Here is a 43921-nt window from a genome sequence, read left to right as displayed (position 1 = left end):
TCCTGTAGCTGCAAGTACTTGGCTATTACGGTGGCGAATCTTGTCGTAATACATCAATTGAACTTTTTAGACCACAAAGATAAGTCAAAGAACGCCTTAATCAATTATTCAATATAAACTCTAATTATCATATAAAAATAAAATAATTTAGCTTTATGGAAACAATGGTTCGTAGAATTGGACTTGTTGCACACGATGCAATGAAAAAAGACATGATAGAGTGGGTTCTCTGGAACTCGGAACGTCTGATAGGACATAAATTCTATTGTACGGGTACAACCGGTACACTAATTAAAAAAGCCCTTGAAGAAAAACATCCTGAAATCAAATGGGATATCACAATCCTGAAATCTGGTCCTTTAGGAGGTGACCAGCAAATTGGTTCGCGGATCGTAGAAGGAGAAATAGACTATCTGTTCTTTTTTACAGATCCGATGACACTACAGCCGCACGATACGGATGTGAAAGCATTGACCAGACTGGCTGGAGTTGAAAATATTGTTTTCTGCTGTAACCGTTCGACTGCGGACCACATTATTACGAGTCCCTTATTCACTGACCCAACTTACGAACGTATTCACCCGGATTATACCAATTACACGCAGCGTTTTGAAAACAATGGAATCATATCTGAAGCAGTGGAGCAAGTGAAAAAGCGGAGGAATAAAAGTGAGAATAACATTTCCAAATGAACTGTAATAAGTAGTAGCATATTTATAAGGCTATCTAAGAAACAAGTTGTTTACATCTTTCAGAACTGGTATCTACTGAATGGTAATCTGCTTCCACCAACCCTTCTGGTTGGTGGAAAGAAACCACTTATAAAATATTTCGCTTCCTTTATGCATCCCAGTCGAAAAAGGACAAGGGCATTGCGGGTGTACATCACTCCTTTCACCTTCTTGTTTAGTCCTTCCAGCAAAGTCTTGCTACCAGTTTTTTCTGGAACTACCTTGTGAAAAATTATGCGAAAATCGCCTTTCTGTGCCCGGATTCATCCGCAGGATCCCATGCCAAAGGGACATGGAACATGCCGGTAGCTTATCCCCCACGACTCCGGAGCATCAGGGGGTAGGGACGGTTTGGCGGCAGGTTGCCGTTAAACCGCTTGGTTTTCGTTTAACGAAAAGACAACTTGCTGTCCGCAGGGGCGGACCACGTTTCTCCAATAATTATTGTGTATCAGCCCATTATATGGCTGTTCTCTTGTGATTTGCGGGGCATTTCCATCGGGGATTTGTCGGCCTTTCTCCCCATAAAAGGGTGGATATCTCTCCATAACCATGCGGCTTACGCCCATAATTCGGGAATAAAGAGGCACATATACGGGAAATCAGCCCTTTCCATACCCAATTCTCCATTAATGGATTGCTACTTCTACACTTCTGCAAATGGAGAACGGGCGGTGAGCCGTATATGCCTCGTGTCTTTCCTTCGTTATCTCCATTGACGGATTGTTACTTCTACACTTCTGCAAATGGAGAACGGACGGTAAGCCGTATATGCCTCGTGTCTTTCCTTCGTTATCTCCATTGACGGATTGTTACTTCTACACTTCTGCAAATGGAGAACGGACGGTGAGCCGTATATGCCTCGTGTCCTTCCTTCGTTATCTCCATTGACGGATTGTTACTTCTACACTTCTGCAAGTGGAGAACGGGCGGTGAGCCGTACATACCTCGTGTCCTTCCTTCGTTGTTTCCATTGACGGATTGTTACTTCTACACTTCTGTAAATGGAGAGCCTCCCCACCTTCCCCTTTTACACACCCCATGACAATAACAGACTTTCCATGACTATAAGTGACAGGCGGTTCCGTCCTGTCCTCTTCTTCCTTTATTTTGTATTCCGAAACAATACCGGTTGTGTAATTTAATAATTTAAGATTTTAAGAAAATGGATTCAAAAAAGGAAAAGGACCGGCTTTCCGATATAATTCTCGGGAGGGTCGGGCTTATGGGGAACTTCCTGTCAGATCCCGTCTCCACATCTCCGGAACCTCCAGTGGATACGCCGGACCGTGAAAGGCGGTCCCGAGCGGCAGAAATGACATCCCCGGAAGAATACAAGAGGAGGTTCCCGCTCCCAAGTCCGCGGAGTGGAAGACCGTGTACATTGACGGGAGGCTGCACCGCCGTATCGCCATGCTGGTCAGGGCCTCCGGTTGCGGCAGCATCTCGGGTTTCATCATCCGGCAGCTGGGCTTCATATGGAGGAGCACAGGGAGGATATCGCCGGGCTGCTCGGTGAGGTCTACCGGCCCTGGGATGACGAGGATGGGACAGACCTACGCCGACCTTCTGCAATATCGGCCGATATTCGAGGAACGTCGTTGGGGTGAATACAAAGTAGTCAATACCGCCGAGTTTTCCAACGGTTACAAATCCATTACCAAGCAACTGAAAATCAAATCCGATAAGAGTATCAGCTATCAGTTACACCGCCATCGCAATGAAGTCTGGACGTTTATCGACGGCGAAGGAGTACTGGTACTCGATGATATCAGGTCGGTTGTTAGCAGAGGCGATACGGTTACGATCAAGAAAGGTGTTAAACATGTAATCATAGCTGAATTATACAAGATAATAAAAGGATACATAATCATGTGTCCTTTTATTATTTTAGAGATAGTGTAAAGTCGTATATAATTACCTTTGCTTTTTGGAACTTATAAATTTCAAAATATTTTAATTGGACAAATTTTCTATGTAATATGGTACTCTATCTTTTCATATTTAGAATATTAGATTTACTAAATACCATATTGGTGATATGCCGTTGTTCCGTGTTATGCCTTATTACATGTTTTTTCAATTATACGGCACTTTATCTATTGCCTCTTGCCATAATAGTAGATTGGGGAATTTTTCAATTTTCCATTCAATCTGTATTCAAAAACCAACTATTGGATTTGAATAAGGCGGTAGAAGAGTTCAAAGAACAGGGTATCGATTTGGAAATAATTGAAGATGACATTATTAAAGAAATCGACACAGAAATGCGAAAATACCAATTATTCCAGTGGGGCAACAGGCAAGGAGATAAGCGAACAATTGTTATCCGGGCAAACAAATTGTTCGGACAATTCAAAAGTTTTGCGTTTTATAATGCATCTTCTTTCATATTCGTTCCCAAGACATTTTATCCGCAATCCATGAAAGACAGAATCTTGTTGGCACATGAATTTGCACATTGTGTATCCCATGATTTGATGCTGGCATTCAAGAGGCAATTTTATTGTTCGGCTATTATTCTGCCTCTATTTGTTTTGGTATCGGACATTCCTGCCTGGATGAAAATTTCCGCGATTCTACTCGCTTCCGTATTGGCATTACTACAGTTCTGGCCTATAGCATATAATGAAATTATTGCCAATAATCATGCGCTAGAAGTGGTGAATACGCTATACGGAGCGAAGTCTATGTCCGAATCGGCGAAATATCTTTTGAAAGTACGAACTGAAACATTACGTAAAAACATTAAGGATAAAAGATACGGGTTGGCATACGCAATAGAAGAATTACAAATCGAACATTTACAAAGAAGCGTATCTGAAAATGCCTTGATACAACAGAGTTCACCAATGAACGTATGGTTGTCAATCATCCACTATAGCTTGTTCGCGTTAGCGGGATATGCTTGCTACTCTTTCGTAAAAGAGATGAATGTATCATGGTATATGCTGATTATGGCTCTAATCGCTTTTATATTGATTTATGTTTTATCTAAAATTAATGTAACGAAAATATGGATAATAAAGAATTTAATTTACGAAAAGATTGGGATTCAATAGAAACTGTAGCAAGTGATATTTGGCCGGAAGAATGGTCTCAACTCAATCCATTGGAGATAAAGGCTCTTGAAGAAATCATCGAAAAAAAGAAATCACTGAACACGGAAATTGTGGACGTACCTGGTGGTATGGGCTGCGATTTTTCCGTGGACCTGGAGAATGTATATTACCTGCTTGCCATTCTATGGTATCTGAAAAATCTGACGGGAATAACAAATGAGGACATAAGACGAAAAATGGAATCATTTATTAAAGCCTCTGATAAAAGAATGAAGTTGGTTTACAAGACAGTTATCGAACCTCAATTAGATAACCTAATATCCATATTGAAAAAGAAATGATAATCTATAGCATTGATTATTATGGACAAGACCAAGATTGTACTCAATGTGGAAGGCATTCGGAATGAATTTGCCGGTGGAATGTTCAAAAACCACTTATTCATATGGTAAGCAAGTATATATACCGGACTATAAATCTCGCGAAAGGAGCTTCGTTTCCGGATTCTAAATAGTAGAAACAGCATTACGCAAAAATTGACGGGTTGGAAAAACTTATCATAGATACTGGTAATGAATCTGTCCATTGATTTTTTTCATGAAAAAGACCGTCCTTGAATACACAACCAATACCTATCAGGAAGATATCCCCAAACAGTTCCTTCAAGAGGCCAAAATACGTCTGAATTCTTTTTTCTCAGAACAGGAATGTGTACAGAAGAAAGGGATTCAATTTATATTCAAATATGCATTCTACTCAGTAGAGAATCCCCGGAAGGTCACGAAACAACATCTAATAAAAGAATATGCAAGGTTACCTTTGGAAAAAAGAAGTGTGCAACCGGAACAAATACCTGATATGAAACAATACAATGATATAATACTATATGGCGATAACAACTCTCCCGAAACACAGAAACTGCTAGCAGAATACCTCCAACGGCATGATTCATTAAAAGTCCAGTTATCTTTTTTTGACAAGAAAAATGACTCAACCTACAAAGATGAACAAACCATCGCATACGCAGAACTGCAAAAGGCATTATTCTTTTGCAAAAGAAAGAAAATACCACTTCTATTCGTTTCCATAAAAGACATGATAAACGATATCCGTTTTTTCAATTTACTAGAGGAGAGCCATATCGATTTCAGATGTATTGATTTCCCGTGGTTCTACAAGGAGAATCTGCCTCTGATAAAGGCGGTTGTGCTATATGAAAAGTTGGAAATAAGAATAAATGTATAAGATATCAAGCTTACAGATTGGCCTTCAATGTTGCAGCATTGAGATTTATGAGAAACAATTCTAAATATATTTCTGTTTGGCGAAATCTTATTCTAAAAGGAACTCTAAATAAAAGAATCCACCTTCAGATATCTTTCTTCACTTATCCTCAAAGTATATAATCCAAACATAAATATCAGACCTATTTTCCCTATAACTGAGTAATAAAAAGATTATTCCCCAACACCGTAAACAAAGAAATAACAGAAGCACTTTAAAAGGGTGTATCTAACTCACTTTTTAAGGATAATATCCCTGTTACAGTTATCTGTAGCAGGTGATCCTTTCAAATTGGGCATTAGATGCACCCTTTTCCTTATTCCAACAAATGCGCCTCTTGTAACCTCACCAATTCCCAATACATCTTCAAAAACACCTCCAGATACACCTTCAGACTCGGGAAATAGACGATAGACTTCCGGCAAAAGAAAGGCACGTGAATGGCCGTTCATTCGGAACCTCCATTTCCGGATAGCGTTTCTTTGTCCATCCAAAATAATCTCTATCGGGACAGAACAATAAACAAAAGCATAAATATCAGGCAAAATTGTCCCGATAAAAGAATTAGAACATGACTATTGAAGATGAAATCCTCCAATACCTGCACTATCATCCTCTATCAAACAGGGTTGAGATAACGCTTGGGATAACCAATCCTCCCAGTGGCAGGATTGTAAAAAGACTACTGGCCGATGCCGTAACCAAAGGAACGATAGAAGTACTCTAACAATAGTAGTGCCACTATATTATAAGCAGCACTGCAATTGTTCCTTACCCCAGCAAATGCACCTCCTGTAACCTCACCAATCCCAAATACATCTTCAAGAACACCTCCTGATACACCTTCAGATCCGGGAAATAGACGAAAGACTTCCGGGAAAAAGAGAGACATGTGAATGGCCGTTCATTTGGAACCTCCATTTCCGGATAGCGTTTCTTCGCCTGGTCAACCGCCATCTTGTTCAGTGAAGCCACGAAGTTGGCCTGGCGTATCGGATTCCATTTCGGAGTTTCAAGAATTACCATCCCATCTTTTCTCTCCGGGATAACCATGTATTCATTCTGTGTGTTACGGGCATAATAACACACGAAAGACAAGGCTTCATAGACATTATCCCCCACATGAATGCCGATAACCTGTTCTTCAACCGGTGTACCGGCAAAGCATTCCGCAATCTGCTTCATGGCATACCCATGCAACAAGGCAGCATCAGAAGCCAACAGATAAGCCGGTGCGGTACGCTCTCCTCCCTTATCGATGGCAGCAAAGAGAGAAGGACTCCAACAGAGATGGATGAGCTTTCCTTTTTCTTTCTCACGAAGGGAAGCGACACATAACCGATTGTCAAAGACCAAACGGGCTTCTTTCGTTTCCGGATGAAACTGGAACACGTTCCGTACCTTATCAGGTTTGTGTATATCCATCATCAGATAGCCTTGCCACCCGGACACATGTTTTGTCTTCAAAGTTGTTTCGCTTTCCTCTACATCAAAGAGATATGACAAGAGCTTTTCCCGCTTGCAACATACGGAAAGAGAAAACTCATCCTGTTCTTTCATCTGCTGCATATCCAATGAAAGGACAAAAGCCAATTGCCAAGGAGTAAGCTCGGAAAAGCCATGTAATTCGATACAAGACAACGCATCTTTCTCCGGTGAGTAAACGACATATCCCCGGCCACCTATCTCATATCTCAACATGAAATCCCCCTGTTCAGTGGGATGATAATTTTGTAAAACGGTCTGATAATTCATAAAGCAAATGTATTAAGTTAGTATTCATCATAATGAGAAATCGGGACCACTCTTGCGTTTCCGTTTCTTTTTGGACGGTATGAGATCATCCTCTTGCGACTTCTTCCCGCTGCCGGTAATGTCAAGCTCCGGAATGGCCATAACTCCCCCACCCTGCATATAGAAAGCCTCACGATCCACCCGCTCACGGAACTCCCCTACCCTATCAATATGCGGTGAGAAACCGATAGCCACACCATCGAAATGCCTCTGGATATTCCGATAAGTAAGCTGGCGAGAAAGTTCCGCACCCTTGAAGATATGAGGATCTTCCACGTTTTCCATATAGAAAGAAATCCCATATGCGCCTTTGCCGTTTACATGCTCCGTCACCCGAATCGATTCTTCCGCCAAGTTCTTCTTGAAATCCTCATATCCGGAAGAAGAGTTCAAAGCCTTAAACACGTGGTCATAGAGATAATGCTTCTGTTCATCGGCACTCATGCCATGGCCATCAAAACGGATATTACCGAAGCGATATTTCTGAGGAAGCGAAACGTCCTTCAGATAAAATCCAGAATCCTTAATGCCATAGACATAATAGGATTTGTCATTCTTGGTGACAAGGCGCATATATCCCCCTTCTTGTTCCAGGTTTCTTCGGAAATCGGATGTACTTTCAGAAAAAGAATAAATACGGTCAAGCAGCTGTAACAGTTCGTCCTTGAACAAGGGTTTGAAAAAGCCTCCTTTTTCCAGCAATGCGAAAAGGTTGTCATAGCTTTCATCACCCAACAGGACACGCCATTCTTCATTGGCCAGTTTTATTTCTTGCAAGGGTTTATCCAAAGACCAGTATGTATCGGATTGTTCCAGGACAGCCGATACCTTATCCTTATAATTATAACTACGCATGGCTTTTTTCAAGGCCGCATCAAAATAATAGTTACGGTATTGCGACTCTCCCAATGTGGTTCTCTTGACACCTTCCTTTTCTAAAGGCAATAACCCATACTTCTGCTCCAGTTCCCTTGAGATCTTTTCGGAACGGCTGTAATTATTCCCGGAAGGAATGCTTTTGCCTTCTTCATCAATCGTGGTCAGCAGCACATGCACATGGCTGTGTGCCTTGTCAGTATTCAGGACAACGGCATAACAGGACTTTCCGTACCCCATCCTCTCGATATATTCCCCGGCAAGAGAAAGCCACTGTTCATCGGAAAGGCTTTCTCCCGGATAGAGGCTCAGAATAAATTCCGCATAAGGTAGTTTCACCCGGTCATTCAACTGGGAGATAAGTTTCATGTAGGCTGGCATGGCGGCCAGTTCGTCACCGGTGGAGGTGCAAAGCACTTTTCCGTTTCCTTCCTTGACCTTGGAAAGCTGGTATTCGATTTTCCGGCTCATGGACAGGTGGGATGAGAAAGAAGGCTGTATCTCGGCTATCATAACAATTTCCGGTTAATGGTTTCTACATCCGAAAGGTATTGGTTAATCCGATCCAATGAATACAATATATTTTCATCGGACGGAAGCGTATTGATATGTTTGGCAAGCTGGTTGATATTGGCTCCTATTTTACGAAGTTCATATATCATTTGCACATCGGTTTTCGATATGCTTCTGCCTTTCAAGGCAGACTCTCTGATAAAGGAAGAAAGGGATTTTCCCTCTTCCTTTGAACGTTGAAGAAGCTGTTCTTTCTCGGCTTCCGTCAAGCGGATCTTTATACTTATATCTCGATTTTCTTTCATATATACAGAGTATGTGAGTGTAACGAACATTGGTCGGCAGCTCGGCTGTCGCAAGGTTTTTTGTACCCACAAAAACATACCTTGCATTAGCAAAGATATACAATAATACTCAGCTGTGAAACAAAACCAGACAAAAGTCTTGATTTCTTAATCCAGATTAACCGCGCACTTTGTTACAAAGTAACTGCGCACATTGTAACAGGCAAACGAAAAGCTATTAGTTACAAAAGACATAGTTACTAATCACATTATTACAAAGTATGAACATACATACTTAATTATAATATTAAGTACATACATAATTATATACATATTTATATACGTAATTACTTATATAAGTAAATAAATATATAATAAATTAATTATAAAAGTATGCAATTATTTAATTTATTATTTATATATTTGCGCACATACTTAAAAACGTACATTATGGGACAAATATTACCAGGAGTAGTCGTAGCTTTTGAGAATCCCAAGGGCGGAGTAGGAAAGTCCACATTGACAGCTTTGTTTGCAGGTTATATTCATTCGCAGTCAAACGAAGAGGGTGGCTTATCCATTGCCGTTGTGGATATCGACGACATGCAGAACACTATCGGAAAATTACGTGAGGACGAAGCCGAGGACGGAATCATGAAAAAGGAAGAAGAATATGAGGTTATCAATATCTCTTCCTCAGAGTTCATCAACCAACTGGATTTCCTTCAGGACAATTACGACATTATACTTGTCGATTTTCCGGGTAACCTGAAACAAAACGGTGTAGTTGAAACGCTGCACTTCGTTGACGTGATCATCATTCCCTTCGAGCCGAACCAGACCGATCTAAGACCTACATTGGTCTTTTACAATAACATCTATGAGGGAATCATTGAAAGCCGTCGAAAGATTGGCAAAAAGACTACCGTGCGTGGTGTTATGAACCGTGTTCTTCCGAATGTGCTAGAGTTCAAGGATATTCTGAGGAATAAAAAATCCCTGCCTTTCGAGTTGATGCAAAACTACATCAAGGATTCAAGGGTTGACTATCAACGCAATTTAAGCACGCTGAATAAAGCGTACCATCATCCTTGTGATGCGTTCTGTGAAGAGGTATTGGAATTAATCTGTAACCATATAGGAGAATAAAGCTATGGCAACCAACAAAGAAAGGACATCATCAGCCGCCATGAGAAAACTTTTGCTGCAAAGCGCCAGTAAGAAAGAGCAGGAAATCCAGCAGATCGGAAGTGTTGCGGCAAGCACCATTCCCCAACCAACGATTGAACAGCCCATTCATGAAGAGGTGAAAGAATCGGCTCCGGTCACAGAAACCGTCCAAGAACCTCAGCCGGAACAAATGGAAAAGCCGGAATCCAAACCTTCCGTGCAGTCTTCCCCAAAAACAGAAGAAAGCAAAGTCAGCGGAAAAAAATTCTCGGAATATCTGGAAGAGCGAAAATTAAAGAATACCGAAGTAATCCGGATATCCAGCGAAACCCACAGAAAGCTGAAGCAGATTGCTATGGCCACGGGATTAGGAATGCACAATATCGCCAACAACATTCTTGAAGACGTATTGACCAGCCATAACAAGGAGATTCAAGCGATACTGAAGAAGTATATGAGCATCTGATTCTACTTTCGGAAAAATATATATACGCCTGTTCGACAGCATTTGTCGGGCAGGCGTTATTTTTGCACGCTGTTTTAGTGAAGGTCGGCATTGAACCGGGACACTTTTACACAACTGTGGAAAAATCCCTTTGCCTATTATCCCGGACAATATGTTAAAGAATTCAAACTTCTACTTGTTTCCACCTCAAAATTTTTTCCGAAAGTAAGAATACAGTAGCAAAATCATTTCTTTGTTTTATTTAGGTTTTTAGGAATTTAAGTATTTGTGGGACACTTTTACACAACTAATAAGGGAGGTTTTCCGTATAATCAACTATATTATTGCATGTTAGCGCTTGATGGCATCTTTTCGCAACCAGGACACTTCTGCACAACTAACCGACTATTCGGGACACTTCTGCACAACTGAACAGGAAAGTCGGGACACTTTTACACAACTAGAATCTGCATTCAGGACACTTTTACACAACTAAATCAGGAATCCGGGACACTTCTGCACAACTAAACCGGTCATTCGGGACACTTTTACACAACTGGGGGATCGGAAACAGCCGTAGTCGGGACACTTTTACACAACTAAATCGAGAAACAACACGAAAAAAACGCTTTGGCATCTTCATTTGTAGGGAGTTATATTCACTATCTTCCGTGGGAAAAACGTATCTTTGCATCAGTAAACAACAAGTGTCCGCCTATGAAGGAAAGCAATACGCAAAAAGAGTTGAGCAGAGTCCCCAGGACTCTCAGCGAGTCTTCCAACACGAAAGTATTGGAAGCTCTATTTGATGCAGGCGGCACTGTCATGTCTGACATTATCATTTACGTGGCATCTTCACAAATGAAAGACCTGTTCGGTGACTGCTGGTTCTCCATCAACGATTTTTGTGAGGTCATGGGGTATGAGCGAACCAAGCTGCAACGGAAACTGACCGAGAAGCAGCTTGATTTCCTGTTCAGCAACCAACGTCCGGTATATATCACCGAACAGAACGGGCAAAAGATAGAGCATCCGATAGAGAACACCTTTGAAGCGGCGTTATACCGTTTAGGGACATCCAACCTCAGTGTAGCATACGCCATGAACGGCAAGACGCAATATAAGTTCATTCAAATACTGGATCGCTTTGAGATAAAGGATGACTTCAGCACGAAAAAGCGCACCAAGCGGAATTACAACGTGCATCTGAGCAAAGATCTGATGAATACTTTGCTTACCGAATACAATCTGCTGGAACTGAAAGACTACCGTAACCTGCCCAACCGCAAAGGCTACCGCAAGTTTTATCTGAACCTGGCGAAAATGATTTACCTGATCAAGTATAAGATTGACCAAGGACAAGCACCTTATTTCACCGTTACGGTTGACCAACTTGCCAAGGAATTTGATGTAACGGTAAAGGACAACCATGACCGGAAGAAGAAGGTGACCAGCATCTTAAACGGTATCAACAAAAAGCTGGAAAGAACCAAATTCCAATACCAGTACATCAAAGGAAAAGGGGAGAAGTGGCCCTACACTGTACAGTTTTTCTTTGACCAGGAAACATTGGAATATTTCGATGAAAAGATAAAGGCGATATTGACCTCACAATATTACGATGCGCTCAAATCATCCTTCTTGTTAAACAAGAAAGGCATTCCCGTGAGCAGACATTATCAATATAAGGATTTCTTTAAATTGGGAACCGGCGAATATTATCATGAATTTACCGCATGGCTTTATTCTGAAGAGGACAAGGAGATTAAGGAGAACATCTACCGGGATATCTATATAAAGGTAGTAGGCATTCGTCCAGAAGACCTTGCCGTCAACTTAAATCCCTAAAAGTTGGAACAAAAATCATAAAATAGTATCTTTGCAGCGGATTGTCAGGAAATTGGCAGTCTGCTTTTTACATACGTCCGTCTGTCTAACAAAAGAGTGGCATCTATCGTTAAGGAATTAACAACAACAGGCGCATGCCTGTACCAGTATGAAACTGGTACGGGGCGTGCCTTTGTTGTTGGAACGCCACGTCCATGTTAGAGGGTACGTTTCCGTACCCTTATATAAACATAAAACAAATTCAATGGTTCAAACAATTGCCACCCTGATAGATGAGACGCTCATGGTAATGGACGCCCATCTCCACGTGCGGATGACAGACGAAGAAAAGGCGTATCTTGATGCTCATTTCGAGCTTATCCATATCAAGAAGGGAGAACACCTCGTCACTAGGGGCGAGGAAGTATGCTACCTCTATTATCTGGAATCCGGCATCGTCCGGTTATGGTTTCCGGACAAAGAGAATAGAGAGATTTCAGCACGGTTTATCCAAGCCAAAGAGTTCATCAATTTTTTCCTTTCACATGAAGAACACCATGCCCACTACAATATCAAGGCATTGGAGCCATGCAAGATCTGGAGATTGCCCAAAAAAGACCTTCATCAGCTATATGAGTTATCCATCAACTTCAACAAGCTGGCCAGAATACATTTGGTAAGATCCATCAACCGCAAAATAATAAGGGAAGAGGAGTTTTACACACTGGATGCCGAAGCGCGTTACAAAGCGCTTTTGGCCAATGAAAAATGGCTGTTACGTTCAATACCCTTAAAAGACATAGCAAGTTATATCGGCATCACGCCACAAGCATTGAGCAACATCCGAAAGCGCATATAAACCAAACCCTATAAGCCGGGCAGGACAGTTTTACACAACTAATCCTATCCGGCTTTTTTCTGTAGAATTATTCCACACCTGCCGGTTTACGGCACATGTATTTTTTAATGCACATTAAATAAACACGAAAGGCCCTTTAAAAGCCCTTCATAAAATTTGCTCTCCCGTATATAATCTATATGTTTGGAGCGAAAACAACGCGATAAGCACCTTGATTCGGTTCTGCCGACAGGAATCCGCGTAAATTGGAAACACCGTATGAGACAAATAGAAAAATATATAACATTAATAACCTAAAGAGTAATTCCCATGGAACACATCAGACTGACTGCTATCAGCCTTAGCCTGCTGTTATGCACCGTAAGCGCTTTTGCGCAACGCCATTATGAGAACATCCCGGCACTTGAATTGAACTACGGCACTAACCTGTTCGGCAATGCAGGCAACTATTACAACCTGTCCTTTTCCAGATACATCTACCGGACAAGCTATTGGAAAGCCGGGCTTAGCTATTTTGAGAAGCCTTACGAATACACACCCAACCTACCACAAGTCTCTACCTTGAACCCGGAAGAAACGATTCCCGAAACGATACATGATAAGGGTAAGGACTTTTATGTGGACGGCGGTTATTACAGAACCCTGGCCAGCAATCTGAAATCCGTTTACTGGGGCATCGCCCTGGGAGGATTCATCGGTACAGAATACGTCCGCCACCCCGATAAGGAATACAACTTCATCATCGGCCCGAAACTGGAAACGGAACTGGAAGTATTCATCCTGCCCCGAACGGCATTGCTTGCCCGCATACAACAACATTGGAATCCACTATCCATTGAGAAGTGGAACACTGTCTGGAACGTAGGAATAAAGATACTGCTCTACTAACCGACAAATCATATCACCATGCTTATTATCATATTGTTAGCCGATACAAATGTATCCGGCCTAATCTCCTTATACCGTGAAATAGGCGCCATGCTGATAGGGGTAGGCTTTCTATGTGCCGGACTAGCGGTACTTAAAAAGCTGATAAGCAACCACGAGCGCACCAAAGAGGCCATCATCACCTATATCACGGCATTGGTCACTTGGCTCATTATCTGGCAACTCTTATGAACGTAGTGGATTTGATACTGGTTGCCATACTCGCCTGTGTCACGCTTCACTTTTACTTCCGGAAAAAGAAGAAAGCCCTTTCTTCCGGAAAGGAGAAAGAGAAGCCGATAAGGGGGGCGGTGCGCAAGGAAGGGCAGGAGAGAGCCTATCCGGTCATCTGCGTGGTATTTCAGCCTGAGCTGGAAGAAGAGGAACTGGCCGCCGAGATAGCCGATATGTATCTGCATGGAAGAGCCTACTACTACTCAGGCAAACCCCTGCCGGAACAGCCGAAAGAAGAGCCCATATCCATCAAGTATAAGGATGTGCAATGGGAGAGACTGAAAACGATTCATGTTTAATTAAAAAATAGGAACAAAATGAAAGCAATCGAAAATGTAAAAGAAAAAGCGAACCAAGTCATTAACCGCTACGGAAAGGTTATCTTCACCTTTCTCATATTCTTCACGCTGTTGGGAACGGCACAAGTGGCGGAGGCACAAAGCGGCCTGAAGATCAACAGCCTATCCGAAGTGACAGACAAAGCCAAAGAGGGTGCGGACACCATTCTGGACGTAGCCAAATACATTTTGGCGGCGGTACTCGGCATCGCCCTGGTCTTTGTCATCTATTCGCTTGCCACGAACAATCCCCATGCCAAGGAATACCTGCTCGGCTGGATCATCGCCGTGGTAGTCATCATGGTGGCCTTCCTGATTATCTAAAAACGAAGAGCCATGAGAACCATGCGTAAAATCAACAAGCCGATCAAGTTCTTCGGTCTGTCATCGGGACAGTTCGCCATCTTCATGCTGCTGACGGCCATCATCATCATCGTGAGCATATTCAAGCAGCTGCACCCGATACTCATCATCGGAATCATTTCCGCCATTCTGTTTCTATCCGGTCTGCTGTTCCAAACCTTGAAAAAGAAACACAAGGCCGGTAACCCGGACTACCTGACCGGCCTCCGGATCAAGAACGCCACCCCCCGGCAGATAACGGACAAACGGCAGATTTTCAAATTCATCCTAAAACAGCAACCATGATAGGAATCATCATACTCATATCACTGCTAATCTGTGCGCTGTGCCTGCTGATTGCTCTGCTGTATATCCGGCAGACAGAGATAGAGGTGAAGGACAAATCCGTGGATCTGGAAAGTGTCTTGCCTATCCAGACCATCACGGAGAACGCCGTCATCAACGGGAACGGTGACATCACCGTCGGCTACCGGCTGCTTCTGCCCGAAGTGTTCACCTTGTCGGAAAGCGAGGCGCAATACATCCATGAGCGGTTGGAGGCTCTTTTGAAGATGCTTCCGGCAGGCACGGTCATCCATCAGCAGAATTTCTACTATACGGGGCGATACCATCATGCAGAATACTCTTCTAATGCCCTGATAGCGGAGAACAACCGTCATTTCAACGGCAAGGAGATACTGAACAGCTACACCAACCTGTATGTGACGTTCACGAACGGCAACCGAAACGGTAAGATACGCAAAAGCGCATCGGGCACCTCGCTGATGCGAAAGCTGCACTACCCGTTCAAGCAACCTTATAAGGAATATCAGCAACGGCTGACAGAAATGGAAGCCTTTCTGATGAACTTTGAGAACGGCTTGTCATCCATCCAGCAGTTTGAGATACGCAAGATGGATGATACGGAACTGAACAACGCCATCTACGACTACGTCAACCTCTCTTACGAGACACCGGAAAACGATGCCACGCAGAAGAGCGTCAACCCTATGGCCGTCAGTGAAAGCGGAAGCATGAAAGTAGGGCAACAGCACGTTTCCATCCTTTCGCTGACCAATGAAGGCGAGCATCTTCAAGAACTGGCCGTGCCGCACACCGGCAAGTCGAAGGCATACGGGGGAAACATAGAGATACCGGACAGCATACGGAGCAAATGCTCGATGCTGTACCCCGTAGGACTTGGCCTGCCGTTCAACCACATCGTAAACATCGTGATAGAGATAACCGATCCCGATGCCACCGTAACGGCCATCGGTGCGGAGAAAGACGCGCTGAACTACATCACCAACTTTTATCCGCCCGCAGCGGAGAAGCAACGCGAGCAGGCAGCTTTCTGCGATGAGATTACCCAGTTCGACTACCAGACCGCCTATACCGCCTTCAATGTCGTACTGAACGATACAGACCGTACCTCGCTCATGCGGAAAACCGCACTGGTACAGCAAGGCTTCAGTTTTATGAACCAAAGTTCGTGCTATGTGGAGAACGCCGAGCTGTGCAACCTGTTCTTCTGCAACATACCCGGCAATGCCAGGGCCAATTACCGGGGCCTCGTCAACACGACCAAGCAGGCCATCTGTTATCTGCAAAAAGAGGGGATGTACCTTTCGGACGAGAAAGGACATATCTACCATGACCGTTTCGGTACTCCCGCCAAGATAAACCTCTGGGATTATCCGGCGCTGAACAACAAGAACCGCATCGTTATCGGCCCGTCCGGTTCCGGTAAATCTTTCTGGCTGAACAATTACATCCTGCAAAGCTATGAACTGGGCCGGGATGTGATGATCATCGACATCGGCGGCTCTTACCGCTCGATGATAGCCTTGAACCGGGGCAAATACTTCGACTCTACCGAGCAGAAGAAATTTGCGTTCAACCCCTTCTTGTGTGACCGTGACAAGAACGGCAAATACCTATACATCGACACCACGGATGCCGAGTCCGCCGATGACCAGATAAAGACCATCGTCGCCATTATCAGCTACATTTGGAAGGTACGTGAACCCATGCTGCCTGCCGAGAACGCCATTCTCAGGAAATCCGTCATCGGATTTTACGACTATGTGAACAACTCTTCAATAGGAGAGAAGCATGAGCGTATCTTCCCGACGCTGATAACTTACCGGGCTTATCTGAAGGAAGTGTTCAGCAAACGGATGACCGAGTTTGAGAAACAGAAATTCGAGATAGAGGAGCTGTTGCTTTTGCTGGAACCCTATACGGACGGAGAGCTGTCATTCCTGCTGAACGCCACCGAGAACGTGGATATCGTGTATGACCGGCTGATAGCCTTCGATATGGAAGATGCCTCTAAGAAAGAGTACTTTCCACTCGTTGCCATCATCACCCTGCAAATGATCGTGGATAAAATCAAGAAACGCCAGGGATTTGCCAAAGAACTGATCATCGACGAAGCGCTCGACTTCCTGCAAGACGAGAAATTCGGAGACTTCATCGCCTACCTGTACCGTACCTTCCGTAAAAAGGAGGGAAGCATCACGCTGGCCGCACAGAACATCCTGTTTTTGAAAAACATGCCGTCCAGTATCAAGGACTCCATCATCATCAACTGCGCAACCAAGATTATCCTCGACCATTCGGAACACCGGCAGAACCTGCCGGAAGTGAAAGCCGTGCTTTCCATCACGGACGAAGAGGCCTATATGATCGAGTCGTTGCAACGCACGGAACGCTGGAGAGAGTTTTTCATCAAGATGTCGAACGATGCCTTCATCTTCCGCAACGAGGTGTCCGACTTCGCCGCCGTAGCCTTCGATTCGCGCCAAGCGACGGTAGTACGGCTGAAGCAGTTGTTCAACGAAAGCGGCTCGACCTATACGGCCATCAACCGCTATCTGGAGGAAAGGAGGAAAAAGTATGGATGACGCCACCCAAGGGCTGACCGCCCTTCTAAGCTGGTCAACCGACTTCAACGGCAGCGCATACAATCTTGCCGGAAGCATTGCCGCCGCACTTTTAGGCGTTGCGCTCATTTTCGTGGTATGGGCACTGGCCATGAAAAAAGAGAACGCCAAAAGCTATCTGATAGCCTGGCTGGTATGTGTCATATTCACCCTATTATTCATCATCAACAAATAACCGTCATGAAAAGAATCATTCTCATACTCGGACTTTCCGTCTCGATGGGGCTAATGGGAACCGGCAGCGTTCATGCCCAGTTTGTCGTGCATGATCCCGTACACACCCTGCTGAACTCAACGGAATGGATCACCAATGTCAAGAAATGGGTCGCACAAATCAATGAAATGATAGATGCCCAGGAACTGAGGCTTGGCCTGCAAAAAATCGACCAGCTGAAGGAACTCAAGTCACTGAAAGAACTGGCCGATTTACTTGACGATGTAGCCTGCCTAAGCAGTGACTACAGTTTTTACCTGAATGTAGGTTCAAATTACCACTGTTTGAAATTTCTTAATTTTCAGCGTGTAACCGTCAACCTGAGCCTGAGTACCGATTTGCTGTTCAAGGTAGCCACCGTGACCAGTTACTTCTCGATGAACTCGGAAGGACGCATGTCATTCATCGAGCAAGTGAAGGAATCGGTAGAGAAGGCAGCTGAAGAAATGCGAGAGTTTAACGAATCCGTGCGTTCCACGGTCATTTACAAATCCATGAAAGGGCATAACCGGAAGACCTACTATCAGGGACGGCTGGCCGCTTTCACACGACACACCAATTAGAGCGTTATGAATCAAGACAATTTTCTCTGGGGACTCCAGATCACGGACGGCCTGACAATGGAACTCGTTTCGCAAATGACGGTCATCGCCTTCGGTGTTGGTGTCATATGTTTTATCTGTAACCTGGCATACAACTATCTCTATCACGGAGCCAGCCAGCTGTTAAGCCCGAATGAGGACAAATTTCCCGACATGATGGAAATCACCCGTTGCCTGGTACTGTTCTTCTGCCTGAGTATGTACACCCCCATCGCCCAAACCATCGTAGGCACGATGGAAGTAATTAACGAAGCCACCTCGCTGACCTCCGAGCGTGCGCAGGAATTTGCCCAGTTCATGGCACAATCAGCCACCGAACAAGGAGAGATGATTGCCGAATACGACAAACACAGCCTCCAGTCGGAGGTAGCAGCCGGAGAAGACAACACCGGCGCCATGCAGCACGAACTGGATAAAAAGATGGAAGAGGACGAAATGACCGGTGTACGCTCCAGCGTGGAGAAGATTGTGCAGCTGCTCAATCCCGCCAACCTCGCCACCCTTGTACTTCATGGCATTTCCGCCCTACTGGTAGGAATCATACAAGTAGTCATCTTAGGTATCGGCGTGGTCATTGTCAAGCTACTGGTCATTCTCGGCCCGTTCGTATTTGCCGTGAGCATGCTGCCGGTCTTTCAGAAACAGTTGAGTATCTGGTTCGGTACGCTCTGCTCCGCCTGTATGGTATTCACCGTCATCAATATCCTGAACCAAATCATGTGGCAGACCTTCAAGGCCATCTATACGGAAAGTGCCGACATGGTGGACGCAGCTACGCAGCAGATACAATATTTAGGAATGGATCTCGCCCTGATCGGTGCTTATTGCAGCTGTTTCTGGCTATCCTCCAAAATCGTAGGACACAACGATGCCGGGAAAATCATTTCGAAAACCGTGTCAATCGTCACCACGGCGGCCACCATCGCCCTGATGGGAGGCGCAGCGGCAGGCGGCAAGCTGACCAACGTAGGCGGTGCCGCCTCTATCGGGGCAAGTTTCATAAACGACAACAATAAAAAATAGAACTATGAATCTGATGAAATTCAAAGGAGCAGATGATGCGGTCAAGCTGACTATCCGGCTTTCAGCCGGGTACTGCATCATCCTGACTATCGCTTTTGCCTGCAGTATCATCTTCCTTATCAACAAAATAGAAAAAGCATACGGCCAGGCTCTCGTCATCGACAGGCAGGGAGAAGTCTATGAGGCAAGCAGCCTGTCTGCCAGCGATATGCGGCAATACGAATACATGAACCATGTAAAGACCTTCGTAACCCACTGGTATGCCTTTGACGAGAGCAGCTACGAGAAGAACATTTCGCTTGCGCTCAACCTCATAGGCAACAAGGGGAAGGAGCTGTTGAATGAGTACAACGATGTGAATATGCTGAACTCACTCATACAAAAGAATATCCGTTACGGGGTACGCATCAAGGATGTAAAGATTAACACCCAAACGATACCCGTTTCCGGAAAGATAATCTTCACGCAGACCGGGTACCGGGCACGGGGAAGCATCTCACGTAATATCGAAGCGGAGTTCACCATCTATGATATGCTGTCCCGCAGCGAGGAAAATGCGCACGGAGCCAAGATAGAAGATTGGATTGTCCGCTATTCCGAACCCGTGGAAAGCAACGGCGCCAACACATCGCAGGCAGCTTCTCCGGGCAAGAATGAAAACCAGTCAGAAACCTCTAAACCAACCGACCATGGAACCGAATAAACTTATCAAAGACAAGAACAAGCTGTTGATGGCCATCCCGGTAATCCTGGGCATCCTCTTCCTTTATGTATTCTTCATCCGTGAGGACGGGAACGTGCCGTCAGGGAGTGACAGACAGGCCGCCTCGCAAGCCTTTCTGGAACCACAGTCGGAAATGGCCGACAAGGTGAACGACAAGATGGAAGCCTATAAGCAGGACAAACTGGAAGAGCAGGAGAAGGCACGCATCCTGAAAGAGTCTCAGGTCAAAGGATCTGATTTTTACTTCGAGCTGCAAAACCAGCAGGAACGGTATGACCGTGCCACACTGGAGCGCATCCGCCGTATGCAGAACGATCCGTACAGCGAAGTCATGGCAGAATACGGAGGTGGCCGGAACGGACGCTTCTCTCATCAGCTGGAAAGCCAACTGGACGGACTGGAGGACGAGCAGGCACTCAACGAGATTATCCGGGAAGCCAAGAAGAACTCACGCATCCGCAAGGAACTGGAAGAATCCGACAAATACCGCAAGCGCATGTATGAACGGATTGTCAATTATGACCAAGAGGGAAAAACGGAGAAAGCCGCTGCCAACCCTTCCGGCCATCCATCCGCCGACAGCCTGATGCAAAAAGGCCCGATCTACCGTGCCGAAAACGGTAAGCGGGTACGCCGCCAACCGACCTCCACACCGGGAAACAGCAACCTCTTCAGGGCTTGCATCCACGGCGACCAGACCGTAGTCACGGGCAGTACGGTACGGATGCGGTTGCTTCAGGACGTAACCCTATCCGGCATGAAGATACCGGCCAACACGCTGTTTTACGGTATCGCCACTTTGGGAGCCAACCGCCTCGATGTGGTAGTCAGCAACCTGAAGGTAGGAGACAACCTCAATCCCGTATCGGTGGTTGTCTTCGACAATGATGCCATGGAAGGTTTAAACCTGCCCAATAACCTGAAAGCCAGTGCAGCCAAGCGTATGGAACAAGGTCTTGTACAGAACATTGACATGCCGCTCTCTTCCATCGGCACGATGGCCAGCGAAGTGACCAGCGTAGTCAACGCCACCACCCAGGTAGCCAAGCAAATCTTGAACATGAGCCTCTCACAAGTGAAGGTACATCTCAAGTCCAACTACGAAATGTATATCCAGGAAGAGAGTCAGGAATCGAAGTTGCGCAGGCAAGCCGTGCAAGCGGAGTTACAGAAGCTCTATGAGCAAATGGAACAAGAGAAAACGAACAAGAAAAATCATCCCCTTCAAACATTGATAGACAAATTATGATAGATATTCTCAATTACCTGCTTGCGCTGTCAGCGGTCTTTTTCGGCTATCGGATCTACGTATCACGCCGGAACGGACGAGCCTTTAAAGAAATCCGTCCGCTGACCGTTTCTTTCGGCATTACCCTGCTTCTTCTATGGGGCATTACCGTATTCACCGCCTTTTTTTCAAGAACCGTTTAACATATCGACAACATGAAGAAATATATTTATCTACTGTTTTACTGCCTTGTGTGCAGCCTGCCGCTCTTCGCTCAGGGAAACGGCACTCCCCGGCAACAAGCCATCAGCCAAAAAGACATCTTTATCTCTTTCGACTGTGTGAAACACCTGGTATTCCCTGTGCAAGTATCTGATATCGCCATCGGCGAACAGGAGCTTGTCATGGCCAGCCGGGTAGAAGAGGCGCCCCATATCGTCAGGCTCTCGGCGCAAGCGGAAGGATTCACCGAAGAGACCAACCTGACCGTAGTCTGCATCGACGGAAGCGTTTACACCTATCACATCCGCTACCTTCCCGAAGGCGGCACGGATTCGCACCCGAACATTTACGAGGACAACGGGAAATGGCAGCACCATGACTATCAGGCAGAAGTCAGCGACCTCCATCTGGCCGAGTTCTTCTTTCCGGAGGACATCGCTTACGGAACGCCCGGCAACGAGGTGTCCTTCACTCTGGCCGCCTACAACAACCAGTTGAAAGTATCAACCGCCAAAGATGCCGTGGCATATTCCAACCTGTTTGTGGTGGATAAGGCCATGAACACTTACCACATCACCATCAAACGGGGCAATACCTCCGTATTCACCTACAATTTCGATGACCAGCGCAAATATACCGCCCATGTGGATGTGAACAGCGAGGAAATGGAAAGATGCATCCAAGAGCTGCGCAACAAGAAGCGCAACATCTACAGCCTGGGGGTCATCGAGAACAAGTTTGAGTTGTCAATGGCCAATCTGTATGTGCATGAGGGCTTCATGTTTTTCATCTTTGACCTGAAAAACAAATCATACATCGACTACGACATCGAGTTTGTCAAATGTTTCCAGCGTGACCAGAAGAAGAGCAAGAACGCCATCCAGCAAGAAACGACCATCGAACCTATCTATCAGAAAGATTTTGACACGAAAATCAAGGGTAAGAGCCGGAACCGGCTGATACTTGGTTTCGACAAATTCACGATACCCGATGATAAGGTATTCGAGATCGAGATTTACGAGCGAAACGGCGGGCGGCACATCAAGCTGGCCGTGTTGAACGAATACATCCTTTCCGCAGAACCCTTATACAAGCCACAGCCATGAAACTGAGAGAAGCATTAGACACCTATATGTTCGACAACGTGGGACAGTTCGGCGGCATCGCCGAATCACTGGGCTATCAGACCGAATACCGGGACGGATATTTCCGGTTCCGCAAAGACGGGGAAGAGCTGAGCATGAGCGTAAGCGAAATCAGGGAAAAAGCCGGAGCAAAGTACGATGAAAGCCTTCGTGACCAATCAAAAGAACGTGTATCCGCCCTTTTTGACAAGGAACGTGCCAATGATCCTAAATATGTCGCCGAGCTGGAGAAGGAGGGCATCAGCATCAAGCGGTGGGAGAACCTGAAGGGACATGACAAAGACGGCTTTACCGTCATCGACCATCGCCTGAAGGTATGCTACACCGGACAGTCGCTCTATGAATACGCCTACAAGCAAGGGAACATCCTCGACGGGAAAGGCACCAAGCTGGAAAAGGGTGTCATGTCTGATTTGATGGAGATACACGGCAAACCGGGGAAGCTCCGTTTCAACGATGACGGAATCTCCGTATTCTACCGCAAAGAGGCGTTGGTTATCCCGGACAAGGTGCTGGGAAAGAAGTTGGGCAAGAAAGAGAAAGAACAGCTGCTTGCCGGTGACATCGTACCCATCACCGTAAATAAGAAGGACATCCTGCTGCAAGTTGACCGGGATCTGAACTCCGTCATCCTGCGCACCAACCAGGAAATCAAGATTCCCGACATCATCGGGCAGACCAGCGAATATGGCGGCTACAAGTTAACCAAAGCCGACAAATACCTGCTCGCCAACGGCCATGCACTGGAGAACAAGCTGCTGCACAGTCCGGAAGGCTACTTCATTGCCGACATCCAACTGACGGATGACAGGAAAGGAGTCATGATACAGAACATACAGAGTATCACTCCCGGCAAGGCACAAGAGCTGATCAAGGCCATGCCCCCCAAACTGGAAGCCCATGCGGCCAACATAGAGGCTGCAAAAGAGCAAAAACACGAAGAGGGGCGCAATATGGAAGCCGAGTTTAAGGAAGCGGTGGGCAAACATGACTTTGAAAAAATCGGGAAGCTCAAAGAGGAAGGATATAAACCCAGTGAAGAGTTTATCAAAGGAATCGGTAAGGAACACGGTCTGGATAAAAGGCAAACCCATGAAGTCATCCAGCTGTTCGGCACCAAGCCAGAAGAACAGGGCGAACATGAAAGGCAGGCCGCACGTCTGTTGGATGCCGCACAGACCGACAACTTTCATGTCATCCAAGAGATACAGAAAGAAGGGTACCGGCTCACCCAACAAGACCTTACCCGGATGCGTGAAACGGGTGTGCAAGCCAACACGCTGATAGCCGTACAAAAGATTTTCGGGATGGAAGGCAGCACAAAGACACTGGGAGATGTCAAACTGGCCAGCACACCCAAACCCGACAACAGCAAGGAAATGGCCCGTCCGATAGCCAGCACCATCAACCGGGCTTTCAATGACTTATAACCTAAAAAATCAGGAATTATGGATTACGATGAATTAGTACAGAAAAACATTGCAGGAGAAATCAGTGACTTAGAGTTTCTACTTGCACAGGAAGAGCTTGCACAAGCCTATCAAGAAGAGATGGCTGCCAAGCAGCAAGAGACAAACAACCAAACGGCCAGAGAATGGCTGCTTGATTACGAGAACAGAAATCTATACCAATAAATCATGGATACAGCAAGTGACAAAGCATTACAGCGTTTCGCCGAACTGATGATCGAAAAGATAAAGCAGGTGGAAGACAACTGGCAGAAGCCTTGGTTCGGGATAAAGGGTGGGGGACTTCCGCAAAATATCGAGGGAAGAACCTACAACGGAGTAAATTCCTTCATGTTGTTTCTACTTTCGGAAAAAGAGCAGTACAGCCTGCCGGTCTATATGACCTTCATGCAAGCCAAAGACAACGGCCTTAACATACTGAAAGGAGAAAAGTCATTCCCGGTCATTTACTGGAATTTCTCAGTAAGAGACAAGAACGGAAAGAAAATACCTTTCGACGTATATAAGAACCTGGATAAAAACGAGCAGCAGGAATATAAGGTCACGCCGTTTCTGAAGACATACAATGTGTTCAACGTACAGCAGACCAATCTTCAGGAAACGAAACCGGAGAAATGGGAAGCATTGAAGGAGCAATTCAAGATACCGGCCATCAAGGACGAGCAAGGGATGCTCACCGTGCCTCTGATTGATGCGATGGTACGGGAACAGCAATGGATCTGCCCCATTTATTCCAAGGAAGGAAATAGTGCTTACCATGCAAAGGGAGAAGATAACCATATCATCGTACCCCTGAAGGGGCAGTTTAAGGACGGAGAGAATTTCTACTCCACACTACTTCATGAGATGGCGCACTCGACTGGGGAGCCTGAGCATCTGAACCGGGAAAAAGGCGTGATTTTCGGAGACAAGCAATATGCCAAAGAGGAACTGGTTGCCGAACTCACCTCCGCTACCGTCGGGCAAAGCCTGGGAATATCCACCTATATCCGGGAAGAGAATGCCATGTATCTGAAGAACTGGCTGGGAGCCTTGAAAGAAGATCCCAAATTCATCTATAACATCCTTGCCGATGTAGGTAAAGCCAGTAATATGATTCAGGAACACACCTCACGGATGGAACAGTACCTCACACCGGAGGAACGGTTTACGCTGGCCGTCCTGCAAGACAACCGTCCGGTATTGGAGCAGATGAAGAATGAAGGTTTTATTCCTTCATCCCGACAATTGGAAAGCCTCGCCGCCAACCATCCCACGGCAAGCAACCTTGAAACACTATACGGCACTTTCGGCATTTCGCTGCCTGTCATGGAAGCGGAACCGGCCATGAAAAATACGAATGAGCCACAGCTCGGATTATAAACTTTTAAAAACCATCATTATGTTTACAGGACAAATTATCGGTTATGTCGGTGCGGATGCCCGGCAGAACAAGAACGGAAAAGGATTCAACTTCCATGTATCCACCAAGTACAAGAACGTGAACAACGAGGAACAGACCCTATGGGTATGCTGCTTCGTAAATTACGAGAGTAAGGTCTTTGAGTATCTGAAAAAAGGAACACAGGTATATGTCTGCGGCGATGTGTATGCCGATGTATTCCAGAAGGATGACGGTAGCCACATCCCATCCGTCAGCCTGACCGTCTCACGCATTGAGCTACTGGGAAAGGCTGAGAAAAAAGAGAACGGTGACGGAACGGCAACCGGACAACCCCAATAACTGCAACGGCCATGGAAAGAGAGAAGAAAGACCTGTCATTCATCCTGATCCTGCTATCCACGCTCATCGGGACAGCCGTACTGTTTCAGTGGGCTATCGTTACGGGATTATACGCTCCACTACGTAATCCGGCCATGTGGGAAAGGCTGATGGAAAAGGATGCCCTATTCCGGTTTCTCTACGTCATCCTGATCGGCGGTCTTGCTTTTCTCTTCCCGGTAGGCAAGGTGAAAGACGAAAACAAGAAATGGGTTTACACCAGTATGACATTGGTTTCGGCATCCATGCTGGTTATCGGATTCAGCCGGTTATCAACGTGGTATAACCTATTTGTGTTTCCTACTGTGTTTGTGGCGTACACGTTGCTTGTCATCAAGACTCTGCCTTATTTCATCCGGCGCCATGCCCAATCCGATGACAGCATTTTCGGGTTAAGCCGGGAAGAATCAGCTTTCTACTTCCGCTTTGAGACCGCCTCCGGGTCGTTGGTCATCCATAAGCCGCAGCAGAATGTCTATATTGACGGCGGTCCGGGAAGCGGTAAATCGGAAAGCTGGATCAAGGGAATCATCTACCAGTGCGCCGAGCGCAACTATGCTGGATTCGTGTACGACTGGGAAGGTGATCCCACCAAGGACAAGTCACCCATCCTCTCACGTATCGCCTACGGAAGCATTGAATACTTCCGGGCTAAAGGAGTGGAGACACCCCGTTTCGCCTATATCAATTTCGTGGATATGTCACGCACGGTCAGGGTAAACGTACTCTCTCCGAAATATATGTCAAAGGGCAACGAATCGCTATTCATCCGTAACATCATCATCACGCTGATGAAAAATCTGGAAGCCAGTTGGAAAGAAAAAACAGACTTTTGGGCCAACAATGCCATTAACTACGTCTATTCAATCGCCTACAAATGTTTCAAGGAGAGGGAGCTTGGCATCTGTACGTTGCCCCATGTGATAGCCCTTGCCCTTTCGGACAGCAACCTGGTATTCCATTGGCTGTCGGAAGATCCTGAAATCGCATTGAACATGTCCTCGATGCTGACCGCCTGGAAGTTGGGCGCACAACAGCAGACAGCCGGAGCCGTATCATCCGCACAGACTCCGCTGGTACTCCTGAACAACAAATACATCTTCTGGGTGTTGTCGCCACTTCCCGAAGAAGAGTTCTCTTTGGATATAACCAACAAGGAACACCCAACGCTGTTATGCGTAGGCAATGCGCCCACCATCAAGGAGGCCGTATCTCCCGCTATTTCCTGCATCGGCAGCGTACTGATGTCGCAGATGAACAATCCCGGCAAAGCAACCAGCGTATTCATGGTAGATGAATTTCCGACCATCCTGTTACAAGGCATCGACACCTTCATCGGTACCGCCCGAAAACACAATGTCGCCACCATCCTTGCCGTCCAGGACTTCAACCAAGCGGTCAGGGACTATGGAGAGAAGAGTGCCAACATCCTGAAAGCCTCTTGCGGAACACAAGCCTACGGCATGACCGGAAACGAGAAGACGGCCAAGGACATTGAGAACCTGCTTGGCGAGAAAAAAGAGGCACAGGAATCCTATTCCCACCAAACAAGTGGAAGCGGCAGCGTAACGGAAAGCCTGCAAAAAGAAAAGGTCTTAAAGGCAAGGGACATTGCCGGGCAAGCAGCCGGGCACTTCATCGGCAAGATTGCCGGAGGCAAGCCGCCATTCTTCAACGTGCAGATGGATATGTGCCGTTTTGAAGAGAAGGAGATACCCCGTTTCTCCTTGCCGGTCAAACTAGGCAACGGCAAAGAAGAGATGGAACTGGAAATCCTAGAAGAGATTATCCAGCAGAACTACATTAAAATCATTGAAGATGTCAACGCTATCCTTAAAAAGATAGAGGACAAATTAAAAGAAAAGTCAGCAGTTCCGGCAGCCGGGACACATAAGACAGAACAAAAAATCATCCGATAACATTCAACAAAAGAATCCTACCATGAGAAAAATCCATTCATTATTAGTGGCAGCCTGCTTATTGGCGGCTTCATGCAACAGAGAGGAAATCCAACCGGAAACAGACAAAGCCGGTATGTATCACATCACCGTAGCCGTAACCGGCACCTCACCCAAAGGCAGTGTACATATATACAATCTTGACGGCGTGAAATTCAGGAACAAACGCACCGGCACCTCCGCATTTTCCGTAGATGAGACCTTCACCGATAAAGTGGAATACAGTACGGAAAAGCCGGTCAGCCAAATTACCGTGCAAGGCATCCTCTATTCCAAAGAGAACGCAACCATCACCCTGCAAGTAAAGAAAGACGGTGAAAGCGTGTTCAACCAGAGTAAACAGCTAGAGGCCGTTCCCAGTATAGACAACACGGTAGATTTGGTTTACAGTACCGTGAAATAAAATCAAAAAAACATATATTTTCTCTTTCGTATTTAGATGATATTTATTATCTTTATGAAAGATAATCTTTCTCATTTATAATCTAAACTCAGATAAAATGAGATTCAACTAATCCAGTCAATCGTATGAAAGTCGATTTCAATCAGATAAAAACAACCATTTCTCTGCCCGATTTCCTGCTGGAGCTGGGATGGAAAATCGTGGAAGGCTCTTCCAACTCTTGTCCCAAAATGAGCAACGGAACGCATACCATCGTCATCAAGCGGAACTCACAGAACCAATATACCTATTGGGACGTGCATAGCGACAGCGTGCGTGGCCGAAGCATCATGGATCTGATGCAGGAACATCTATTTGAAACAACCGGAAAAATGCCGACCTTGCGCGAGGTGGGAGAGATCCTTCAGAACTACATCAACACCAACCGCATCACGACACCCGAAAAAAGCCGGTATGAAGTCGGTAACACAAGCATGGGAACGGACGAACTGCATTTCTACCTACGCCAACTGCAAACTTACAAAGGAAACTATCTCTCAAAAAGAGGTATCTTGAAAGAAAGCATCGAAAGCCGGTTCTTCAAAGACACTTTCTTTATCCGTGAAGTAAAGAACAAAGGGAGTGTTTACCGAAACGTGTGTATCAAGATGTACAATGAAAACGGTGTACAAGCCATTTCACAGCGGAATGAGGCGTTCAAGGGTATTCTCGGTGGCAAGTTCGACTGTCTGGCGACCAGCAACCATGACAAAAGCCGCCCGATAGACATTCTATACATCGGGGAGTCATTTATCGACTGTATCTCCCACTATCAGCTATGCCATTCCGGAAGCGACCTCAATCTCGTATATGTATCTACGGAAGGGACATTCACGGAAGGACAAATGAGGCTATTACGCCTGATTCTTGACAAAAACCAGGTAAAGGAGCTTCGGAGCATCTTTGACAACGACAAGCAAGGACACAAATACACCCTATGGCTGCATCGTTACTTTCATGGCGATACGACTGATGTCGAAAGCCTGAGCAACGATGAACTCCGCAACAAGGTACAGGAACTGAAGAACGTCGAACTTTCGGAAAACAAGGATTGGAACGATGATTTGAAAGTCTCGTGTGGTATCTATACCTCCACGGATGGCGGCCAGTAACCTCATAGATTTGCTCAATCACATAAATACAACAACCAATAAAATCAGGTCAATATGAATATCAAGCACTTATTTTTTTATATGCTGCTCATTGCCTTTTCCTCATGCAGCAAACCCGGCTATGAGAAAGCCATTGCAGAATGGATTCAGACAGATTCTCACGGCACCTGGACGGATTTAAAGTTCGAACTACTGGAAGTGCTGGAAACAGAAGATGTCACCGTATCGGACAGCCTGCGCTACCTGAACAACAAAAGCGCACAATTATCCGCTGTCATACAGAAAGCGGAAAGTCCCCGTGCCCTATTCAAACCGTCCTTTTCCGCCTATATGGAAGCCGAAAAAAGCCTGAAAGCAACGGATGCCATGAAAGCCAACTACCTGCACCGTGACAGTACGGAAGTTATCGGCAAGATATTAAAATGCAGATATGCCATCATCCAGCCACACTCAGGGGTGCAGCAGAAAAAGACGGCTTCTTTCCTATTGTCCCCCGACATGGAAAAATGTATCGGAAAACTAAAGCCGGCAAGCAAATAATCCGAGCGTAACGATGTGTTGTAGCGACAACGTTTTTTTGGTTCTTTTTTGGGCGTATTCCCAAAAAGAACTCCCACACATTTATTAAATGTGTGGGCTATTCATTACACTACCATCCTTTCTCTTATCAACGGTATATTATCCCGTACCAAATTCAGAATCCGATCATGATAGGCTGATAATTGGTTAGACTTTCCACGGCACTGGCACACCTCCATCCTGCTAAGTGAAAACTCCACCGTTTCCATGCGCCTTCCATCCACCATTGCCGACATTATCAACGAATCTTCTCTCTTATAATAGGCGTTGCTGAATACACAATGATGCAGCAACTTCCCCTCTTTATAAAAGTCCGAAAGGCTTTCCAATACCCGAACCATAATATTTCCATCCGCAAACGAAAGATTAAAGAAACGTGATTTGGCAGCAATATAGTCTTTTTCATCCTTTTCAGAATATTTTTTCTTACATTTCCCCATCACCCAATCATGCGCTTCTTCTACATTTAACGGACACAAATAATGAGGATTTCTCGCATCCAATTTATTTTCTATCAGCATATCCACATAGTCCAGCCACAAGTCCGCATCATGTATCACATAGTTATGCCTTAAACAGATTTTTATATATGTCCAATACTTATCCATACCGTATTTTCTCTCTAAAAATCTCAAGAACAAATTCATTTGCCCTGCCTTATATAATATCTCCATCCGATTATCAGTTAATAATGTCATAAAGAAGGAACTCGGACAAATATCATAAAAGGCACCCTTAAATCCATTCCTCGTAAGTTCGGGTATCACTTTCATTCTCGGATAGATAACCGCCGGGCAAATATCATAAATACGGTCATGATGCACATTCCGCTTACGCAATTCCAAAGAACTTCCATATATCCATGCATCATAATAAAATATAGACATGCCTCGCAGCAAAGACAGCGTTTCTGTCTTGCCCTCTTTATTCATCCAACACTGTACCGCCTCAATTATAAAGTAATTAGCCGGAGAGCCTTTTTTCAGCCGACAGTCCACCATAACAATACTTCGGTAATTTTTTAGTGAAGTATTGACATAACTGTTATATGATGATTAAATTATCTCAATATTTTACGCGGATTGGTCCGGCAACAGAGTTGAATAAAAGGTCGCCGTTAGCAAGATACTGAATGATGGCGTAGGCACCATTGGCTCGGTTGTTCTTGCCCAATATGCTGCGGTGACGTGTGGCACCACTCTTCCAGTCAAGTCCTGTAACTTCCCAGCCCGAAGCATCGTTCCAGCCACATACAAATACCATCTCTGACTTGATACTTATGGCAGGAATCATACTTACAGAACTTACATCGCTGCGCGTCCACTTACTCTCCCACTTTTTCTCCTTTGTATTCCAACGTACACACTCGGCACCTTGAGGGCCTTTGACAATAGGACCAATAGCGATTACACCAATAATCTTGTCGTTTATTTCCTGATTGGTAACATTAATATTGTTTACAACAAAGGCGTCATAGCCGCCTACTACAACAGACTGCTCAGACTGTATCCACTCTGTTGATGTTCCAAGACCACATGTAACCTCGTGCACTCCGGCTATACGCTTGTCGTATCCTGCCACTTGCTGTGCGTCTGAGGGGATTTCGTCACGCCAGAAAGCTACCAGTTTCATACGCTTAGAGCCATCGGTAATAACTACCAGCTTGTCCTTGTCTTGGCCAAAGCCCATAAGTGTAGGCGTTGAACCAGTGCCATGTCCGAGTTTGATACATGGTGCTTGCGGACCACCGTCGTAATAGGCTTGCCATGCACCATCAGCCTGGGAGGTGGAGATTTTGCCGTCCTTGCAGATGAGTTTCTGCATAAGGCCTTTTCCGCCTGGTGTGCGGCTGTTACTTGCTACGTAAACACCGCCATTCTCGTCGATGCAGATAGAGTTGGTGAGAATCTGGTCTGATGGAAGAGGGTATGAATCTTCGATTGTAGTAAGAGCACGATTCAGCACAAGAAGTCCGTTCTGAGCAGCCACAACAAGGTGTCCGTCATAGGTCATAGTAGCGCCTACGAGTGTAAAAGAGCCGAAGGTAAAATTCGTAAGTCTTATCTGATGATCCAACATGATACCATCCTTGGGATTATTAGGATTGGCAAGGCGATAGCGTGCCATTACCTGACCTGCATTGGTGTAAGCATAGTTATCCTTGTCGCACAAGACATAATTACCGTTGGCCATAGACATTTGTGGCGCCGGACCCAATATATCGGTAACCGTCTTGGAAAGTTCGTCGTAAGTAGCATGATCGGCAATTATACGTGTCAGTTGCTCCTGGGTCTTCATTGTAATCCCTGGCAAGCCAGCCTCGGCAACCCTTTCAAGTTTACCGTCGCTTATGTCAAGATACGACACGCGGTCGCTACTCATACCCCACATATAATTGGGCGAAGTCGAAGCAAGAGTCATCAAATTAACAGGACCGCTCCATGTCATCTGACACTTGGAAAGATCGATATTGAAAGTTCCATCCTTGACAGCAGACGAGAAAGCATCAGTCTGAGCCGAATTGAAGTGCGTAATACTATACTCTTCCTGTGCAAGCCAAGGGTTAGGTTTGGGTTTTGCAACTTGTGCCAAAGGCACTTCGGTAGTGCTGTCGCCATCGCCACCAGCATCAGGAGAAATAGAATCTTCGGAACACGAAGCTAAAGACATAGCCCCTATGACACACACCATTAAATAAAGATAGTTTTTTTGCATAGTGAATTGTTTTTGAGAATTTATGTTTGAATTGTTTGAATTTCCTCATGCGAAGATACAGGAGCATCAACCATCAAAAACCTCAAAGACATCACTTATGTGTCACTCTTATAGAAAGGATACGTCACAGTAAGAAAGGTTACACTTTGCCTTATTATGTAACCTTCGTACAAAAGTTACACCTTACATTCAGTAGCAAACGCACACATAACCAGTATATTACCGTTGACGGCGCCACTCGGCGGGAGTCAAGCCCGTCCTTTCCTTAAACAGACGCTGAAAATACACACGCGACGAGAAACCGCACTCCATAGAAACAACCTCGTTACTATATTCGGGGTGTGCAGCCATGAGTGCCTTTGCCTCCTCCACGCGAATACCCGAAAGCCATGTACGGAAATTCTTACCATATATGGAAGTCAGATACGAAGCAACGTCGGTACGATTAACCATTATGCGACGAGCAAACGAGGATAATGTCAAGTCGCTATCTCTAAAACCGCCCTCGCTTCGCCATTTGCTTACCGCCATATCTATTTCGGCAATACGCTCAGGCCCAATCTCCCTAAAGACTTTAGCAGCGGCTATCTCGTCGTTAGTCTCGGTAACAATCTCAGTTACTCCCTCGGACATACTAAATCCAAGCGCCGTAAAACTAACAATAAACAGCGAAAGCGAAATCAATCCCAAAGGTCCAAAGACAAAGAGCAGCGGCCGCGACAATATATAAAGAGGCGAAATTACAGCAAAAGCACACACCACAAAAAGCCCAAAGCGCATAGTGCGCAGGTAGGCATCTGCAGGATTACCATGTTCACTGTCGAGCCGACGTTGAACATTACCAAGTTCCCTCAGCGGTGCCCATGTATAATACAATAGAGTAAAGAAATGAATAGCATCAGCAACATATAGCATAGGACCAATATGCAGACTGCCATTTGAAATAACACCTGCGACTATGCACAATACCATAAGAGCATATCCAACAACGCCATAGCGCATAAAACTCCAACGTCTATGCCTAGCGCGCAGAATATTAAGCTGCGACCATGACAACAAAATAGCCGAAGGCGAATAAAACAGCAGATTAAACAGAACACCCACATCGTTCCCCTGTTGTCGCCAACCCAACCGCATCTGACACATGTAGTGTACAACAAACAATAGTAATGCCACAACAATCATCCAACGCGACTGCTCAAACTGTCTGTTACGGCAAGTTACATAGTAGCGCGACACAAACACAAAAAATGCAAGCATGGCCATCACAATCATGCAAGTATATTGAAGAGCAATAAGGTCTAAGCAAGTATCCAAGATTGTATGTATATTAAATAATTTAACGTGAGTTCGACGAAATATAAGTGCCTGAAAAATGGTGATTAGCGAAAAATTGTTGTAATCTTAGAGTGTTAAATATCAAAAGTTTACAGACAATAATTGCTATGATTACCGAGGACAAAGTTACTGAGATTTTCTGTATTACGGATGACTTCTGCAAAGTTTTTGATGTTGTTTCTCGGTCAATAGTTCGTTAAAATTTGAGTATATGGCTACGCAGCCTTAGGCTGCCATCCAATGAGTTCTTTGACAATCTTACTAATTAAAGTTCGGTTCGGTTGGCATCGGGACATGTCGAAAATTAATTTCGTATAGTTCGCATTGAACATCAACGACTTAATTTTTGCCATGGAATTGTCCATACCATTGTCTTTCATGAAGACCTTGGCGGCATTCAGTGAGGCGAACGATGCGTTGAACGCAAAGTCCAACTGTCTCTTGTGTCTTGCCTGACAATCCATAAGTCCCGTAAACTGCTTACTGTCGCGATAGCAGAACTCTATCTGGAAACGAGTGCGGTAAGTCTTCAATACTTCCTCACCCGTCATTGAGAGTTTTGTCGAAAAGAACAACTTGCACTTTCCGCCGGGCATTCGCCAGATGACAAGTCGCACCCTCCTTTTCAGAGCCTTGGCATAAGCCTCGAGGGTGTACGCCTTTCCGTCCAGTCCGTCAATGTGCAGTTCTTCCATGCATGAGAGATTGAGGTTTGCCAAGTCAATCTTGTCTCCCTTAACCCTTGGTCGTCCACGCTTCTTTTCCTTCTTGGGAATGTAATGCAGACAAGCGTTGTCACGGAAGCGGCTGACTATATAGAAGCCAAGCTCCGACATGCCCTTCTCGAACGTGGATGTGGAGAAAAAAGCGTCAGCCACTACTATATCAGTGATACTCAGCAGTTTCTTTGAATACCGCTTCATAACACTGATGTAATATTCGACGAGTGTCTTGTTCCTCATCTTCAGCGCGGAGTTTCCTATTGTCTGATGGGCACGCAGCATCATGCACTTGTTGTTGACAACATCCAGTAAACCGATGCCCATGATTTCAAGTCCGTGCATAGCGGATATCGACTCGATCGCTTCATTCTTGCGGCAGGCGGAACAAAAGGTGAAAATCCTGGATTATACGGAGGCCAGTGAGTTTTATTTGAAAGCCTTGTTGCTGAATCCGAATGATAAGGCGGTACAGGCTCGCAGATTAGATGTGGAGAATATGTATACCATGGACTGTAATCGTTATTCGGGGATTGCCGAGTCTTATTTTAATGACGGTGATTACGAGAAAGCGGTAGAGCTGTACGAGAAGGTTGTTGAAATGAACTGTTTCAACTCGGAGCTTGCCGCTCGCCGGATCGGGGTACTTCAGGCGAAAATAAGTTCCCGCCAACAAAGGGCTTCTGTATGGACGTTTGAGTATGGTTTTAAGCAAGCCCTATCGGTATTTCTTTCGGTAGATATAAGAATAAGCGAACGAGCGGGTATTGGAGCTTATCGTTCCATCCGGATGTCTTCAAGGCGATACAGAAAGATTATGAGGTGGCTAATTTTGAGATAGGTACTTCGGTCGGCTTTACGATAAAACCGGTACAGGCGGCTCCGATTTGGTTACTTTTCGGTCCCGGTATTGTCATGAACGGCGAATTCGTAGACGAAGAGGCTGAGGATTATTATCCGGATTACTCCGGTGATGCTTCGGTGGATCCTGTAGAGAGGGAGAAAGTATTTGATACCTATACCTCTTTATCCGGGGAGGTTGGTGTGTTAGGAAAGATTTGGCAAAGGCTGGCCTTGAAATACACCTTCCAATATCGTTTCCCCTTGAGCGGAGATTATAAGGATAAGATTACGAAGACAAAGCATGCGATCGGTATCGGAATCTGTTTCTGATATCCTTGCGTAAGGATAAGGAGGTTTTATGAAGGTATATGTTTTGTTTGTATTAGGAGGCTTGCTGTGTTGTCTCTCGGCCTGGGGACAGCGTTCGATGGCCTATCGAGAGATCCCGTCGGGGATAAGCGTGTTTTCAGGTAAGGACAACGAGGCTGGGATGGTCTTTTTTTGCCCGAGTGAGATCTCGTTGAGCTTCCAATCGAGTCTACGAGAGACGGTGGACGTGTATCTTACGGAGAAAAAGGGGGATAATACGGTTTACTATATCCGATTTAAGGTAGGGCGTAAGTATAGGGGGCGCAAGCTTTCTGTACTTGCTCCCGGTTATAACTCACTTACCTTTGAGGTGGAAATGGCTCCGAAAGAATTGAGACAATATTCTTTATTTGATCCAAACGAGGCTTTCGTCAATGGTTGTTACGCCGAATTTCGTAAACGCGGCCGGAATTTCTTCCAACAGGGTATGTATCAAGAGGCCCGAGAACAATATATGACGGCCTTGGAATGCTCGGACCGGCCGGTGGATACGGATTTGAAAGAACGGATTGCGGATATAGACGCGATTACCTCCTATTTGGAGCGAGCGGAATCTGCCGTGAAATGCTCAGACTATAATACGGCACGGACACACTTGATGAAGGCATTGATGTTGAATCCGAATGACCAAGCGATACAGGTGCGAAAACGGGATGTGGAGCAATTATATCTATCGGATTGTAGCCTGTGTGCAGAACAGGCAGAAGCTTATTATAAAAACGGGGAACGGGAAAAGGCCATGGAATTATTTGATAGGATGGTAGCGCAGAATTGCCTTGATTCGGAGAACGTAAGCAAACGGACGCAGCGGATTTTTAACCGTTTATCCTTACGTAAGCAAAAAGGACGTGTTATTGTTTATGAGTATGGTTTTAAGCAAGCTCCTATCGGTATTTCTTCCGGGACTTATTTGAACCGGGGAGTTGGTATGTATTCCAGTGTTTTTTTACATCCAACCGTATTTAAAATAGAAGCTGAGAATAATGAAGACAAGGTTGATATGTGTGAATGGGGAATGACTATGGGGGGGACTTTTCGGGTGGCAAGAGCCTCTGCGAAGTTACCTGTCTGGTTTTTCGTGGGAGCAGGTATGGTACAACACAAAGAGGTGTTGCGGATTGAAGAAAGTGGTTTATCTTATGTCTCGATACCCTGTGAGACCGGACTTTTGGTGAAATTATTAAAGGATCGGTTGGCTTTGCGATATACTATTCAATATCGTTTCTTGCTAAAGACAGAAAACGCGACTACTTATAATGCTTCGGATCGGGTGGCAAAGACCAAACATTCAATTGGTATAGGTATCTGCTTCTAATTGAAAGTGATTATTATGAGAGGACGTTCTAAATGGTATATCGGGGGAGCTTGTTTTTTACTTTCTCTCTTTTTTATATTTCCTGTATTGGCTTATTGGGTGATAAGCAGTTTTGTGTTGCCCCCGACTCGCTTGAAATCCTTGTTGATTACAGAAATGGCCAAATATGTGAAAGGCGAATTCGATTGCCATTCTGTGGAACTTACTTACTGGGAAACTTGGCCTTTGGCCGGAATTGCCATTATAGGGGGAAGCTATTCCGCCCCGGCTGATACGCTTTTCCCGGAGAAACCGAAACTGAAGGTCGAGTTTGATAAGTTGCTGGTTCGCGTGAACGCGATGGATTATTGGCAGAAAGGTTTGATAACGCTCAAAGAGCTTTCGCTTGAGTGTCCGGATCTTTATGTGCGGCTTGGTGATAATCAGCCATTTGATCTCCTGTACGAGGACCGGATACCTCAAAAAAGTCCGGTAGGCTCTCTCTTTGAGGATTTACGCATGGAGATCCGGCAATTAGCCTTGGAGGATGGACATTGGGTTGTGGAGAATATCGAACAAAAGACACGTTTAGATTGTATCGGAATGCGATTGGCACTAAGTGGAATACTCATTTCGGATAATGGGCGCCTCGCCCTCTCTTGTGCATGCGATTCCTCCCGTTTGCAAACGGGTGGTAATTTGTTGCGGAATGATTCCCCGGTCTCGTTGGAATGTCTTTTCCATGCTGATTGGCAGAAGAGGCTTGTCCGGGTGGAATCGGCTAAACTTCTTATTCGGAACCTTCCATTTGAGTTGAGTGGTTCTTTCCGGCAAGAGTCATCCAAACGTTTATGGATGGATGCTTCCTTGAACTTATCCGCCTCCGATTTGGAGGAGCTGCTGACGTACGTTCCAGAGCCCTATGCCTCTAAATTCCAATCCTATACATTGAAAGGAAATACCGCTCTGGCAACAACCTTTAAAGGGTATTTAGATGAGCGCTCGTTTCCGGATGTTCATCTATCAGGCTCATTGACAGATGGCTCTATTGTAAAAAAGAAAGAACCGCACGGGCTGGATTCGGTCGCTTTGGATTTTTCGTTTTCATATCCATCTTTACATCCGGAAGATGCGACCATGGAAATCAAGGACTTGAATGTTTCCGGCTTGAATTGCCTAGTCAAGGGGAAAGCGTTGGTCAAAAATTTGTTTCAGAATCCTTTTTGTGACTTGAGTATACAGAGCGATTTGGATTTTACCCGGTTGGGCGAAGAATTCTTTAGCCCGGATACGATCCAATTGTTCGGTCGCCTTCGATCCGATTTATCTTTGGTGTTTACCGGCAAAGATTTGCAGAAAGGACGGTACGAACGTATTTGGGGGGAGGGCTTGTTGGATATCGATCGGATTCATGTGCGGAGTGATGTGTATGGATTGTCTTTCTTTGCCGAAAACACGTATGGGGAAATTGGTTATCGGCCGAATAAAAGTCGTTTTATCCGGCAAAGAGAGGTTCTTGGGCTTTCCTTGCGGATAGACACGATGAATATGCGGCTGGGGACGACTCAAGTGGCACTCTCGGATCTAGATTTAGCTTCTAACACGGGGCTTCAGCAAGACACAAACGCGATTACTCCGGTTACTACACATTTGAGAGTGGGGCGTTTGCAATCGAATCAATCCGGTCAAGTCGCTTTTCTATCCGGAAAAACCGAATTGCATTTGGGGGTTAAGCCCGCGGAACAGGATAAGGGGAAGATCGCCTTGGCTTTTGCGTTTACTTCCGACTCTTTGGAATACTTGAATCTCCCGAGTCAACAGGCGATGAAAGTTTTGAGAAGCCGTGTTGTTTCTGAACTTTATCCTGACAAGGAAACGAGATGGGCACATTTGGCAAATCTGGATGAGTTGTTTAGTAATTGCGAGGTCAAAGGAATCCTGACTTTTGAGCAGCTACGTTCTTTCTCCCGACAGTTTCCTGTACAGGTGAATATGAAGAATACTCAATTGGGGTTTAAAAACAATCGGTTGATATTGAATAATGCGGAGATACAAGCCGGTAAATCGGATGCGGTGCTGAATGGAGAGATCGTGACTTATCCGCGGGACGGCATGAAAAAGCGGCTGATCGAGGCGGATCTCTCGTTGCGTTCGGATCAACTGGATTGGAATGAGTTGAGGCAAGCCTTGATGCGGGGAAAAGGGCTTGAAGGAGATCGGCGTACGAAACAGGAGGATCCGATCAGCTTGCTGAACGTGGGAGACTTGGATGAGGCGATCCGGAAGATGGAAGAAAATCAAGATTCTTGGACGAATTTGTCGAACCAATTGCTGGATATTCCGGAGAACTGGATGTTATCCCTTTCTTTAAATGCCCATAGAATGATTTTTTCTGATTTTGATATGAACGAGGTGAGCGGGAAGGTCTCCTTAAAGGAACGAAGCGCATATTGTGATTTTTCAGTGCGAACGAATATGGGAAATACTTACTTGCAACTTTTGTATAAGAACCAAAGTACGAAGCGATCCGATGTCTATTTGAATTGGAATTTAAGCCAGATACAAGTGGGTAAACTGCGTAAAGTATTTCCTGCGATGGGGACTTTGTTTCCGATGTTGAATTCCATTGATGGAGTCTTGGATTGTGATTTGGCTGCCTATTGCCCGATCGATTCCACGTTGAACGTAGACCTGAGCGCATTGTCGGCCGTTTGCTCGTTGGACGGTAAGAATATGGTATTGTTTACGAATGAAACCTTTCATCAGATAGCAAGTAAACTTCGTTTTAAAGATCGGGAGCGCAATATGATCGATCATATATCCGCTGATTTCATGGCGAAAAATTACCAAATTGAGATCCTGCCTTTTCGATTGGATATGGATCGATATAGTTTTATCGTAGGTGGACAACATAGCATGGATATGAGTTTTAATTACCATATTGATGTTTTGAAGTCGCCTATTCCGTTCAATTTCGGACTGGATGTAAATGGCAAGGTCGGTGATTTCAAATATAATCTGGGAAAGACCCGTTATACGATTTTGTTCAATCGCCCTATTCAGCATGAGGAATATCGTATGTCGAAACAGAGAAGACTGGATGAGGAAAAGGTCGAGATCTTAAGAGAATTCCGAAATGTTATCCCTTAATTTTTAGTTATCCTTGACGAAGCACGGCTTTGCCTTGATGAACCTCCTCTTTTCAAATACGATTCCTCATAAAAAACAACTGTATTAAAAAATCAGGTGTTTTCTCTTTCATGTTTGAGTAAACTTTATTATCTTTATGAAAGATAATCTTTCTCATTTATAATCTAAAATCACATAGATGAGAATTCAACGAACATCAGTAAATATTATGAAAGTCGATTTCAACCAGATAAAAACAACCATTTCTCTACCCGATTTCCTGTTGGAACTGGGATGGAAAATCGTGGAAGGCTCTTCCAACGCCTGTCCTAAGATGAGCAACGGAACGCACACCATTGTCATCAAGCGGAACTCACAGAACCAATATACTTATTGGGATGTGCATAGTGACAACGTGCGTGGACGTAGCATCATGGATCTGATGCAAGAGCACTTGCTTGAAGCAACCGGAAAAATGCCGACCTTGCGCGAGGTGGGGGAGATCCTTCAGAACTACATCAACACCAACCGTATCACGACACCCGAAAAAAGCCGGTATGATGTAGGCAACACAAGCCTGAGACCGGACGAGCTTCAATTCTACTTGCGTCAGCTACAACCCTACAAGGGCAACTACCTCCGGAAAAGAGGTATCTCAAAAGAGAGTGTTGAAAGCCCGGTGTTCAATAACACGTTTTTTATTCGTGAGGTAAAAAACCTAGGAAGCGTCTATCGGAATGTATGTGTGAAGATGTACAGTGAAAAAGGCGTGGAAGCCATTTCACAACGGAATGAAGCCTTTAAGGGAGTCATCGGCGGCAAGTTCGACTGTTTGGCAACCAGCAACCACGATAAAAGCCGCCCGATAGACATTCTCTACCTCGGGGAGTCGTTTATAGACTGCATCTCCCACTATCAATTACTCCATTCCGGAAGTAACCTCAATCTTGTATATGTATCTACGGAGGGAACATTCACGGAAGGACAGATGAAGCTGTTACGCTTAATCCTTGACAAGAATCAGGTGAAAGAGCTTCGAAGCATCTTTGACAACGACAAACAAGGGTACAAATACACCTTATGGCTGCATCGTCACTTCTATGGCGACACTACTGACATCGAGAGCCTGAGCGAAAATGAACTCCGCGACAAGGTGCATGAATTAAAAAACGTCGAACTTTCGGAAAATAAGGATTGGAACGATGATTTGAAAGCCTCATGCACGACCTCTAGTCCCGCGGAGGGCGGTCAATAACTTCATAATACTATTTTTAGTATATACTAAAAAACGTCCGAAATATTATTTAACGTGAGTTCGAAATAAGAATAAATATATTTCACTAATAATTAGGGAGATAGCGATAAAAGTATTAAATTTATAGTGCTGAATTATAACATTTAAACGATTACCACTATGTTTCCAGAGTCTAAAGTTACAGAGATTTATTGTATGGCCGATGATTTTTGCAAGGGAATTTGCGTTGCAACAGGAAAAATATATGATTGAGGATAAGAAGACCAGGCATCGTAACAAACCCAACCGTATGAGTGACGCTGAGATTATGGTTATTCTAATCCTGTTTCACTCCAGTGGTTTCCGTTGTTTCAAGCATTACTACAAGGAGTATGTCTGTAAACATCTGAAACACCTTTTTCCGCGTCAGGTTTCTTATAACCGTTTTGTAGAACTGGAGAAGGAAGTATTGCTTCCACTGACCATTTTCATCAAGAAAGTCCTGCTGGGAACCTGTACCGGCATCAGTTTCGTCGACTCCACTCCCTTGCGTATATGCCGCAACCAAAGAATCCTAATTCATAAGACATTTAAAGGGCTTGCCGAGCGTGGAAAATGTTCTATGGGATGGTTCTTCGGATTCAAGCCACATCTGATAGTCAATGACAAAGGAGAGATCCTCAATTTCATGTTCACGCCTGGGAACGTGGATGACCGAGAACCGTTGAAACAGGGTAAGTTTTTGGAAAACATCAAAGGAAAACTATGTGCAGACAAAGGATATATAGGTCAGGCTCTGTTTGAGAACCTTTTCCTTAATGGCATACAGCTTGTCACTAAAGTTTAAAATAATATGAGGAACTCACTGATGGGTGTCGCTGACAAGATTTTGCTCAGAAAAAGAGCATTGATTGAAACAGTCAATGATGAACTGAAGAACATAGCACAGATAGAACACTCCAGACATCGTTCATTCAATAACTTTATAGCCAACTCTTTGTCGGCTATAGCAGCATACTGCTTTTTTGAAAAGAAGCCCGCCATTAATGTAAACTTTGTCAATGACGGACAACTGGCTATGTTCTAATTTTATTTCGAACTCACGTTAATTATTATGCGTTTATGAAATATATCTTCAAGATGTGTCCTAATCTATTGTATTTTATCTGATGGAGCAGAATAGTTCTTCCACGGAGCAGATGATAATATGTATAGATCAAAATACTTCTGTAGCTTATGCATTGCCTCAATTGCTCCAGGCATAGGTTTCCTATTGGCAAACAAACTCGGAATTTCATCCAATCGTCCGTCATACTCTTTAAGTGTATCTTCATCCTGTAGGTCTATTCTTTCATACTACATACCTATCTCTGCTTGTTAGAGTTTTTATACTTCAATGGCTGAAGGAAACCTTCCATACTACCATATATCAATTGCTTTTCCACGAGATATTTTCCATCTCGTTAATAATCTTCTTGACATATAGATCATTTATTTCATCGTTTACACGTCGTAACCATCCGTCAGGAGCACGTAACCAGCGATGCGGATGATCGCTTGACGGAAGCAGTTAAAAAAGCCGTAGAGAGATTAGGCATCCGTCTGTTAGGCCATGTGAGCGTAGCAGGTGATAACTATTATGGCAATGCGGACGAAGAAAAATTATAGAAGATGTAAAGGGGGACGGGAGAAATCCCGCCTGCCTGGGCTTCGGGATTCTTTTCAGGCTATCGGATACGACATCGTAAAATTATAGATCTTTAGGTCGTTAGCTCCTACTAAGCCTACGCCCTCTTGGATAAAGAAACGCTTGAATTGCTTGATATTCGGGTACCCCACCAGGTGGTAATGGTTCATAGATCATCTTATTTTTAAAGGCATTTACTGAATATCCCTGTGTAAGGGTAGATCCAATTTAAGTCAATAGCCCTATCAATAACGGCATGTAGTCTTTCAATTTGATTCGTAATATTTTTAATGCTTGTTGAATCCTGTAATCTACAGTTTTAGAGGATATGTTTAGATGCGAGGCGATCTCTTTATCCTTAATTCCGCAACACTATTATAAATTAAACTTTTTAAGTACCTGAGCAACAAAAAGTTGCTCAGGATTTTGCCATGTCAGAATTTTCACTTATCTTAGTGTTGCAAAAAAAACAAGAGAAT

Annotated in this window: 45 protein-coding genes and 4 pseudogenes; 40 read left to right on the top strand and 9 right to left on the bottom strand. The window is 44.9% G+C overall.

Going from position 1 to position 43921, the window contains the following annotated elements; all coding sequences use genetic code 11:
* Window positions 1-155 precede the first annotated feature (155 nt).
* The 7 genes and pseudogenes from NBH16_RS18595 to NBH16_RS18570 all read left to right on the top strand — a co-directional run bounded on the left by NBH16_RS18595 (window position 156) and on the right by NBH16_RS18570 (window position 5804).
* Complete coding sequence (locus NBH16_RS18595) at window positions 156-692, top strand: methylglyoxal synthase (RefSeq protein WP_250788953.1); 537 nt, start codon at window positions 156-158, stop codon at window positions 690-692.
* A gap of 1204 nt (window positions 693-1896) precedes the next feature.
* A pseudogene (locus tag NBH16_RS23480) lies at window positions 1897-2341 on the top strand (DUF3408 domain-containing protein).
* On the top strand, window positions 2268-2636 hold the full coding sequence (locus tag NBH16_RS18590; RefSeq protein WP_029257273.1) for a cupin domain-containing protein: 369 nt from the start codon (window positions 2268-2270) through the stop codon (window positions 2634-2636). Before NBH16_RS23480 ends, NBH16_RS18590 begins: the two are co-directional and overlap by 74 nt.
* A gap of 275 nt (window positions 2637-2911) precedes the next feature.
* On the top strand, window positions 2912-3793 hold the full coding sequence (locus NBH16_RS18585) for a hypothetical protein (RefSeq protein ID WP_225982696.1): 882 nt from the start codon (window positions 2912-2914) through the stop codon (window positions 3791-3793).
* Window positions 3748-4134 carry a hypothetical protein gene (locus tag NBH16_RS18580; protein WP_007844574.1) on the top strand — a complete coding sequence of 129 codons (387 nt, stop codon included), beginning with the start codon at window positions 3748-3750 and terminating at the stop codon, window positions 4132-4134. Before NBH16_RS18585 ends, NBH16_RS18580 begins: the two co-directional genes overlap by 46 nt.
* A 256-nt stretch (window positions 4135-4390) precedes the next feature.
* Window positions 4391-5038 (top strand): hypothetical protein, encoded by a 648-nt coding sequence (locus NBH16_RS18575; RefSeq protein WP_007844576.1) that lies wholly within the window; start codon window positions 4391-4393, stop codon window positions 5036-5038.
* 610 nt (window positions 5039-5648) lie between these two features.
* Window positions 5649-5804, top strand: coding sequence for a hypothetical protein (locus NBH16_RS18570; RefSeq protein WP_009276905.1), 156 nt, complete (start codon window positions 5649-5651; stop codon window positions 5802-5804).
* 44 nt (window positions 5805-5848) lie between these two features.
* Here NBH16_RS18570 and NBH16_RS18565 read toward each other — a convergent pair whose 3' ends face one another.
* Genes NBH16_RS18565 through NBH16_RS18555 form a run of 3 tightly spaced genes read right to left on the bottom strand, consistent with a single transcriptional unit; the run spans window position 5849 to window position 8595 of the window.
* Window positions 5849-6832, bottom strand: coding sequence for a hypothetical protein (locus NBH16_RS18565; RefSeq protein ID WP_008781160.1), 984 nt, complete (start codon window positions 6830-6832; stop codon window positions 5849-5851).
* A 27-nt stretch (window positions 6833-6859) separates the two neighbouring features.
* On the bottom strand, window positions 6860-8260 hold the full coding sequence (locus NBH16_RS18560) for a relaxase/mobilization nuclease domain-containing protein (RefSeq protein ID WP_009276906.1): 1401 nt from the start codon (window positions 8258-8260) through the stop codon (window positions 6860-6862).
* On the bottom strand, window positions 8257-8595 hold the full coding sequence (locus NBH16_RS18555) for a plasmid mobilization protein (protein ID WP_008770294.1): 339 nt from the start codon (window positions 8593-8595) through the stop codon (window positions 8257-8259). The genes NBH16_RS18560 and NBH16_RS18555 overlap by 4 nt, the downstream gene beginning before the upstream one ends.
* Before the next feature lie 399 nt (window positions 8596-8994).
* Here NBH16_RS18555 and NBH16_RS18550 point away from each other — a divergent pair, with 399 nt between their 5' ends.
* From NBH16_RS18550 to NBH16_RS18430, 25 genes are all read left to right on the top strand, one after another.
* A complete protein-coding gene (locus tag NBH16_RS18550) occupies window positions 8995-9693 on the top strand; it encodes a ParA family protein (RefSeq protein ID WP_122383165.1) in 699 nt (232 codons plus the stop codon).
* Between the two features lie 4 nt (window positions 9694-9697).
* Window positions 9698-10180 (top strand): DUF3408 domain-containing protein, encoded by a 483-nt coding sequence (locus NBH16_RS18545; protein WP_009276859.1) that lies wholly within the window; start codon window positions 9698-9700, stop codon window positions 10178-10180.
* 696 nt (window positions 10181-10876) lie between these two features.
* A complete protein-coding gene (locus tag NBH16_RS18540) occupies window positions 10877-12007 on the top strand; it encodes a hypothetical protein (RefSeq protein WP_044545390.1) in 1131 nt (376 codons plus the stop codon).
* 244 nt (window positions 12008-12251) lie between these two features.
* Window positions 12252-12845, top strand: a complete 594-nt coding sequence (locus NBH16_RS18535) for a Crp/Fnr family transcriptional regulator (protein WP_009276852.1) — start codon at window positions 12252-12254, stop codon at window positions 12843-12845.
* Between the two features lie 309 nt (window positions 12846-13154).
* Window positions 13155-13733, top strand: a complete 579-nt coding sequence (locus NBH16_RS18530) for a conjugal transfer protein TraO (protein ID WP_122383159.1) — start codon at window positions 13155-13157, stop codon at window positions 13731-13733.
* An 18-nt stretch (window positions 13734-13751) separates the two neighbouring features.
* Window positions 13752-13964: a hypothetical protein gene (locus NBH16_RS18525; protein WP_005868879.1), complete on the top strand. Its 213-nt coding sequence runs from the start codon at window positions 13752-13754 to the stop codon at window positions 13962-13964.
* Window positions 13961-14305 (top strand): hypothetical protein, encoded by a 345-nt coding sequence (locus tag NBH16_RS18520; protein WP_009276850.1) that lies wholly within the window; start codon window positions 13961-13963, stop codon window positions 14303-14305. The genes NBH16_RS18525 and NBH16_RS18520 overlap by 4 nt, the downstream gene beginning before the upstream one ends.
* Before the next feature lie 18 nt (window positions 14306-14323).
* Complete coding sequence (locus NBH16_RS18515) at window positions 14324-14668, top strand: hypothetical protein (protein WP_044545393.1); 345 nt, start codon at window positions 14324-14326, stop codon at window positions 14666-14668.
* Between the two features lie 12 nt (window positions 14669-14680).
* Complete coding sequence (locus NBH16_RS18510; RefSeq protein ID WP_122383160.1) at window positions 14681-14992, top strand: hypothetical protein; 312 nt, start codon at window positions 14681-14683, stop codon at window positions 14990-14992.
* Complete coding sequence (locus NBH16_RS18505) at window positions 14989-17595, top strand: TraG family conjugative transposon ATPase (protein WP_122383161.1); 2607 nt, start codon at window positions 14989-14991, stop codon at window positions 17593-17595. The genes NBH16_RS18510 and NBH16_RS18505 overlap by 4 nt, the downstream gene beginning before the upstream one ends.
* Window positions 17588-17809, top strand: coding sequence for a hypothetical protein (locus NBH16_RS18500; RefSeq protein ID WP_009276846.1), 222 nt, complete (start codon window positions 17588-17590; stop codon window positions 17807-17809). The genes NBH16_RS18505 and NBH16_RS18500 overlap by 8 nt, the downstream gene beginning before the upstream one ends.
* 5 nt (window positions 17810-17814) lie before the next feature.
* Entirely contained in the window at window positions 17815-18411 is a 597-nt protein-coding gene (locus tag NBH16_RS18495) for a TrbJ/VirB5 family protein (protein ID WP_122383162.1), read from the top strand.
* 6 nt (window positions 18412-18417) lie between these two features.
* Window positions 18418-19473, top strand: a complete 1056-nt coding sequence (locus tag NBH16_RS18490) for a TraJ family protein (RefSeq protein ID WP_044547483.1) — start codon at window positions 18418-18420, stop codon at window positions 19471-19473.
* Between the two features lie 4 nt (window positions 19474-19477).
* Complete coding sequence (locus NBH16_RS18485; protein ID WP_122383163.1) at window positions 19478-20176, top strand: hypothetical protein; 699 nt, start codon at window positions 19478-19480, stop codon at window positions 20174-20176.
* Window positions 20163-21446 carry a conjugative transposon protein TraM gene (traM, locus tag NBH16_RS18480; protein ID WP_008781148.1) on the top strand — a complete coding sequence of 428 codons (1284 nt, stop codon included), beginning with the start codon at window positions 20163-20165 and terminating at the stop codon, window positions 21444-21446. The genes NBH16_RS18485 and traM overlap by 14 nt, the downstream gene beginning before the upstream one ends.
* A complete protein-coding gene (locus NBH16_RS18475; RefSeq protein ID WP_007564699.1) occupies window positions 21443-21628 on the top strand; it encodes a hypothetical protein in 186 nt (61 codons plus the stop codon). Before traM ends, NBH16_RS18475 begins: the two co-directional genes overlap by 4 nt.
* Window positions 21629-21640: 12 nt before the next feature.
* On the top strand, window positions 21641-22753 hold the full coding sequence (locus tag NBH16_RS18470) for a DUF4138 domain-containing protein (protein ID WP_008781147.1): 1113 nt from the start codon (window positions 21641-21643) through the stop codon (window positions 22751-22753).
* Window positions 22750-24222, top strand: coding sequence for a DUF3945 domain-containing protein (locus NBH16_RS18465; protein WP_250788950.1), 1473 nt, complete (start codon window positions 22750-22752; stop codon window positions 24220-24222). Before NBH16_RS18470 ends, NBH16_RS18465 begins: the two co-directional genes overlap by 4 nt.
* Before the next feature lie 18 nt (window positions 24223-24240).
* Window positions 24241-24426 carry a hypothetical protein gene (locus tag NBH16_RS18460; protein ID WP_005868897.1) on the top strand — a complete coding sequence of 62 codons (186 nt, stop codon included), beginning with the start codon at window positions 24241-24243 and terminating at the stop codon, window positions 24424-24426.
* A 3-nt stretch (window positions 24427-24429) separates the two neighbouring features.
* Window positions 24430-25623, top strand: a complete 1194-nt coding sequence (locus NBH16_RS18455) for an ArdC family protein (protein WP_008781145.1) — start codon at window positions 24430-24432, stop codon at window positions 25621-25623.
* Window positions 25601-25984, top strand: a complete 384-nt coding sequence (locus tag NBH16_RS18450; RefSeq protein WP_008771429.1) for a single-stranded DNA-binding protein — start codon at window positions 25601-25603, stop codon at window positions 25982-25984. The genes NBH16_RS18455 and NBH16_RS18450 overlap by 23 nt, the downstream gene beginning before the upstream one ends.
* Before the next feature lie 11 nt (window positions 25985-25995).
* Window positions 25996-27942, top strand: a complete 1947-nt coding sequence (locus NBH16_RS18445) for a type IV secretory system conjugative DNA transfer family protein (protein ID WP_008781144.1) — start codon at window positions 25996-25998, stop codon at window positions 27940-27942.
* 22 nt (window positions 27943-27964) lie between these two features.
* Window positions 27965-28384: a hypothetical protein gene (locus tag NBH16_RS18440; protein WP_008781143.1), complete on the top strand. Its 420-nt coding sequence runs from the start codon at window positions 27965-27967 to the stop codon at window positions 28382-28384.
* Window positions 28385-28509: 125 nt separating this feature from the next.
* Complete coding sequence (locus NBH16_RS18435; RefSeq protein ID WP_007844620.1) at window positions 28510-29535, top strand: toprim domain-containing protein; 1026 nt, start codon at window positions 28510-28512, stop codon at window positions 29533-29535.
* A 54-nt stretch (window positions 29536-29589) separates the two neighbouring features.
* Window positions 29590-30075 carry a hypothetical protein gene (locus NBH16_RS18430; protein WP_007844621.1) on the top strand — a complete coding sequence of 162 codons (486 nt, stop codon included), beginning with the start codon at window positions 29590-29592 and terminating at the stop codon, window positions 30073-30075.
* A gap of 104 nt (window positions 30076-30179) precedes the next feature.
* On the opposite strand, the gene NBH16_RS18425 is transcribed toward NBH16_RS18430, so the two are convergent.
* From NBH16_RS18425 to NBH16_RS18415, 3 genes are all read right to left on the bottom strand, one after another.
* Window positions 30180-31115 (bottom strand): PcfJ domain-containing protein, encoded by a 936-nt coding sequence (locus NBH16_RS18425; RefSeq protein ID WP_008781142.1) that lies wholly within the window; start codon window positions 31113-31115, stop codon window positions 30180-30182.
* 64 nt (window positions 31116-31179) lie between these two features.
* Window positions 31180-32829 (bottom strand): hypothetical protein, encoded by a 1650-nt coding sequence (locus tag NBH16_RS18420; RefSeq protein WP_122383086.1) that lies wholly within the window; start codon window positions 32827-32829, stop codon window positions 31180-31182.
* Between the two features lie 219 nt (window positions 32830-33048).
* The gene (locus NBH16_RS18415; RefSeq protein WP_233554273.1) at window positions 33049-34104 is read right to left on the bottom strand and encodes a helix-turn-helix domain-containing protein; all 1056 of its coding nucleotides are present in this window, start codon (window positions 34102-34104) and stop codon (window positions 33049-33051) included.
* Window positions 34105-34274: 170 nt separating this feature from the next.
* On the opposite strand from NBH16_RS18415, the pseudogene NBH16_RS23575 reads away from it, so the two are divergent.
* Window positions 34275-34340 (top strand): annotated as a pseudogene (locus NBH16_RS23575) (transposase); the annotation flags it as partial.
* A 42-nt stretch (window positions 34341-34382) separates the two neighbouring features.
* Here NBH16_RS23575 and NBH16_RS18410 read toward each other — a convergent pair.
* Window positions 34383-35231, bottom strand: a complete 849-nt coding sequence (locus NBH16_RS18410; RefSeq protein ID WP_008781138.1) for a hypothetical protein — start codon at window positions 35229-35231, stop codon at window positions 34383-34385.
* Here NBH16_RS18410 and NBH16_RS18405 point away from each other — a divergent pair.
* The 7 genes and pseudogenes from NBH16_RS18405 to NBH16_RS18375 all read left to right on the top strand — a co-directional run bounded on the left by NBH16_RS18405 (window position 35212) and on the right by NBH16_RS18375 (window position 43423).
* Window positions 35212-35727 (top strand): tetratricopeptide repeat protein, encoded by a 516-nt coding sequence (locus NBH16_RS18405; protein WP_158593296.1) that lies wholly within the window; start codon window positions 35212-35214, stop codon window positions 35725-35727. The genes NBH16_RS18410 and NBH16_RS18405 overlap by 20 nt on opposite strands.
* Window positions 35709-36059, top strand: a complete 351-nt coding sequence (locus NBH16_RS18400) for a hypothetical protein (RefSeq protein WP_008781137.1) — start codon at window positions 35709-35711, stop codon at window positions 36057-36059. Before NBH16_RS18405 ends, NBH16_RS18400 begins: the two co-directional genes overlap by 19 nt.
* 28 nt (window positions 36060-36087) lie before the next feature.
* The gene (locus NBH16_RS18395) at window positions 36088-37413 is read left to right on the top strand and encodes a tetratricopeptide repeat protein (protein ID WP_008781136.1); all 1326 of its coding nucleotides are present in this window, start codon (window positions 36088-36090) and stop codon (window positions 37411-37413) included.
* A gap of 15 nt (window positions 37414-37428) precedes the next feature.
* A complete protein-coding gene (locus NBH16_RS18390) occupies window positions 37429-40542 on the top strand; it encodes a hypothetical protein (RefSeq protein WP_147423689.1) in 3114 nt (1037 codons plus the stop codon).
* A gap of 208 nt (window positions 40543-40750) precedes the next feature.
* A complete protein-coding gene (locus NBH16_RS18385; protein ID WP_122383084.1) occupies window positions 40751-41776 on the top strand; it encodes a toprim domain-containing protein in 1026 nt (341 codons plus the stop codon).
* Window positions 41777-41935: 159 nt separating this feature from the next.
* A pseudogene (locus tag NBH16_RS18380) lies at window positions 41936-42842 on the top strand (IS982 family transposase).
* 470 nt (window positions 42843-43312) lie between these two features.
* The gene (locus NBH16_RS18375; RefSeq protein WP_232282451.1) at window positions 43313-43423 is read left to right on the top strand and encodes a hypothetical protein; all 111 of its coding nucleotides are present in this window, start codon (window positions 43313-43315) and stop codon (window positions 43421-43423) included.
* Window positions 43424-43477: 54 nt separating this feature from the next.
* On the opposite strand, the gene NBH16_RS23315 is transcribed toward NBH16_RS18375, so the two are convergent.
* A complete protein-coding gene (locus tag NBH16_RS23315; RefSeq protein WP_008781134.1) occupies window positions 43478-43612 on the bottom strand; it encodes a hypothetical protein in 135 nt (44 codons plus the stop codon).
* Window positions 43613-43670: 58 nt separating this feature from the next.
* Window positions 43671-43796 (bottom strand): annotated as a pseudogene (locus tag NBH16_RS18370) (sigma factor-like helix-turn-helix DNA-binding protein); the annotation flags it as partial.
* Between the last annotated feature and the right edge of the window lie 125 nt (window positions 43797-43921).

Source organism: Parabacteroides sp. Y3-G-102, assembly GCF_023656845.1.
GTDB classification, from domain to species: domain Bacteria; phylum Bacteroidota; class Bacteroidia; order Bacteroidales; family Tannerellaceae; genus Parabacteroides; species Parabacteroides distasonis.
Note: the sequence above shows the minus strand (reverse complement) of the source record. Positions and strands in the feature narration are given on the sequence as shown.

Bases quoted from the DNA above. Each gene is read 5' to 3' on its own strand.
- NBH16_RS18595 (WP_250788953.1), top strand. From the start codon at position 156: ATGGAAACAATGGTTCGTAGAATTGGACTTGTTGCACACGATGCAATG.
- NBH16_RS18590 (WP_029257273.1), top strand. From the start codon at position 2,268: ATGACGAGGATGGGACAGACCTACGCCGACCTTCTGCAATATCGGCCG.
- NBH16_RS18580 (WP_007844574.1), top strand. From the start codon at position 3,748: ATGGATAATAAAGAATTTAATTTACGAAAAGATTGGGATTCAATAGAA.
- NBH16_RS18575 (WP_007844576.1), top strand. From the start codon at position 4,391: ATGAAAAAGACCGTCCTTGAATACACAACCAATACCTATCAGGAAGAT.
- NBH16_RS18570 (WP_009276905.1), top strand. From the start codon at position 5,649: ATGACTATTGAAGATGAAATCCTCCAATACCTGCACTATCATCCTCTA.
- NBH16_RS18565 (WP_008781160.1), bottom strand. From the start codon at position 6,832: ATGAATTATCAGACCGTTTTACAAAATTATCATCCCACTGAACAGGGG.
- NBH16_RS18560 (WP_009276906.1), bottom strand. From the start codon at position 8,260: ATGATAGCCGAGATACAGCCTTCTTTCTCATCCCACCTGTCCATGAGC.
- NBH16_RS18555 (WP_008770294.1), bottom strand. From the start codon at position 8,595: ATGTTCGTTACACTCACATACTCTGTATATATGAAAGAAAATCGAGAT.
- NBH16_RS18550 (WP_122383165.1), top strand. From the start codon at position 8,995: ATGGGACAAATATTACCAGGAGTAGTCGTAGCTTTTGAGAATCCCAAG.
- NBH16_RS18545 (WP_009276859.1), top strand. From the start codon at position 9,698: ATGGCAACCAACAAAGAAAGGACATCATCAGCCGCCATGAGAAAACTT.
- NBH16_RS18540 (WP_044545390.1), top strand. From the start codon at position 10,877: ATGAAGGAAAGCAATACGCAAAAAGAGTTGAGCAGAGTCCCCAGGACT.
- NBH16_RS18535 (WP_009276852.1), top strand. From the start codon at position 12,252: ATGGTTCAAACAATTGCCACCCTGATAGATGAGACGCTCATGGTAATG.
- NBH16_RS18530 (WP_122383159.1), top strand. From the start codon at position 13,155: ATGGAACACATCAGACTGACTGCTATCAGCCTTAGCCTGCTGTTATGC.
- NBH16_RS18525 (WP_005868879.1), top strand. From the start codon at position 13,752: ATGCTTATTATCATATTGTTAGCCGATACAAATGTATCCGGCCTAATC.
- NBH16_RS18520 (WP_009276850.1), top strand. From the start codon at position 13,961: ATGAACGTAGTGGATTTGATACTGGTTGCCATACTCGCCTGTGTCACG.
- NBH16_RS18515 (WP_044545393.1), top strand. From the start codon at position 14,324: ATGAAAGCAATCGAAAATGTAAAAGAAAAAGCGAACCAAGTCATTAAC.
- NBH16_RS18510 (WP_122383160.1), top strand. From the start codon at position 14,681: ATGAGAACCATGCGTAAAATCAACAAGCCGATCAAGTTCTTCGGTCTG.
- NBH16_RS18505 (WP_122383161.1), top strand. From the start codon at position 14,989: ATGATAGGAATCATCATACTCATATCACTGCTAATCTGTGCGCTGTGC.
- NBH16_RS18500 (WP_009276846.1), top strand. From the start codon at position 17,588: ATGGATGACGCCACCCAAGGGCTGACCGCCCTTCTAAGCTGGTCAACC.
- NBH16_RS18495 (WP_122383162.1), top strand. From the start codon at position 17,815: ATGAAAAGAATCATTCTCATACTCGGACTTTCCGTCTCGATGGGGCTA.
- NBH16_RS18490 (WP_044547483.1), top strand. From the start codon at position 18,418: ATGAATCAAGACAATTTTCTCTGGGGACTCCAGATCACGGACGGCCTG.
- NBH16_RS18485 (WP_122383163.1), top strand. From the start codon at position 19,478: ATGAATCTGATGAAATTCAAAGGAGCAGATGATGCGGTCAAGCTGACT.
- traM (WP_008781148.1), top strand. From the start codon at position 20,163: ATGGAACCGAATAAACTTATCAAAGACAAGAACAAGCTGTTGATGGCC.
- NBH16_RS18475 (WP_007564699.1), top strand. From the start codon at position 21,443: ATGATAGATATTCTCAATTACCTGCTTGCGCTGTCAGCGGTCTTTTTC.
- NBH16_RS18470 (WP_008781147.1), top strand. From the start codon at position 21,641: ATGAAGAAATATATTTATCTACTGTTTTACTGCCTTGTGTGCAGCCTG.
- NBH16_RS18465 (WP_250788950.1), top strand. From the start codon at position 22,750: ATGAAACTGAGAGAAGCATTAGACACCTATATGTTCGACAACGTGGGA.
- NBH16_RS18460 (WP_005868897.1), top strand. From the start codon at position 24,241: ATGGATTACGATGAATTAGTACAGAAAAACATTGCAGGAGAAATCAGT.
- NBH16_RS18455 (WP_008781145.1), top strand. From the start codon at position 24,430: ATGGATACAGCAAGTGACAAAGCATTACAGCGTTTCGCCGAACTGATG.
- NBH16_RS18450 (WP_008771429.1), top strand. From the start codon at position 25,601: ATGAGCCACAGCTCGGATTATAAACTTTTAAAAACCATCATTATGTTT.
- NBH16_RS18445 (WP_008781144.1), top strand. From the start codon at position 25,996: ATGGAAAGAGAGAAGAAAGACCTGTCATTCATCCTGATCCTGCTATCC.
- NBH16_RS18440 (WP_008781143.1), top strand. From the start codon at position 27,965: ATGAGAAAAATCCATTCATTATTAGTGGCAGCCTGCTTATTGGCGGCT.
- NBH16_RS18435 (WP_007844620.1), top strand. From the start codon at position 28,510: ATGAAAGTCGATTTCAATCAGATAAAAACAACCATTTCTCTGCCCGAT.
- NBH16_RS18430 (WP_007844621.1), top strand. From the start codon at position 29,590: ATGAATATCAAGCACTTATTTTTTTATATGCTGCTCATTGCCTTTTCC.
- NBH16_RS18425 (WP_008781142.1), bottom strand. From the start codon at position 31,115: ATGGTGGACTGTCGGCTGAAAAAAGGCTCTCCGGCTAATTACTTTATA.
- NBH16_RS18420 (WP_122383086.1), bottom strand. From the start codon at position 32,829: ATGCAAAAAAACTATCTTTATTTAATGGTGTGTGTCATAGGGGCTATG.
- NBH16_RS18415 (WP_233554273.1), bottom strand. From the start codon at position 34,104: ATGATTGTGATGGCCATGCTTGCATTTTTTGTGTTTGTGTCGCGCTAC.
- NBH16_RS18405 (WP_158593296.1), top strand. From the start codon at position 35,212: ATGATTTCAAGTCCGTGCATAGCGGATATCGACTCGATCGCTTCATTC.
- NBH16_RS18410 (WP_008781138.1), bottom strand. From the start codon at position 35,231: ATGCACGGACTTGAAATCATGGGCATCGGTTTACTGGATGTTGTCAAC.
- NBH16_RS18395 (WP_008781136.1), top strand. From the start codon at position 36,088: ATGAAGGTATATGTTTTGTTTGTATTAGGAGGCTTGCTGTGTTGTCTC.
- NBH16_RS18390 (WP_147423689.1), top strand. From the start codon at position 37,429: ATGAGAGGACGTTCTAAATGGTATATCGGGGGAGCTTGTTTTTTACTT.
- NBH16_RS18385 (WP_122383084.1), top strand. From the start codon at position 40,751: ATGAAAGTCGATTTCAACCAGATAAAAACAACCATTTCTCTACCCGAT.
- NBH16_RS23315 (WP_008781134.1), bottom strand. From the start codon at position 43,612: ATGAACCATTACCACCTGGTGGGGTACCCGAATATCAAGCAATTCAAG.